Source organism: Mesobacillus boroniphilus JCM 21738, assembly GCF_000517385.1.
Lineage (GTDB): Bacteria > Bacillota > Bacilli > Bacillales > Cytobacillaceae > Mesobacillus > Mesobacillus boroniphilus.
In genome coordinates, this window is record NZ_BAUW01000021.1 from 1 (window position 1) to 45,568 (window position 45,568).

53 protein-coding genes, 6 pseudogenes and 1 other annotated feature are annotated in these 45,568 nt (G+C 41.5%); of the genes and pseudogenes, 45 read left to right on the plus strand and 14 right to left on the minus strand.

From position 1 onward, the window contains the following. Positions 1-21 precede the first annotated feature (21 nt). The 3 genes and pseudogenes from JCM21738_RS08315 (at position 22) to JCM21738_RS08325 (ending at position 2,113) form a co-directional block, all read left to right on the plus strand. Positions 22-840, plus strand: a pseudogene (locus JCM21738_RS08315) (VanW family protein). An 83-nt stretch (positions 841-923) separates the two neighbouring features. Further along, positions 924-1,799 (plus strand): proline iminopeptidase-family hydrolase, encoded by an 876-nt coding sequence (locus tag JCM21738_RS08320; protein WP_023614467.1) that lies wholly within the window; start codon positions 924-926, stop codon positions 1,797-1,799. Between the two features lie 74 nt (positions 1,800-1,873). Further along, entirely contained in the window at positions 1,874-2,113 is a 240-nt protein-coding gene (locus tag JCM21738_RS08325) for a hypothetical protein (protein WP_023614466.1), read from the plus strand. 116 nt (positions 2,114-2,229) lie between these two features. Here the strand turns inward: JCM21738_RS08325 and JCM21738_RS08330 are convergent, their stop codons facing one another. Continuing rightward, on the minus strand, positions 2,230-2,409 hold the full coding sequence (locus JCM21738_RS08330; protein ID WP_023614465.1) for a hypothetical protein: 180 nt from the start codon (positions 2,407-2,409) through the stop codon (positions 2,230-2,232). Positions 2,410-2,741: 332 nt separating this feature from the next. Here JCM21738_RS08330 and JCM21738_RS08335 point away from each other — a divergent pair, with 332 nt between their 5' ends. Then, complete coding sequence (locus JCM21738_RS08335; protein WP_023614464.1) at positions 2,742-4,277, plus strand: DUF4145 domain-containing protein; 1,536 nt, start codon at positions 2,742-2,744, stop codon at positions 4,275-4,277. A gap of 48 nt (positions 4,278-4,325) precedes the next feature. Here JCM21738_RS08335 and JCM21738_RS26680 read toward each other — a convergent pair whose 3' ends face one another. Beyond that, complete coding sequence (locus tag JCM21738_RS26680) at positions 4,326-4,451, minus strand: hypothetical protein (RefSeq protein WP_023614463.1); 126 nt, start codon at positions 4,449-4,451, stop codon at positions 4,326-4,328. A 218-nt stretch (positions 4,452-4,669) separates the two neighbouring features. Here JCM21738_RS26680 and JCM21738_RS24310 point away from each other — a divergent pair, with 218 nt between their 5' ends. From JCM21738_RS24310 to JCM21738_RS08375, 10 genes are all read left to right on the plus strand, one after another. Further along, the gene (locus JCM21738_RS24310) at positions 4,670-4,816 is read left to right on the plus strand and encodes a hypothetical protein (protein ID WP_023614462.1); all 147 of its coding nucleotides are present in this window, start codon (positions 4,670-4,672) and stop codon (positions 4,814-4,816) included. A gap of 166 nt (positions 4,817-4,982) precedes the next feature. After that, positions 4,983-5,144, plus strand: coding sequence for a DUF3934 domain-containing protein (locus JCM21738_RS23205; RefSeq protein WP_023614461.1), 162 nt, complete (start codon positions 4,983-4,985; stop codon positions 5,142-5,144). Between the two features lie 179 nt (positions 5,145-5,323). Then, the gene (locus JCM21738_RS08340) at positions 5,324-5,791 is read left to right on the plus strand and encodes a DUF2975 domain-containing protein (protein ID WP_035209208.1); all 468 of its coding nucleotides are present in this window, start codon (positions 5,324-5,326) and stop codon (positions 5,789-5,791) included. Between the two features lie 10 nt (positions 5,792-5,801). Further along, the gene (locus JCM21738_RS08345) at positions 5,802-6,017 is read left to right on the plus strand and encodes a helix-turn-helix domain-containing protein (protein ID WP_023614459.1); all 216 of its coding nucleotides are present in this window, start codon (positions 5,802-5,804) and stop codon (positions 6,015-6,017) included. A 188-nt stretch (positions 6,018-6,205) separates the two neighbouring features. Further along, positions 6,206-7,000, plus strand: a complete 795-nt coding sequence (locus JCM21738_RS08350; RefSeq protein ID WP_023614458.1) for a DUF2935 domain-containing protein — start codon at positions 6,206-6,208, stop codon at positions 6,998-7,000. An 844-nt stretch (positions 7,001-7,844) separates the two neighbouring features. Beyond that, positions 7,845-8,091: a binding site (T-box leader), on the plus strand. Between the two features lie 77 nt (positions 8,092-8,168). Continuing rightward, positions 8,169-8,735 (plus strand): GNAT family N-acetyltransferase, encoded by a 567-nt coding sequence (locus tag JCM21738_RS08355; protein WP_031307818.1) that lies wholly within the window; start codon positions 8,169-8,171, stop codon positions 8,733-8,735. Positions 8,736-8,810: 75 nt separating this feature from the next. After that, positions 8,811-9,257, plus strand: a complete 447-nt coding sequence (locus JCM21738_RS08360) for a GNAT family N-acetyltransferase (protein WP_031307817.1) — start codon at positions 8,811-8,813, stop codon at positions 9,255-9,257. A gap of 213 nt (positions 9,258-9,470) precedes the next feature. Continuing rightward, a complete protein-coding gene (locus tag JCM21738_RS08365) occupies positions 9,471-10,007 on the plus strand; it encodes a membrane lipoprotein lipid attachment site-containing protein (RefSeq protein WP_035209209.1) in 537 nt (178 codons plus the stop codon). A 619-nt stretch (positions 10,008-10,626) separates the two neighbouring features. Next, the gene (locus JCM21738_RS08370) at positions 10,627-11,142 is read left to right on the plus strand and encodes a hypothetical protein (RefSeq protein ID WP_023614452.1); all 516 of its coding nucleotides are present in this window, start codon (positions 10,627-10,629) and stop codon (positions 11,140-11,142) included. A 111-nt stretch (positions 11,143-11,253) separates the two neighbouring features. Next, positions 11,254-11,454, plus strand: coding sequence for a hypothetical protein (locus JCM21738_RS08375; RefSeq protein ID WP_023614451.1), 201 nt, complete (start codon positions 11,254-11,256; stop codon positions 11,452-11,454). A gap of 290 nt (positions 11,455-11,744) precedes the next feature. Here JCM21738_RS08375 and JCM21738_RS08380 read toward each other — a convergent pair. Further along, positions 11,745-12,158: pseudogene (locus JCM21738_RS08380) on the minus strand (GNAT family N-acetyltransferase). Between the two features lie 343 nt (positions 12,159-12,501). On the opposite strand from JCM21738_RS08380, the gene JCM21738_RS08385 reads away from it, so the two are divergent. The 4 genes and pseudogenes from JCM21738_RS08385 to JCM21738_RS08395 all read left to right on the plus strand — a co-directional run bounded on the left by JCM21738_RS08385 (position 12,502) and on the right by JCM21738_RS08395 (position 16,024). Further along, on the plus strand, positions 12,502-13,794 hold the full coding sequence (locus JCM21738_RS08385; RefSeq protein ID WP_369385688.1) for a S9 family peptidase: 1,293 nt from the start codon (positions 12,502-12,504) through the stop codon (positions 13,792-13,794). Between the two features lie 37 nt (positions 13,795-13,831). Then, positions 13,832-14,305 carry an alpha/beta hydrolase family protein gene (locus JCM21738_RS27240; RefSeq protein WP_369385690.1) on the plus strand — a complete coding sequence of 158 codons (474 nt, stop codon included), beginning with the start codon at positions 13,832-13,834 and terminating at the stop codon, positions 14,303-14,305. 209 nt (positions 14,306-14,514) lie between these two features. Next, positions 14,515-15,198 (plus strand): type 1 glutamine amidotransferase domain-containing protein, encoded by a 684-nt coding sequence (locus JCM21738_RS08390; protein ID WP_023614447.1) that lies wholly within the window; start codon positions 14,515-14,517, stop codon positions 15,196-15,198. A 63-nt stretch (positions 15,199-15,261) separates the two neighbouring features. After that, positions 15,262-16,024 (plus strand): annotated as a pseudogene (locus JCM21738_RS08395) (SDR family NAD(P)-dependent oxidoreductase). 67 nt (positions 16,025-16,091) lie between these two features. Here JCM21738_RS08395 and JCM21738_RS08400 read toward each other — a convergent pair. Together JCM21738_RS08400 and JCM21738_RS24875 are read right to left on the minus strand one after the other, a co-directional pair. After that, complete coding sequence (locus JCM21738_RS08400) at positions 16,092-16,532, minus strand: cell wall hydrolase (protein WP_023614446.1); 441 nt, start codon at positions 16,530-16,532, stop codon at positions 16,092-16,094. Positions 16,533-16,964: 432 nt separating this feature from the next. Beyond that, positions 16,965-17,690: a hypothetical protein gene (locus JCM21738_RS24875; RefSeq protein WP_023614445.1), complete on the minus strand. Its 726-nt coding sequence runs from the start codon at positions 17,688-17,690 to the stop codon at positions 16,965-16,967. Between the two features lie 385 nt (positions 17,691-18,075). Between JCM21738_RS24875 and JCM21738_RS08410 the strand changes: the two genes are divergently transcribed. Next, positions 18,076-18,453 (plus strand): VOC family protein, encoded by a 378-nt coding sequence (locus JCM21738_RS08410; RefSeq protein WP_023614444.1) that lies wholly within the window; start codon positions 18,076-18,078, stop codon positions 18,451-18,453. A 1,084-nt stretch (positions 18,454-19,537) separates the two neighbouring features. Next, on the plus strand, positions 19,538-19,768 hold the full coding sequence (locus JCM21738_RS23835) for a hypothetical protein (protein WP_148296080.1): 231 nt from the start codon (positions 19,538-19,540) through the stop codon (positions 19,766-19,768). A 403-nt stretch (positions 19,769-20,171) separates the two neighbouring features. On the opposite strand, the gene JCM21738_RS08425 is transcribed toward JCM21738_RS23835, so the two are convergent. After that, positions 20,172-21,020 (minus strand): DUF1206 domain-containing protein, encoded by an 849-nt coding sequence (locus tag JCM21738_RS08425; RefSeq protein WP_023614441.1) that lies wholly within the window; start codon positions 21,018-21,020, stop codon positions 20,172-20,174. A 166-nt stretch (positions 21,021-21,186) separates the two neighbouring features. Between JCM21738_RS08425 and JCM21738_RS08430 the strand changes: the two genes are divergently transcribed. Beyond that, entirely contained in the window at positions 21,187-21,393 is a 207-nt protein-coding gene (locus JCM21738_RS08430) for a ChaB family protein (protein WP_023614440.1), read from the plus strand. A 106-nt stretch (positions 21,394-21,499) separates the two neighbouring features. Continuing rightward, positions 21,500-21,832, plus strand: a complete 333-nt coding sequence (locus JCM21738_RS08435; RefSeq protein ID WP_023614439.1) for a hypothetical protein — start codon at positions 21,500-21,502, stop codon at positions 21,830-21,832. Positions 21,833-21,898: 66 nt separating this feature from the next. Here the strand turns inward: JCM21738_RS08435 and JCM21738_RS08440 are convergent, their stop codons facing one another. Next, positions 21,899-22,084, minus strand: a complete 186-nt coding sequence (locus JCM21738_RS08440) for a hypothetical protein (RefSeq protein WP_023614438.1) — start codon at positions 22,082-22,084, stop codon at positions 21,899-21,901. Positions 22,085-22,538: 454 nt separating this feature from the next. Between JCM21738_RS08440 and JCM21738_RS25600 the strand changes: the two genes are divergently transcribed. Together JCM21738_RS25600 and JCM21738_RS25605 are read left to right on the plus strand one after the other, a co-directional pair. Further along, complete coding sequence (locus JCM21738_RS25600; RefSeq protein ID WP_243462950.1) at positions 22,539-22,772, plus strand: Crp/Fnr family transcriptional regulator; 234 nt, start codon at positions 22,539-22,541, stop codon at positions 22,770-22,772. Further along, on the plus strand, positions 22,769-23,161 hold the full coding sequence (locus JCM21738_RS25605; RefSeq protein ID WP_243462951.1) for a Crp/Fnr family transcriptional regulator: 393 nt from the start codon (positions 22,769-22,771) through the stop codon (positions 23,159-23,161). Before JCM21738_RS25600 ends, JCM21738_RS25605 begins: the two co-directional genes overlap by 4 nt. Here JCM21738_RS25605 and JCM21738_RS08450 read toward each other — a convergent pair. Further along, a complete protein-coding gene (locus JCM21738_RS08450) occupies positions 23,158-23,781 on the minus strand; it encodes a Crp/Fnr family transcriptional regulator (RefSeq protein WP_023614436.1) in 624 nt (207 codons plus the stop codon). The two genes, JCM21738_RS25605 and JCM21738_RS08450, sit on opposite strands and share 4 nt — an antisense overlap. A 198-nt stretch (positions 23,782-23,979) precedes the next feature. On the opposite strand from JCM21738_RS08450, the pseudogene JCM21738_RS08455 reads away from it, so the two are divergent. From JCM21738_RS08455 to JCM21738_RS08530, 17 genes and pseudogenes are all read left to right on the plus strand, one after another. Further along, a pseudogene (locus JCM21738_RS08455) lies at positions 23,980-25,460 on the plus strand (4-hydroxyphenylacetate 3-hydroxylase family protein). Between the two features lie 21 nt (positions 25,461-25,481). Beyond that, the gene (locus tag JCM21738_RS08460) at positions 25,482-26,018 is read left to right on the plus strand and encodes a hypothetical protein (protein ID WP_023614434.1); all 537 of its coding nucleotides are present in this window, start codon (positions 25,482-25,484) and stop codon (positions 26,016-26,018) included. A gap of 33 nt (positions 26,019-26,051) precedes the next feature. Then, positions 26,052-26,609, plus strand: a complete 558-nt coding sequence (locus JCM21738_RS08465; protein WP_023614433.1) for an NADPH-dependent FMN reductase — start codon at positions 26,052-26,054, stop codon at positions 26,607-26,609. A 39-nt stretch (positions 26,610-26,648) separates the two neighbouring features. Further along, positions 26,649-27,188, plus strand: a complete 540-nt coding sequence (locus JCM21738_RS08470) for a 3-hydroxyanthranilate 3,4-dioxygenase (protein WP_023614432.1) — start codon at positions 26,649-26,651, stop codon at positions 27,186-27,188. Continuing rightward, positions 27,173-28,183 carry an amidohydrolase family protein gene (locus JCM21738_RS08475; RefSeq protein ID WP_023614431.1) on the plus strand — a complete coding sequence of 337 codons (1,011 nt, stop codon included), beginning with the start codon at positions 27,173-27,175 and terminating at the stop codon, positions 28,181-28,183. The genes JCM21738_RS08470 and JCM21738_RS08475 overlap by 16 nt, the downstream gene beginning before the upstream one ends. A 4-nt stretch (positions 28,184-28,187) precedes the next feature. Continuing rightward, positions 28,188-28,667 carry a RidA family protein gene (locus JCM21738_RS08480; RefSeq protein ID WP_023614430.1) on the plus strand — a complete coding sequence of 160 codons (480 nt, stop codon included), beginning with the start codon at positions 28,188-28,190 and terminating at the stop codon, positions 28,665-28,667. Next, positions 28,664-30,124: an aldehyde dehydrogenase gene (locus JCM21738_RS08485; protein ID WP_023614429.1), complete on the plus strand. Its 1,461-nt coding sequence runs from the start codon at positions 28,664-28,666 to the stop codon at positions 30,122-30,124. Before JCM21738_RS08480 ends, JCM21738_RS08485 begins: the two co-directional genes overlap by 4 nt. Before the next feature lie 596 nt (positions 30,125-30,720). Further along, positions 30,721-31,499, plus strand: a pseudogene (locus JCM21738_RS08490) (2-keto-4-pentenoate hydratase). Positions 31,500-31,511: 12 nt separating this feature from the next. Continuing rightward, positions 31,512-32,390: an acetaldehyde dehydrogenase (acetylating) gene (locus tag JCM21738_RS08495; protein ID WP_023614427.1), complete on the plus strand. Its 879-nt coding sequence runs from the start codon at positions 31,512-31,514 to the stop codon at positions 32,388-32,390. 21 nt (positions 32,391-32,411) lie between these two features. Next, on the plus strand, positions 32,412-33,440 hold the full coding sequence (gene dmpG, locus JCM21738_RS08500; RefSeq protein WP_023614426.1) for a 4-hydroxy-2-oxovalerate aldolase: 1,029 nt from the start codon (positions 32,412-32,414) through the stop codon (positions 33,438-33,440). A gap of 3 nt (positions 33,441-33,443) precedes the next feature. Then, positions 33,444-34,241, plus strand: a complete 798-nt coding sequence (locus JCM21738_RS08505) for a 2-keto-4-pentenoate hydratase (RefSeq protein ID WP_023614425.1) — start codon at positions 33,444-33,446, stop codon at positions 34,239-34,241. A 179-nt stretch (positions 34,242-34,420) separates the two neighbouring features. Continuing rightward, the gene (locus JCM21738_RS08510) at positions 34,421-35,305 is read left to right on the plus strand and encodes a TRAP transporter substrate-binding protein (RefSeq protein WP_243462952.1); all 885 of its coding nucleotides are present in this window, start codon (positions 34,421-34,423) and stop codon (positions 35,303-35,305) included. Between the two features lie 146 nt (positions 35,306-35,451). Further along, complete coding sequence (locus JCM21738_RS25610; RefSeq protein WP_243462953.1) at positions 35,452-35,607, plus strand: hypothetical protein; 156 nt, start codon at positions 35,452-35,454, stop codon at positions 35,605-35,607. 96 nt (positions 35,608-35,703) lie between these two features. Then, complete coding sequence (locus JCM21738_RS25615) at positions 35,704-35,979, plus strand: TRAP transporter small permease (protein WP_243462954.1); 276 nt, start codon at positions 35,704-35,706, stop codon at positions 35,977-35,979. After that, positions 35,976-37,256, plus strand: a complete 1,281-nt coding sequence (locus JCM21738_RS08520) for a TRAP transporter large permease (protein ID WP_023614422.1) — start codon at positions 35,976-35,978, stop codon at positions 37,254-37,256. Before JCM21738_RS25615 ends, JCM21738_RS08520 begins: the two co-directional genes overlap by 4 nt. Positions 37,257-37,307: 51 nt before the next feature. Further along, positions 37,308-37,505 (plus strand): 4-oxalocrotonate tautomerase, encoded by a 198-nt coding sequence (locus JCM21738_RS08525; RefSeq protein ID WP_023614421.1) that lies wholly within the window; start codon positions 37,308-37,310, stop codon positions 37,503-37,505. 85 nt (positions 37,506-37,590) lie between these two features. Then, the gene (locus JCM21738_RS08530; RefSeq protein ID WP_156916363.1) at positions 37,591-37,920 is read left to right on the plus strand and encodes a VOC family protein; all 330 of its coding nucleotides are present in this window, start codon (positions 37,591-37,593) and stop codon (positions 37,918-37,920) included. 290 nt (positions 37,921-38,210) lie between these two features. Here the strand turns inward: JCM21738_RS08530 and JCM21738_RS27245 are convergent. Beyond that, positions 38,211-38,402: pseudogene (locus JCM21738_RS27245) on the minus strand (peroxiredoxin family protein); the annotation flags it as partial. Between the two features lie 15 nt (positions 38,403-38,417). Next, entirely contained in the window at positions 38,418-38,594 is a 177-nt protein-coding gene (locus JCM21738_RS24315) for an EexN family lipoprotein (RefSeq protein WP_023614418.1), read from the minus strand. 219 nt (positions 38,595-38,813) lie between these two features. Here JCM21738_RS24315 and JCM21738_RS08535 point away from each other — a divergent pair, with 219 nt between their 5' ends. Both JCM21738_RS08535 and JCM21738_RS24735 read left to right on the plus strand, forming a co-directional pair. Then, positions 38,814-39,704: an acyl-ACP desaturase gene (locus JCM21738_RS08535; protein WP_023614417.1), complete on the plus strand. Its 891-nt coding sequence runs from the start codon at positions 38,814-38,816 to the stop codon at positions 39,702-39,704. Between the two features lie 106 nt (positions 39,705-39,810). Further along, positions 39,811-39,975: a hypothetical protein gene (locus JCM21738_RS24735; protein ID WP_023614416.1), complete on the plus strand. Its 165-nt coding sequence runs from the start codon at positions 39,811-39,813 to the stop codon at positions 39,973-39,975. Positions 39,976-39,984: 9 nt separating this feature from the next. Here the strand turns inward: JCM21738_RS24735 and JCM21738_RS08540 are convergent, their stop codons facing one another. After that, entirely contained in the window at positions 39,985-40,479 is a 495-nt protein-coding gene (locus JCM21738_RS08540; RefSeq protein WP_023614415.1) for a J domain-containing protein, read from the minus strand. Between the two features lie 149 nt (positions 40,480-40,628). Between JCM21738_RS08540 and JCM21738_RS08545 the strand changes: the two genes are divergently transcribed. Next, a complete protein-coding gene (locus tag JCM21738_RS08545) occupies positions 40,629-40,946 on the plus strand; it encodes a DinB family protein (protein ID WP_023614414.1) in 318 nt (105 codons plus the stop codon). Here JCM21738_RS08545 and JCM21738_RS08550 read toward each other — a convergent pair. Both JCM21738_RS08550 and JCM21738_RS08555 read right to left on the minus strand, forming a co-directional pair. Then, positions 40,909-41,739, minus strand: coding sequence for an acetamidase/formamidase family protein (locus JCM21738_RS08550; RefSeq protein ID WP_023614413.1), 831 nt, complete (start codon positions 41,737-41,739; stop codon positions 40,909-40,911). The two genes, JCM21738_RS08545 and JCM21738_RS08550, sit on opposite strands and share 38 nt — an antisense overlap. A gap of 12 nt (positions 41,740-41,751) precedes the next feature. Beyond that, positions 41,752-42,687 carry a DMT family transporter gene (locus JCM21738_RS08555; protein WP_023614412.1) on the minus strand — a complete coding sequence of 312 codons (936 nt, stop codon included), beginning with the start codon at positions 42,685-42,687 and terminating at the stop codon, positions 41,752-41,754. A 565-nt stretch (positions 42,688-43,252) separates the two neighbouring features. On the opposite strand from JCM21738_RS08555, the gene JCM21738_RS08560 reads away from it, so the two are divergent. Further along, positions 43,253-43,720 (plus strand): hypothetical protein, encoded by a 468-nt coding sequence (locus JCM21738_RS08560; protein ID WP_023614410.1) that lies wholly within the window; start codon positions 43,253-43,255, stop codon positions 43,718-43,720. A gap of 163 nt (positions 43,721-43,883) precedes the next feature. Here the strand turns inward: JCM21738_RS08560 and JCM21738_RS08565 are convergent. Then, positions 43,884-45,568 (minus strand): sensor domain-containing diguanylate cyclase (locus JCM21738_RS08565; protein WP_023614409.1); only part of this gene is annotated, 1,685 nt, incomplete at its 5' end.

The window sequence follows — 45,568 nt, forward strand, 5'->3', positions numbered from 1 at the left end:
TTTGAATTTAAAGGAGGCCATATGGAGTCTTTAAAGCCTATTAGAAGAAGCCCTATGAGAATTTATCTAGGGAAAAAGTATTACCGTTCAAAGAGATATATGGATTGGATTTTTGGGGACAAGAAATTCTCTGTGAAAAATGAAGAACGTCCGCTGGAACATCAGGTATTCACCCATCAAACTTTACTCCTTCGAGAATTGAAGGATGTTGATATGTGGTTACAGCATAATAAGGTAAAGAATCTCAAAATCGCTACTCAAAAGCTGAATAAGATAGTCATCCGTCCCGGGGAAACATTTTCTTATTGGCGGTTACTTGGAAATACAACGAAAAGTAAAGGCTATGTAGATGGTATGATCCTTCATTATGGGAAGGTTACAACAGGGGTTGGCGGGGGGCTATGCCAATTATCAAACCTGATCTATTGGATGACTTTGCACACACCATTAACCATTACTGAAAGATACCGTCATAGCTATGATGTATTTCCGGATTCCAAAAGAAGTCAGCCTTTTGGCAGTGGAGCCACTTGTGCATATAATTACCTTGATCTGCAAATTAAAAATGAAACAAATAACACTTATCAATTAATTGTTTATTTGAATGACACTCATTTAGTAGGAGAATGGAGGTCAGAATTCCAACCAATCCAAACGTATGAAGTGTATGAACGGGAGCATTTAATTACTCGGGAATACTGAGGCGGATATGTAAGACATAATACCATTCACCGTAAGGTATTTAACAAGGAGAAAAGACAAATTGATGATGAGTTTGTCACTGAAAATCACGCTATAATGATGTATGAGCTTTGCTGGAGCAGCAGGCGGAGAAAGTAAATTAGAATACATAATGTTTTTTTAAAAAAAAGAGCCAGAAATGTGTAGGGTATTAAATAGGATTTAAATTAGGAGGATTACATATGTACGAAGAAGGTTTTGTGGAGGTTACCGGCGGAAAAGTCTGGTATGAAATTTATAATAAGGATGCGGAAGGGACACCGGTTGTTATTTTACATGGTGGGCCAGGGTCGTCGACTTATTCGTTAAAAGGCTTGAAGGCGCTGGGCAAAGATCGCCCTGTTGTCATGTATGATCAGCTTGGCTGCGGGAAGTCTGATCGGCCGGATGATCTGTCGCTTTGGAATATTGACCGTTTTGTTGAGGAGCTCGGACAGGTTCGTGAGGCGCTGAAGCTAGATGAAGTACATATTCTTGGCCACTCATGGGGCACGACTTTGGCAGCAGCTTATGTGCTGACAAAGCCAAGCGGAGTGAAGAGCGTGATTTTCTCAAGTCCGTGTTTGAGTGCGCCGATGTGGGAAGAAGATCAGAAGCGTAATATCGCCAAGCTTCCGGTTGACGTTCAGGAGACGATCATTCGTTGCGAGGAAAGCGGTGAGACTGACTCTGAGGAATTCAAAGCAGCAATCAAGGAGTTCAACAAAGAGTTCGTATTCCGAGGTGAGCCGGATTTGGAATGGCTGAAAGCTGGAGCAGGTATGAAAAATCCTGTTGTTTATGAAACAATGTGGGGGCCATCTGAATTTACAGTGAAGGGCAATCTTAAGACTTTTGACTGCACATCGCAGCTGGGTGAGATTGAGTGTCCGACACTTTATACATGCGGCCGTTTTGATGAGGCGACACCTGAATCGACGGAGTATTACGCCCGGTTGACGCCAGGAGCTAAGTTCCATGTTTTTGAGGAAAGTGCTCATATGCCATATATGGAAGAGCCTGAAGAGTATCTGCAGGTGATTGGTGATTTTTTGATAACAGTCGATCGTCAGGTGTGACTTTTCTTATACTGCTTCGTAAACCCTTTATGCTATGTTAACAGTGTTAATTAAGTCATAAAGGAGTTTTTCTTATGAGCTGTGGATGTTCTAGATTAGAAGATGGCAAAGCAATTGTTGACCATGTGAAGAGTAAAGGTAAGGAAAAGATAAAGCCACGCGTCGCGCACCAGATCGCATGTGAATGTGGAGAAATGTTCACGATGGAAACGGTCATAACAAACTGCCCTAACTGCGGCATGACATACGGCGTCACACCTTGCAGTTCCGGGGATATCGATAAGGTTAAAGCTGCAGGAATACAATACGCATGATGAAAAAATCTCTCGAGAAGTCGAGAGATTTTTGGTTGGGTATTGTTGGGAATCTCGTTTCGATGGATGAAGAAATAGACTGTTGGTGGTTACTGCTCCTTCACACAAATAGGTTATTAAATCGCTGATTCTGATTCATCAACTGGTACAAAATGTGTCTTAAAAACGGTATGCTTTTTGCCAAGTTTGTTGGTCACTATATAAGTTGTGTCAAACTCTCTATCGACTTCATATTTATCACCTACGTTGAATTCCAACTCTAAACCTTCGTTATTGATGCAAATGACTTTTCGCATAAGTATCCTCCTGGGAAATGAATCCTTGTTATTTATAGTTTCGCTTGGAGTGTATTTTTTATGTCTTTATTTTAGGGAGGGGGTGTGTTTGTAACTTAAATGAAAAATTGGTAAAAATCGCTCCGAATTTCCAGTTTGCGAATAAAAGGGCTGTTTTTGCGATTAAAACCATTTTTTCGCGAATAAAAATTATTTTTTGCGAATAAGTTACGGTTATTTGCGAATAAAATCTCTCCACACACAGAAAGGCCGTCTTCCAATTTCCGGTTTAAGCTAAAATGAGTCTATTCTTTTGATAAAATCATAGAAGACTACAATCGGGGGACCAATTTATGAATACAAATACATATTTTTATCAATTTTTAGAGCCGATTTCAAAGGAATTGGCATTGCTGGCTAAGGAATTAGACAATAGTATCTTTTCCAGCCCGAGAACGATGCTGACTCATTCGCGGGTATTCATTGAAAATATCTTGCAGCAGGTGACAAAAGCAGAAGGGATGCCAGAGGACCCACGTACTGGTTTGAAAGAAAAGCTGGATTTGCTTAATGATCAGGGATATTTGATTCCTGAGATTCGCGATGCGCTGCATTTGGTGCGGAGAATGGGGAACCAGGCGGCACATGATGCGCGGATGTTCCGCTTTTCCGAGGCGCTTTTATCGTGGGAAGCTCTGTATAGCATTGTGAAATGGTATGTGGAGGTGTACGGTCCGGTTGATGTGACCGTGCCGGAATATCAGGATCCTTCTCCCCAGGCAGAAAAAACGTTTGATATGTCTGAGCTTGAGGTCAGGTTGAAGGGATTGGAGGATCTGTTGAAAAATCCTCCTTCGCAACAAGCTGAAACTCCAGCAAAGGAAGAAGTGGCTGCGGCTGTTGCTGCACCTGTTGTTGAGGTTCAGGAAACGCCTGGTTTTACGCCAATCCGGACGATCACTTATAAAGGAAGGTCACTTGAGATTCCTTACTTCCTGCGTGATGCATTTCTCCTGCCGCAGCGATTTGATAAATCGGAAACTTTCCTGATTCGTCTTGGTGCTGAACAGGAAGCGAGGATCATGAGCGAGCTGCCAGGTGATCTCGAGGGTCTGCACAAGAATGTGAAGCGTTATAATGATAAGAATGATGAGCAATTTTTCGAAGAGCTTGGAACCTTCATTGAAGAGGAGAAAGTTCGACGAAATCTCACATTGAAACGTCAAGGGGAACTGTTTTTCTTTTACAAAGCGAGTCATATTGTTGTGACGGAAGAATTGAAGAAAGTTCCGCTAACTGCTGAGGAATTCACGGGTATTCCAAGCTTGCTAAGGCAGTTGAATGAGGACCAGATTTATACAGTCGGCCAGCTTCCGATGGAGCTTGTGATTTTAGCGAAGTATGACAATGTTGGTGTAGGGACGGTTGAAAAATTGTTCGACCAGCTGAAGGCGAAGGTAACAGACAAGACCGTGCATGCTGATGACGAGACTTCGACAGAGCGGAAGAGCTTCAAGAAGTGGGAATCTTTATATGTAAAAGTTAAGCTGAATGGCGAGCAATCTATTATAGAGGGCTCTAGCGTTCCGGCTATTTGGAAGGAAGCGTTGAAGTGGATTGAACACAATCGTCTGCCTTTGTATGACCTGGTAAAAGCGGGGATCATCCTTGGATCGACCGATAATGGCAAGCGTTATGTTATTGCGCTCCAGCCGATCCATCCAGATCAAAGACCATTTACGCAGCTCCATACTTACCAATCTCAACTTACAGGTGAAGTATATTATCTAGAAACGAAAATCAATCCAAAGTCCGGGCTTGAGACATTGGGTAAGGTTTTAAATCGACTGGGTGTTGAAGTGGATATACCGTTATTGAAGGGTGAATAGGAACGACAGACTGCGTGGTGACGCCACGGCAGTTTTTTTAGCATTATGTTACTTCCTCTTTTGCGCTTTTAACTTGTTCATTTCCAGTTCAGCTGCATATTCCTCTTGCGATTTCCCTTGCTTGAAGCTTTCAGATTGGATCTTTCTGAACTTGTTGTCATTTTGATTTGGCATGGATAAACCTCCTTTTTATCATGAATATTTTGTTCAAAGTCTGGAGGTTTATTCTGTCAAAAATGAATCTATTTATTTAAAAGGTAGCTGGTTAAATTTCTCATAATTCTGTATTATTTTGCTATTCCGGATATAATGAAAGCGCTTTACATGTGAAACTATTCACAAGTATAATAAGAGTGTAAATAAAACATTATTCATTTCCGGGAGGAATTACAATGTTAGCTGACCTTATCTATGAATTCAAGAATTGGTGGATTGGAGAATTGCCAAAGGTCGGACATGAGGATTTTGAAAGAATTGAATCAAAGCATACAAGAGTTCATCACGACGAAGATATATATGAAGTCATTCGGGTGCATTAATAAGACATCATCGGCAGTCTGATTCCAACTGAATTGGACTGTTTTTATTTTATAGTAGATAATCCTTTCTGACTGTTATATGATTAGACTTCATTGATGTTTGTTTTTTCTATACGAAAATGGATAAAGCTAAACAATGAACGTACACGAATATGGAGTTGATTTTTTGAGTAAAGCAAAGGGCAAGAGCGGAACAGGAAGAGGTACTGGCAAGAAAGGCTGGAATCGCTGGCAAGCTAGTGCAAATAAAGCTAAGAGTTTCAAGCCGTACAAAAGTAAAGGTGTAAAACATGGGGATACTTCAAAGGATGGAGCCTCTGAAAAATAGTGATATTAAGGCGTTGATCCAGAAATGGATTGACGTTTTTTTGTGTTAATGTATTTAATATCAATAAAATAGTTATAAATATTAATAAAAATTTATTGTAAATCGATAAATAACATGATAAATTCAAATTGACAATAAAAGAATGAGGTGCTTGTGATGAAAAAAAAGTTCAACACTTTTTGAAGGTAGCTGTAATTTTTATCGGCCTTCCTGTTCTTGCTTTGTGTCTGTTTGCTTTGCCTCAGATTGCGTCTGAAGCGAATGAAGCAGCAGCAAGAGGTTTGGATTTGGCTTTTGTGGTGTACGCACTTTTAATGGTTATGTATGTTTCTGCCGTTCCATTTTACTTCGCACTGTATCAATCATTTAACCTTTTAACCTATATCGACAGGAACCAGGCTTTCTCTGACTTGTCTGTAATAGCTCTCAAAAAAATTAAAAATAGTGCCATCATCATCAGCGGAATGTATGTGGTGGCTCTCCCATTTGTCTATATCTTGGCGGACGCAGATGACGCACCGGGTCTCATACTCTTCGGAATGGGGATGGTTTTTGCTCCGCTAGTGGTTGCGGTCTTTGCTGCAGTTCTCCAGCGACTTTTAAAAGAAGCCATCGATTACAAAGAAGAGAACGACTTAATAGTCTGAGGTGATAACAATGGCAATTATAATAAATATTGATGTGATGTTGGCTAAAAGGAAAATGAGCGTAACGGAACTTTCAGATCGGGTTGGAATCACAATGGCTAACCTTTCGATTTTGAAAAATGGAAAAGCAAAAGCGATCAGGCTTTCAACTTTAGATGCAATCTGTAAAGCATTAGAATGCCAGCCAGGGGATATATTGGAGTATAGAAGTGATGAAGAGTACTGAGATGAGTGGTAGAATAGTTAATTGCTAATTGAGTTAATAAAACTTGCGGTGGTCCAGAGCAGGAGGATTACCGCATTTTTTAATGGTTCAGATTAATTTTTTATTAAAGATGGTTAGTTTGAATAGCAAGAATAAGGACATGTACACGCACATATGATGGGGGGAAGTCTGTATTAGGGGTGGGGATAATGGCGAATCCGATTGTTGTCAGGTCGTTGGATGAAATACAGTTTTGGTCCAGAATCATGAAGGAACATGCTTTGTTTTTAAGCCTTGGATTTACTTACGAACAGCAGCAATTGATAGCTGAGGCTCAACAATTTATTACTGTCTTTGAGCGTATCGAGGAAAAGCTCTCAAGGTTTTCCGCGGACACGGATATACGCCAAATTCAAGCTTTTAACAATGAGGTTTATCAAGCGGCTGTTGCCATTTGGAGTTACAAGAGAAAGGTGTTAGGGTTAACTCTACGCTGTGAAATCCGGACAAATAATTTTCCGTTATTGGTTGACCATGTTAGCAGAGAAGCTGCTTATTTTGCCAACAGGTTAAAAGAACTTAATGAAGGAAAACTAGCCCCTCAACCTGATAAGATCATTCAAGAAAATCTTTTCTTTTTAAAAATTATGGCTGACCATGCAAAATTCATCGGACATCTCTTAGACCCTTCAGAAAGAAAGCTAGTAAATCAAGCAAATGAGTTTAGTCATGATTTTGACCAACTGGTCTTTCAAGCGGTTGATTTAGACTCCATGCGCCCACAATCTGAAACAGTGCCAATCTTAGATCAATTCCTGGATCAAAATAGAGTTTCAGTGATCTCACTAAGGGACTTTAAGAAAACAGCCAGAGAATTAATAGAGGCTTGCCGAATTAAAAGCAATATTCATCCACTCTTAGCAGACCATACATTTAGAGAGGCAGAAAGGTTTTTAGAGATCATCGATTTATTTGACGCTCATCTTACACAATCGAAGCAGTAAAAAACCGCTGGGACGTACCTGTGCACAAGGTTCGTCCTGATGCTTTTTTGCACATGCATTTAATAGACATTCGGATGGTTGAAATGTCTAATAAAAGGTAATTAATAGACATTTCAGAAGCGGGTGGATCGTGAAATGTCTAATAAAAGGGGTTTAATAGACATTTCAGAAGCTGATGGGGCTTGAAATGTCTAATAAAAGAGGTTTAATGGACATTTCAGAAGCTGATGGGGATTAAAATGTCTAATAAAAGGGATTTAATGGACATTTCAGAAGCTGATGGGGATTAAAATGTCTAATAAAAGGGATTTAATGGACATTTCAGAAGCTAGTGGAGCTTGAAATGTCTATTATAAGTCGAGTTTGTCCCTAATCATTGCCCAATACGGTTTGTATTCTGCTATATGTTAAAGTAAATCTCTAAAAACAATAGTTTTATCATATACAGCTTTTATTGTATAGTAATGGGGAAGATGAGGGATTCCTTAGCATTTTAATCATTTTATCAACTGCGATTCTATTGCCGCTTTATTTAACCAAGTGGACAAAGCGGCTTCATCACGAGTTTTCCGAGTGCCACCCAGCCTGAGGTTTTAGCAGCTGGTGTCAAATAAGCATTCTATTTCATTACAGGCATTTCAGTGGGTGGATTAATTTCTTCATTATTTGTGACTAAAAAAAACCCTGTTAAGGAAGAGAAAAAGTACCCAGCAGCGGTAAAATCAAAACGACTAGTATGAACGTTAAAGGTAGTAGACGCGGGGACGAACCCACTGCTACTGCCTCTAAGGAATATATTGACAATGTGTGTTATCCCAGTTAAACTATTCTAAAATTCCAAATAATAAAAGCGCTGAAGAGAAGAGTAATTAAGTATTCGATATTTCCAGAGAGCCCCCGACCGCTGAAAGGGAGTAATATTCGGCTTAATGAATAAAGTCTCGGAGCATCTTACTAATCTGATGAAATCAGGGATCGTAAGACGGGTTCTTCCGATATCAAGATAGGGTATGAACGTACCTGAAGAGGTTGGTTTGGCGACAAATCAACAAACTGAGGTGGTACCGCGAAGTCAAACTCTCGTCCTTAAGAATTTCTTGGGTGGTGGGAGTTTTTTTATTGCATTTTTATCAGAGATTAATAGAGCGGAGAGGAGAAATAAGATGCTATATTACTAGATATTCCATCTCAGTTAGAAACAGAAAGATTAATACTTCGTGCCCCGAATCGAACAGGTGACGGAAGCATCGTCAACCAGGCAATAAGAAATTCATTCAGTGAATTAAAAGCTTGGCTGCCATTTGCACAAAAGCTGCCTGCAGTTGAGGATACAGAGATTAACCTTAGGAAAGCGCATATTAACTTTTTAAAAAGAGAGAGCTTTCGTTTTCTCATTTTTAATAGAGAGACGGATGATTTCATTGGAACTGCCAGCCTTCAAGGAATCGACTGGTCCATTCCTAAATGTGAAATTGGTTATTGGATTAATACCAGGTTTAGCGGCAATGGATATATGACTGAAGCGGTAAAGGCATTAAGTGATTTTGGACTTAATCAAATTGAGTTTAAGAGAATCGAAATTAGATGTGAATCAACAAATCTAAAAAGCCGTGCTATCCCCGAAAAACTTGGATTTGAATTAGAAGGTGTTTTACGGAATGATGATTTATCGGCAGACGGGAGCAGGCTGACCGACACTTGTTTCTATTCAGTCATTACAAAAAGAGGCCCATAGATAACATGGATTGCTCTGAACTGGGGTATGGATTGTTTACGTATAGGAGATTCAAATGGGAGTTTTTATCATATGATGAAGGAAGTGTACTTTAGAGATATTGATCATACGAATGAATGCACTGTGAAAAATATAAAATTAAAACCAGGCCAGGAAAGGTTTATCGAAACCGTTGATGAATGTTTAAAAGAAGCTGCTATTTATCACGAATGGCACCCTGTTGCTATCTACTATGATGAGAAAATTATTGGATTTGCAATGTATGGCTCTTTTGGTCCAAATAGAGATACCTGGATTGATAGAATCATCATAGATGAAAGATACCAGGGGAAGGGTTTTGGAAAAAAGGTAATGATTAAACTTATAGATAAAGTTTCAAAAGAATACGGGGTCAAGGTTATTTATTTAAGTATTATCGAGGAAAATACAATCGCTCATAGATTATACAAAGGCTTGGGATTTGAATACACCAAAGAAAAAGATCCTAATGGAGAACTGATATTTAAATATACTATCCTATAAATTTCTTTATACAAATTTAATTAACTGAAAAATGAAACCTTTTTTTCAACACACTCGTAAAGTTTATATATAAAACGGTAAGAGGTGGGGCTTGGCCAGGAATACAGATTTTAGTGGACACCATATTGAAATTGCTGCAATTTTTGCAGTGTTCATCGTATTCGGAATTTGGGTTTACTATGATTCGGACAAATATTTTGTCGGGGGTATTTCATGCGGAAAATCACAATATTTATTCTCGCTTTATTCACCCTATCTGCTTGTAATAAAGGTTTTGAATCATTGGAAGAAGCAGTACAAAGCCAATGGAAAACTCCGATCAATATTGTCAACCAGGATGAGGACAATCAGTTAGTTTACTATTTAGATCAGACTCAACATATTCTAGGAAATTATCAATATGAGAATGGAAAGTACCGGTATGATAATGAACAAAGTGTTGGAACAGAATTTGATTCCGAGAATGGATTGCCTTTTTTGTTATCAGCTAATCATTTTGATGGTGTAGGAGATATCATACACGGGGCAATAAAAACAGAGCGAGAAGTAGATAGATTTGTGATTGAGTATAAAAATGGAGAGGAACAGGAAATTAAAGCAACAAATAATACCTTTATAACTGAATTTCCATCTTATTTATCAATCGAAGCAGTCCAATTCTTTTCAGAAGTTAAAAATGCTTATGCTTATGATAAAACAATGAAGTTATTGGAAGTTGGAAATAGCTATCTCAATAAAATAATGTATTAAAACAAACTGGTGCGTTGGTCCATGAAGGATTAACGCTTTTTTTGTTGAATTCTAATTAATGGAAAAAATAATTCACGACACTCATTTTTTGAAGTAAACGAAGATGTATATAAGGGTGTTTTGGAAAGAGGTTTCCTATTGGAGAAAAAAACAGTATATTTTCCGCTGCCTTTAAGTTGGCTTTTTGTATCTTTTAATTAACGAAGTTGACTGATTAAAAAATAGAGAGAGTCCAATTAATAAAAAAGTGAGGAATTTTAATGTTAAATCGAGTCATTAAGCAATTTGGATTGGAGATAGATTCACTAACCGAGGTAGAAGATTCACTAGTTCTACCGTTAATAAATGTACATTGACGAAAGGTCAAAATGTATTTTGAAAATCCCTTATACAAAATTAAAGTTTCAGAGTGAGTTGGAAGCCTATGAAATATTAAAAGGTAGAGTTTCCATTCCTGAAATGTTGGATTAATGGGATAGTACTTTAAGATTCGCGAAATTTCTCATTAATCATAGTAATAATAACGCGGAGAACAAAATATCTTAACGAACTTTTTTAGAAGATTTTAAGAATCATACTGTAATGTATGAAATTATTGGTAGAATCGGAGGAGAAAAAATTGGAGAAACAAAATTCAGTTGCCAAAGTGCTCCGTGTCATTGGGATTATAATAATGATTGGCGGCTTTTTCCTAGCATTGACCACGGGATCCAGTCAAAATTTAGGAATGGCTTTGCCCGTCCTTTTTTCCAGTTTTGTCACAGGCATGCTTTTTATTGGGTTCTCTGAAGTTATTGCCTTGCTTCAAAAAATTCATTTTCAACTCTATCAGGACGGGAGCAAGGCGACGGCTTCATCAAGCAACGAGCCTGAGGTAGATCAACCTCAAGAACAGAAAGAGTGGCAACCGTCGCCACAAGATCTCGAAGACATCCAGGAACTCTACCAGGACCAAAAGGTCACAAAGATTGAAGCATCTCCATATGAAGATTATTGCGTAGTTCAGATCGAGGGGAAAGACCACATCGAAGTGGTTGAGCTGGGAGGGTTCAAGCCAAAGAAGGTTACTGCTGCTTCCAAACCTGACCTTGTGAACAATATACAAAAATGGTTTAAGAATCTAACTCCATCCTGATAAAAAGCTATTTGATATTTTATTAAAGGGTGCATTAGAAAATAAAAACCATCTTATAAAGTTAGCGTATATGCTATAATCTATAAATGTAGATTTATTCGAGGTGACTGAATGAATAGTGAACAAATGCTCAAAATCATCTTAGAACGATTTGATAAAGTTGACCAACAGCTTAAAGAGGTAGATCAGCGTTTTAATGAGGTAGACCATCGTTTTAATGAAGTAGAACAACGCTTTAATAAGGTAGATCAACGTTTTACTGGGGTAGATCAGCGTTTTAATGGTGTGACCACCAGTTTAAGGAAGTTTTAACTAGGCTGGACCGTATTAAAGAAAGCCAACAAGAAGACGTTAAAGGTACCCTTCAATTAATTTCTAAGAAGGTTGACGGTATTAGGTATGACGTTGATTTTTTAAGTGAGAAGACGGGGAAACATGATACAAAAATAAATAGTCTCGAAAAGAGAATTCAGTTCTAATAGTGGGACTGATTTTTTATGTAGTAATAATATTTGATAATGAAAAAACTTGCCAAGAGTTTTGTGCCCTAAGCAAGTTTTTTCTAATATCAGAAAGGAAAATACAAGCTGTTTTTGGTTGGTTTATTCCGCTTTTATCCCTGACTGCATTTCATAATTCCTTAATAGCATTCCATTTGCTTTTACCATCCCCAGCTTTTCGTAGTAGGGGACGAGGTCATCGTCACAACATAAGTCAATCATATAAATATCAGCAAGTTCTGCCAACATTCGATTGACAAATTCCTTGCCGATTCCTCTATTCTTGTACTCTGGCAGCACTTCAAGGAAGGGGATATAGGCGGATAGGACTCCATCACTGATTGCTGCAATGAATCCAACCACTTGATCAACATCTTCATTGAGTGCCAGGACGACTTTGCTGCTGTTTTTTAATAGTTTGAAGTGCGTCTATGGACTCGGTGGGGTAGGCCAGCCGACAAAGAAGCCTTCCAACATTTCAGGCGTAATACACTCAAGTGAATTTTTGAATAACATACTCTTTCAACTCCTCAATTTTAATACTTAGGCAGTTGATAAGAATCAAAAGTAAAATAACAAATCAGTGAACCTCCAGACATTCATCTCTTTTTTATTATTCAATTTTATGAGGGGAAATCCTCCTAAAAGCCGTAAATTATTTCTCGGGAAAGCGCAGGATTTGACTTTATTTTCAGACTTTATTTTCAGACTTTGTCGCTTTATAGGACATTGTGGCAGTTGCCCGAGCTGGATAAGAAACCTGTCGAAAGTGTGTTTTGGTTTTGGCTGGACATTTAGCCTAGTTCTGTTTAAGTTTTCAGTATAGATAGAAAATTTCAAAAGAATAGGGGTTGGGGAAATGATTAAATTTAAGAAGCCAGATATCGAGAATTTTTATCGCACCTTTAATATTCAAAGTTTTACGGTGAGTCCGGACGAGCAGCAATTGGTGTTCAGCACGAATTTAACTGGGAAGTACAATCTGTGGGCAATGGACCTGCCTAACCAGTATCCATATCCGCTGACATTCATTGATCAGACATGCCAGGCGTTGCGCTATTCGAATGATGGTAGCTTTATGGTTGTTGGCTTTGATAATGATGGTGATGAAAATGGCCAGTTATACGCACTCCCTCCTGCGGGTGGAGAGATGGTGCCGCTTCGTACGGCTGAAGGACACCGTCATATGCTGCCGTTCCTATCAAAGGACGATCAACGGCTTTATTACACTTCTACCAAGGGCAACGAGACCTACTTGAATATTTACCGTTATGATATCGAATCAGGTGAGGAGAGCGTTGTCATTGAGGGAGAAGGTGCGGCTTGCTTTTTAGTGGCTGTTGACGAAGACGAAAATAATTTTGCTTACCTAAAACAATATGCCAATACATACGCGCCTGGATTTATTTTTCAGGATGGGAAATCTTACTCGCTGACTCCTGAAACGGATGAGCAATTCACTGTCGGCGAGGGAGTGTTTGTAGGGGATGAGTATTACTTTGTCACTACATATAGTGAGGATTTTGATTATCTTGCAAAGTTCAATCTTAAAACCCATGAGTTTACCAAAGTTCTTTCGATTGAAAAAGAAGAGTTCGGCGCTATCCGATATGATAAGAGTACCAACAGCCTTTATTTTGTAACTTCAAAAGGCGTGAATGATTATTTATATCAATATGATTTGGCTGAAGGAACATATCAAAACAGTCATTTGCCAGCTTCGATCATCCAGGGTGGATCAGTCGCTAAGAGTGGTAATGTATATATTCTGGCCGGATCAGCGACAAAACCTAATAACATCTACATGAAAGAAGCGGGCAGTGATGAGTGGAAGCAGCTGACGAACCTGTCTGTTCCTGGAGTCAAGGAAGAGGAGCTTGTAGATCCTGATGTTCTGACATACTCATCATATGATGGCATGATGATGGAAGCTTTATTTTTCAAGGCGAAGGAAGATGTCAGCAATGGCCATGTCATTCTTTGGCCGCATGGTGGCCCGCAGGCTGCAGAACGTAAATTCTTCCGTGCGATGTTCCAATTCCTTGTGAACAGAGGCTATAGCATTTTCGCACCGAATTTCCGCGGATCAACGGGTTACGGCTTGGCTTTCACGAAGATGGTCGAGGGCAACTGGGTGAAGGACCACGCTTGATAACATTGCTGGCCTTGAGTACCTTTATGAAAATGGTCTGGCTGACAGGGATAAGACATTATTGATGGGCGGAAGCTTTGGCGGATACATGGCACTGCTATTGCACGGCCGTCATCCGGAATACTTTAAAGCAGTAGTAGACATTTTCGGACCATCAAATCTATTCTCATTCATTGATTCTGTCCCTGAGCATTGGAAACCAATCATGAATCAGTGGGTTGGCGACCCGGTAAAGGACTTCGATAAACTTACAGAGTATTCACCAATTACTTACCTGGATACGATGACTAAACCAATGCTGATCATCCAGGGAGCCAACGACCCGCGCGTTGTGAAGCAGGAATCAGACCAGATCGTCAAAGCCTTACAGGAAAAAGGCCGCGACGTGAAATACCTTGTACTTGAAGACGAAGGGCATGGGTTCTCGAAAAAAGAAAACGAGATTCTTGTGAACCGGACGATTCTTGAATTTTTTGATCAGTTTGTTGAAGCGAAGGTATTAGCAGAATAAATTCTTTATGCAAACTCCCCAGCTGCAGGAGGGATTACCTGTGTTGGGGAGTTTTTATTTTGCAAAGAACAGCTTTATTCAGATAACGTGCATTAACATATTTAAAAAAAACGTAATTTTTTCATGGCAAAAGGAGGAAGTGAATTTCATGAGTAAACCGGGATGAGTTAGGGAAAATACACTTTGTTAACACAAAGGAGGAATTTTCAATGGCAAAAGTTTTAGCGGTATTATCTAGCGGATATAAGGACGAGGAAAACAATTATGAAACTGGCTGGTGGGGAGAGGAATTATTTGCCCCGATGCAGCTTCTGGAAGAGGCGGGCCATCAGGTCGACCTGGCATCTCCGCTTGGAGGCAAGCCTGTTATCGATAAAGTGAGCATCAGTGAAGAATACGATCCGAAAGGTACTTATAAAGAGCTTTATGAGTCCGGAAAAGCGGATGATACGATGAAGCTTTCAAATGTAAAAGCTGACGACTACGATGTCGTGCTGGTTGTAGGCGGACATGGTGCAATGTATGACCTGGCGAAGAACGAGGATTTACATGAAATAATGAACAAAATTTACGATGGAGGCGGCATTGTTGCTGCTGAATGCCATGGACCTGCACCGCTTGTATTTGCGAAGCGGCCGAATGGTGCAAGCTTCATCGCTGGTAAAAAAGTGACCGGTTATCCTGATGAAATGGAGCCAGAAGGTCTATTGGATATCCTGCCGTTCAGCCTCGAACAGGAAATGAGAAAGACCAGTAATTATGATCAGGGAGATCTTGAAAAAACGGGACATGCTGTATGGGCGGACGAGCAGCTCGTTACAAGTCGTGACCCATTTTCTTCTGAGTTAATGGGAGAAGAGCTGGTTAAGGCTCTTGAGAAGAAGGGGAAATAAATTTCTCTCTTCAGGAGAAAATAAGCCAAGTTGGTAATTATGTTAAGGAGAGTTGATTTTGTAATGGCAAATGGCAATAAAGTAGCGATTATCACAGGTGGTGGCAGCGGATTAGGGCAATCGACTGCATTTAGATTAGCAGAAGAAAAAGTGAATATCGTTGTGGTTGATATCAGCGAGGAGGGTGGAAAAGAAACCGTAGAGATGGTGAAAAAGCTTGGAGTAGAAGCGATTTTCATCAAAGCTGACGTTTCAAAGCAAGAAGATGTAAAAAATATGTCGATCAAACGGTAGAACAATTCGGCAAGATTGATTACTTCTTTAATAATGCGGGGATATCAGGCAGCGGCTCGTATTTCCTCGATTCCTCCATTGAAGAAATTGAAAAGATTGTCGGTATTAATCTCTTGGGAGCACTATACGGTGTTCGTTATGTAGCTGAGGTTATGCTGAAGAATGGCGGAGGTTCCATCGTGAATACAGCCTCTAGTGCGGGCGTGATTGGCCAGGATTCTGTTGTCACCTATTCTGCTACAAAGCACGGAATAATTGGATTAACTTAACGAAGAGTATGGTCGCAGAGTATGGAAAAGACGGGCTTCGGGTGAACGCCATAGCACCGGGACCAACCGAGACGCCAATGGTCAAAAGCTTTTACGAAGCAAATCCGGCAATGAAGGAAAACGCAATGAAAGGGATCCCTCAGAGACGATTGGGAAAGCCGGAGGAAGTTGCCGAACTGGTAACATTCCTGCTGACATCTAAAGCACAGTATATTAATGGAGAAGTCATCCGCATCGATGGCGGGTTTACTAATACTAAATAATAGGGAAGCCGGGGTGAGGGAGATCTCGCCCTGGCTATTTATAGCAACTAATTCCGTGGACTTAGTCCTACCATCTATAAGCATTTTCACATGTATTAGCGATTGGTTCATAGTAACAATGTTGTTTATATTGTCCTGCGAATGGTTGATTGTACCATGTAGATGGACATGGAGCATACGGATTAAAATACCAAAGAGCATACTTGGAAGGCTGCTGTCTCCAATAATCCAATGTTTGCTTAGCCAATCTCTTTTCTACACTTCTTGCTCTGTTATAAAAAACGTTCCCCTTTTGAACGGCCTCAAATGAATAGTTTCCTCCTTGAATTTGAAAAATCACGTCCCGTACAGACCTTAAATCTTCAAAATCTAGACAATTTGCTTTCAGTCGATTTACAACAACATTTCCAACCATAAGCATCCCCAGCGGACCTTCACCCTCAGCTTCCGCCCTCATCATCCTGGCAATTAATGCAACATCACTGTCGACATACTTTACCCTTGGCATTTTTATCACCTCTACAAGAATTGTATTAAAAACAGCTTGTAATAATGTTAAGAGGTTCTGTATAACTGGAGATGAACATTCATGAAATCGTTGAAGTGAAAGGGAGACAAATTCCGTACTATCCAGTTAGAATTTAGCTCTTAGATTAAAAAAATAAAAAATACCGTCTATTGTCACACCGAACTTCGGGACTTCTAACAAGAAATACATGTGACCGTAGAGGACGAAAAGAACAAATTAAGGTCACAAGAAGGACCAACTTGTGCCCGTGAAAGAGGAAAATCACAAAGTTCGGTCACAAGAAGGACCAACATGTGCCCGTGAAAGAGGAAAATCACAAATGTCAGTCACAAGCAAGAACAATATGTTACGGTAAAAGAGAAGAATCACATAGTAGGATCAAATACTTATACAATCAGAGACGAAGTGGAATCAATCAATTACTTCATCCTTAAATAACGCCGGGTTTGCTGATGTATTCAAGCTCTGGGTCGACGCCCAAAGGTTCCCAAGGAATCTTGGCATCATCTGCTGTGAAGGTAAGACGCCATACCTCGAAAAATATACAAAGAGTTTTAAATAGTTACGCGCATTCCCTGGCAGATGAATTTCTTTTGCATAAAACTCGTTTTCGGTCACAGTCGCAAAGGATCGTGTTTCAAAACCTGAAATAAAACGGGTTTTCTCACCCTCGTACTCATTCTCGATGAAATGGATTTTCTTGATAATCGTTGGGTCGTCGCTGCCATCGTAATTGGCCAGTCTCGCCTGGTTGAAAGCTGATACAGAATCGAGCTTATAAACTACAGAAAGCACATGGCCGTATGCTTTGTCATGCCCTTCATAAAATGGCTTAATATCAAACTTATCCATTAAATCAACCAGAATGAGTTCCTCATCTTTTAAATATGGAGGCCGGAAAATCTGCCTTGAAAGCTTCAATTCATCGAGCGAATTACACTCAACTGATATGAAAAAGTACCATTGGCCATGATCATCTAGGCTAATATCATACGATTTCCCGTCCTTTTCCAATATGTAATCCTTAAAACGATTTTCATTGTCAAAAGTAAAATCCCGTTCCGACTCCTTGCCTGGCATAAAGCCGAAAGGGGATTCGATTGGGACAGCAATCTCTGAATATAATTTATTTATCATTACCAACACACCCTTTTAAAAATCTAAGATACATACAGATTACCCATTATTATTTAGAAGAACACTGGAAAGTGGTGATAATCCGATGAAGCGATGGTTAAGACTAATGATGTTCGTCTCCTTTATATTCAATTTATGATTCTACGAGAGACGGGTTCGGGTACGGAAGTATTGAAGAAGCAACCTGTGAAGGGATTGCGGAAGTGAATACCGACGGACGCACTGATTACATATTAGAGGATTGCAACCAGGAGGAAAAGGAACTGACAATACTGATGGTAGGAAAACAACTGTAAATTACTGTCGATAAGAGGCAGGAGGAGCTTCACCAATACTTATAGAAATTATCTATTGAATTTAATGCACTGATAAGGAGTGAATTTTCATGATAAGTAAAATCGGTCAAATTATGTTGTACGTAAATGATCAGGATGTTGCAATTAAGTTTTGGACTGAAAAGTTGGGTTTTGTTGTTAAAGCAGAAGAGGATAACGGTTCAGGGTTTAGATGGATTGAAATTGCCCCGAGTTTAGATTCTGCAACAAGTATCGTACTGCATGATAAAGAATTTGTTGCAAAAATGTCGCCAGGACTTAATCTTGGCACTCCTTCATTAATGTTTTACTCAGAAAATCTTGAAGAATTCCGCAACGATTTATCAAATAAAAATGTGTTTGTCGGTGAAATTGTAAACATGCCTTCAGGCAGGGTATTTAACTTTGCCGATGATGAAGAAAATTACTTTGCTGTAATGGAAAAATAATATCTTCGAAAACAAATGAGCCGTTTTTTAGAAAGCGGCTTTTTTATTTTGTCTATTTTTTACTAACGAAAGATAATTATATATTGGAAAAAGAAGGGATATGCCATCTTGTATCGAATCTTATCACCGAATGGTTTTGGATGATAATAAAATGAGTATGGAAGAAGATTGATCCCATACTCAAATGCAAATCTATTAAAGAAAGTACTCCTTGTACATAAAAAAATGTCGCTATTACTGATCCAATTAAATAGAGTATAGAAGCGTAAAATGCATATGAGGGTGAAAACTTTTCCGGTGATTGATTCATTTTAATTCCTGTTTCACCTTGGACTTGCATATCAATGCTTCGGCTTGTAAATCCGCCTGATGAACTAAAGAAGTAAATGAAGAATGTGCTAGCCAGGGCTACGAAAACTGAAACCTCTATAAAGCTAAAATCCATTATTAACGTTGCTCCGAAGTTGATTAATCCGATGATTATCAAAGTAGCTATAAAACTTATAGTTTTACCGATGGTAAAGACCCCCTTTTAAGTTGTTACGCGTGACAATAGAAAAAGGTTTCATTTTTTTGTAAATTAAGGGAGTTAGCCTCTTAAAAATGTGTCAGGGGAAGACAGAATCATTAGTATATAGGAACACCAACAGCCGAGGTATTAGAAAAACAGCAGATCGACTCCTTAAAAGAAGATGTAATGCATCCAGTGGATGGGGAAGCAGATCACTTATTTGTGATTAAGGACAACGCAGAATCTAAAGCTGTTAATCTGGAGATTTTACGCATAGCAAGACAATAAATCGCTGGATCTAAAATAAGTGGGGGATTTCATATTAAAAAACTAGTCATTCTCTTTGTTGTCTTAGTGCTTTCAGCCTGTGGACCTAGATTAGATGAAAATGCTCAATTAGCAAAAGAATATTTAAAAGATCAAGGATACTCGATTAAATCCTATGAGGGCAAATATTCTCATATTATAGAAAGGGAACAATTAATTCATGAGCCGGACATTTTTGTTTGGGCCGTGCAAACAGTGGAGCCGGATGCTTATATTGGAAAGGAAATCACACAGGAGATTTTTATTGTGAAAAATCACCCTCTAAGTAAAATTTACGGTCCGCAGAAAAGTTTTACCTATAAGGTATCAGTCAGTGTTTTTATGTTTGATGGGGAAATAATTGGCGGTACATCCTTCCCAATCGGAAATGGGATTGGTGGTTCGCCATATTCACTCGATGGCAAAACTGCTGAAGAGGTTATAAAAATGGACTATGCAGAATGGCAAAAACAATGGTATGAGAAGTATGGAGAATGATTATATTACCTGCTGCCCATTAACGGCAGCATTTTGCTATCAAATACTCTTTAATAAAGAGGAGGTCTGTTTTGGAAAAGAATTTCGTCTATTTATTATTAACAATAATATTTTTTGTGGGTTATGTATTAATATTTGATTATTTTTTTCAATATACTGAAATGATGTTTGTGCCTTATGGGCTCCTGATATTCATTTTGCAAATCGGCTTTTCCATTGTGATCCTCTTTCCTGTTTCGGTAATAACCACTAAAAAGATATTTGATATCCTTCGAGGATCTTAGGCTACTTACAAAATTAAGCGAATGAAGTTGATTTAGATTCGTAAGAGTAATAGTGAATTGAACATAAGAAAAGCTATCACGATAAAATGATTCGTAATAGCTTATCATTATTGATATGATTATTTTTCATCATATCCAAAATTCATAAGTTGATAGCGGCCTTTAATAATTTGGTAGATGCCGTATAATATTAGTCCGGCTGCTACAATAGCTAATAAAAATTGACCGAATGGCTGGCTTGCTAATTCTGTTAATGCACCGCCGAGACCTTTGGATTCGTTGGGGTTATTTGTGTATGCTGTTCGAATGAAGAAAAATCCAACCATACTGAGAACAATACCTCGGGAAATCAGCCCAATTTTACCAGAAAGGTGTGCGATTTTGCGTTCTTTATCATTCATTTCATAGGTTTTAAATTTGGACATGAATTTCTCTTTAACTCCACTATATAGTTCGTAAACTCCATATCCAATAATGATTGCTCCAACCAGTCCAACCAACCAGACGCCAAATGGCTGCTCCATTAACTTGGCCGAAATCGTTTTCTCTGAATTGCCACTGCCAGCAGATCCAGTCTTGCTGGCTAATTTTATTGCACCAAATGCTAAATTCGTATAGATCAGTCCGCTGATGAAATAACCCGTTCTTTTAATCAGCCCTTTGGCATCTGTTCCTTCATTTTCAGGATCCTTTATTGCTTTGATAAAATCCCATAAGATATATCCAATTAAACCAATCCCGATAATCCATAGGGCAACTTCACCAAAAGGCATTTCGGAGATTGATTGAAGTGCACCTGAGGTCCCAGTCGTGTCGCCTTTGGGTCCGAATGCAGCTAAGGCAGCGAGCACTCCAACCATTACAAACACCAGACCTTTTGCAATATAGCCAAAGCGTGCAAATCGGCGCATCCAAGGTTTAGCTTCTTTCAATTTATCTTTAACTTCTATATTTGATGGTGAATGCATGTTATGAACACTTCCTCTATTTTTCTCTCATTTATAAAAATCGTTCCCCCTTTTCCTAAAAAGAAACCAACTGGGCTTCTTGTTTTTGTCATCATTAAGTCTATTGTTTTATTTTTTAGCAGTACGGGAAAAGTAGAAGAAATTCTATCCTAAGGAGGTATGCAAAATGCCTTATAATTCTTTAAAAGACCTGCCGGATGCTGTAAAGGATAACCTGCCGCATCATGCCCAGGAAATATTCAAGGAGGCTTTCAATTCGGCTTCAGAACAATACGATGAAGAAGAAACAGCCTTTAAGGTAGCATGGAGCGCTGTTAAAAATGAGTACGAAAAGAATGATGATGATGAATGGGTAAGAAAAGAAGAAGATTAGGGTTTTATACTTTATTACAGCCGCTTTCCTTTAAGGGGAAGGCGGTTTATTTTTCTACCCTAATCGACAGATTTATTTTATAATATGAAAAAGGGAGGTGAGAAAAATGTCAGAAGAAAGACTTGATCGATTAGAAGGAATGATGTCGCAACTGATTACCATGGTTGGTAATCTGCATAACAGCATGAGTGATATGCAAAAGGACATGAAGGAAATGCAAAAGGACATGAAGGAAATGCAAACTGCTCAAAAGGAACATGGACAAAAGTTTGAATCTATTGAGTTGAGAATGGATAAAATGGAAACAAAGAATGAATTAAGGCACCAAGAGGTATTGAATCAAATTAAAAGATTGGAAAAAGACCAGGATTTCATCTGGGAAAAGGCAGTGCGAAATGAGAGAGAACTTGAGATTATGAAAAGAACTTTGGAATCGTAATCTAAGCATCTTTTCGCTGCCAAGCTTACCACCTATCAGCAAGCTTGGCAAGTTTGTTACTAACATTTAAATTTCCTTAGATGACTCTCCATGGAATTGCTCCAGCAACTCGATTATTCTTTTGTTCTGCTCCACTTGAATCTCCGAATTTTTATACATGCGATAAATCCAGATTAAGAGTATGACAAGTGAAATCGGCACTGCTAAAACTATGAAAAATGAAATCATCCCCATTATAGAAGGCGCAAACATATTATCCCATCCCTTATATTCATATTACCAAATACAACAATTTTTCCATATGTAGATTACTCCTATTTTATGAACTTATTCAGATATTTTAGTGTCATCGAAAAAGGCAAACATAGTGCAAAATATCTAAGGTAAAGTTTAATAGACATTTTGAGAGCAGCTATTGTGTGAAATGTCCAATAAGTCTTGTTTAATAGACATTTTGAGATCAATCATGGTGTGAAATGTCCAAGAGTTGCTTTTTAATGGCCATTTTTGAGAGTTATCACAATTTTAAATGGCTAAAAACTTACATATCTTCAATAAACAGAGTGTATTAAACTCTACGATAAAATAGCCATTCTTTTATCTGCCCAATCCTGCTCTATTTTTTCCCGCTATGCTTCTTCAAAGTGGTATAATTATCATAATTATTAGAAAAGTCACCAGTGTAAAAATAGAGGAAGGTGATGGTATGCATTTTCTTCGTTATCAATGGGAGCCGTATTTGTCGTATGGGCAGCTGTTTGAGTTTGAGAAGAACAAGGTTGTCTATCATCAGGGGGAAGCTGGCAGAGGAATTTTTTATTTGAAAAAGGGTGAAATCAAGGTTACGCTTCTTTCGGACAAGGGGGATGAGCGGATCATCAATATGGTTCCGCCTGGGATGCTGTTTGGTGAACATGGGTCCATGGGGAACCTTATTTGACGAGCGGGACGACGACTTGTCCATCGCTGGTTTACCATTTTTCCGATGATGTCATTGCAGCGATTTGCAAGAAACATCCGGAAGCCGCTGGAATTTATACAGATTCATTGATTTATAAATTCAGGACGCTGGCGGAAATCATTGCCCATCTGGACAGTCCGGTGGAGCAGCAAATGGCCTTCTACTTGCTTAAGCTTGTTCAGGAGAATGGGAATGCCTCGATGAATCAAACGGTTTTTTCTAAGTACATTGGCACGTCCCGAATCACTGTGAACAAGATTATTCAAAAGTGGAAGCAGAAAGGGTACATAGAGCTTCACAAGCGTGAAATTGTTATCATCGATTTTGATAAAATAAGGGCGATTGCCAGCAATCCGCATGTGGATTAACCAACCAGGTTTCTGAGGAAATCTGGTTTTTTTATGAAGTATTTTCTTTTGTCAATCTCAATTATGCCTGCTTCCTGCCATTGTTTGAGGACCTTGTAAACCGTGATTCTTGTGAGTCCTGTGCAGCAGGCAAGGTCTTGCTGTGAAATAGGAATCTCGTAATTTTTGAATTCATCGCAAATATTGTGGAGTAAAACGGCTAGTTTTTGTTCCGATGTAAGCGCATTCAAATTTATCCGATCTAAAAGGATTTTCATTTTGTGGATGACGCTTTTTGAAAAAAGTTTGAAGAGCTCTGGGTGGGTGAGCATCAGCTGTCGGAATTCGTTTGCTGAGAAGTGATAAACGACGGAGTCTTTTACTGCGATTGCGGTTGTGAAATGTGTTTTCTGATCGAGTGACTGGACACCTAAGAGTTGGTTCGGAATGACGATGTTCAGCATGTTTTCTTTTCCAGCGGCTGATTCTGTAACGATCCGCACAAGTCCTTTGTGCAGGTAATAAAAACCTTCTCCAAATTCTCCTTGCTTATAAATGCACTCCTTTTTCCTGAAAAACTGGCGAGTGCCGTATTTTAAATAATTCTCCCAATGAAAGACTTCTTCATAAACCGTAACCATACCAAAACCTCCCTAAGAGTGAAGTTGATATCTAACATTATCATAGGGGAAACGTTGAAATAATTCTATAACTTATTAGATAATTTAGACTTTTAAGAAACTATTTCTCAAAAAACGTTAAATAGGCTACAGTTACGTTCAAAAATTAGTATTACAATTCATTATGAATTTTCAATTAATTTTTTCAGGAGGGTGAATATGGGAATTAGGACTGGAGCTCAATATATCGAAGCGGTTAAAGCACGTAAGCATGAGGTATGGCTTTCTGGGAGGAAAGTCGAGAATTTATTTGAGGAGCCGGTGTTCAAGCAGCCGATCCTTGAAATTGCAAAGCTGTATGACATGCAGCATGATCCTGAATTCCAGGATAAAATCACTCATGTTTGTGAGGAAACCGGTGAAAGAGTGAACAATGCATTCCTCGTACCAAAAAGCTATGAAGATTTAGTCAAGCGCCGCAATGTTTTCGAAGCATTTGCGAAGGCAACATTCGGCCTAATGGGAAGGACTCCGGATTTCTTGAACGTCGTGGTGACGTCGATGTACTACAATTCTTGGTTCTTTGAAAAATACAATAAAAACTGGGCAGAAAATGTCCGCAACTATTATAAATACATCCGTGATAATGACATCTTCTTAACCCACGCAATCATCAACCGCAAAATGACCGCAGCAAGACTTCACATGAGCAGAAGGATACGTACACACACCTTGGTGCAGTGAAGGAGACACCAGATGGTTTGGTCGTCAGGGGTGCAAAAATGCTGGCAACGCTGGCTCCGGTAACAGATGAGGTTATCATCTACTCATTCCCTGGATTCGCGCCTGGTGATGAAAAGTACGCACTGGCATTTGCGATTCCTATTGAGACACCAGGACTGCGCATCATATGCCGTGAGCCGATGCAGGATGGAAAGCGCTCCTTCTTTGATCACCCGCTTGCATCAAGATTCGAAGAAATGGATGCCTTACTAGTGTTTGATGATGTAGTTGTTCCTTGGGACCGCGTATTCCTATATAACAATGTCGAGGCGGCCAACAAGCTTTATCCTATGACAGGCGCGGGACAGCAGCCAGCACATCAATCCGGTGTAAGGGGTCTAGTGAAATTGGAGTTCGCGACACAGGTGGCGATGAAGGTTGCCGATACAATCGGTGTCGATGCATACTTGAACGTCCAGGAGCAGCTTGCTGAAATCGCGCAGTCACTTGAATCAATCAGGGCATTATTGAAAGTTGCGGAATACGAGCACACAATGACTGAGCATGGTGAAGCGATGCCAGCTTATGTTCCCCTGGAGACCATTCGCGGGTTGCTGCCGAAAATGTATCCGCGGGCAATTGAGGTCATCCAGATTGTTGGTGCAGGAGGCTTGCTGATGTCTCCAACAGGAGCGGATTTTGAAAGTGATGAACTAAGAGGTTCAATTGATAATTACTATGTCGGCCGGGAAGGAATTTCTTCTTTGGAACGCGTCAGCATTTTTAAACTCGCTTGGGACCTGTGCGGCGAGGCGTTCGGACAGCGTCTATTGCAGTATGAGCGCTACTACACAGGAGATCCAATCCGTAAACGCGGAATTTTCTATAACAACTATAAGCGCCAAACACCACTTACGATGGTCGACGAGGCCTTGAAGGGTGCACAGCTGGATAATAAGGAAGCGCTTACAAACTAACCTGCAGGAGGAGAAGGACAGATGAAAACACATATTTATTCTTCATTGGAATTGCCTCAATCTATCGTCGCAATTGGAGCGTTTGATGGGGTCCATCGAGGACACCAAACGGTAATCCGGCAGGCAGTGCAACGAGGCAGGAAGCTGAAGGTTCCAAGTGTGGTGTTTACATTTGATCCTCCACCGCGGGTGTTTTTTCAAGGAGCAAGGATGCTGACCACAGTCGAGGAGAAGCTGGCGAAAATCGAGAAGCTCGGTGCCAGACATGCTGTAGTTGCCAGGTTTGATGAGGTGTATGCAGGAAGAAGTGCTTACGAATTCATCGAATGCCTGGCCAAGTTGAATCCGGCCGAAATCATGGTCGGCGGCGATTTCCGCTTTGGCAAGGACCGGCTTGGAGATGTTTCTCTCCTTGAAAAGTATTTTAAGGTTTCTGTCACGAATCCAGTCCGCTGCTCTCAGGGAAGCGTGATTTCTTCCAGCAGGATTCGTCAGCTCATTTCTGAGGGTGAGATTCACCTTTCGAATTCGCTGCTCGGCTGGCCAGCAGGAAAGTAGGGTTCTATTTTACAAGAATAGGAGGGACAGTGCATGAAGTTGCTTGGAATATCAGGTACGATCATCGGCGCGAAAACAGGCATTGTTGTCCGTAAAGTGCTTGATGATGTGAAAAAGAAGTACCCGGACATCGAGGTGGAAATGCTCGATATGATGGATTACGATGTCGAGTTCTGTGACGGCCGCCCGCCGGAGAAATATTCAGCAGATACGAGAGCTGTGATAGAAAAAGTAGCGTCTGCCGATTTTTATGTGATCGGAACACCTATTTTTCAGGGATCCATTCCAGGGGTGTTGAAAAATCTGTTTGACCTTATTCACCCAGATGCATTCCGGAATAAAGTGATGGGATTCGTCGCCAATGGAGGAACATACCAGCATTTCCTGGTTATTGAAAATCAGCTTAAGCCAATTGCCGGATACTTCAGGGCGTTTGTAGCACCTAGTTATGTTTACGCCAATTACGATCATTTTAACTCTGAAAATGAAATCGCAGATGAAGATTTGCTGAAGCGGATTTCAGGTTTAACCGACGAAGTCGTTCATATGCAAAAGTCATTGAAGGGTAGCACAGCGAAGGTTTCGGAGTGAGTTTACCATTTTACCAGAATTGAAGGGAGACGATTAGAGATGAAAAGCCAATTTGTTCCAATCAATCTTATGAAGTTTATTGAGGAAAATAGAGACCAGCTTAAGCCGCCTGTCAATAACAAGGTGATCTGGAAGGATGCTGAGTTGATGGTGATGCTATTGGGCGGACCGAACAAAAGACGTGATTTCCACGTTGATCCATCGGAGGAGATTTTTTATCAAATCCAGGGTAGCTGTTATGTTGAGGTCATCAATGCTGAAGGCAAGCGAGAAGTCGTCGAAGTAAAGGAAGGCGAAATGTTCCATCTTCCTGCGAATGTACCGCATTCCCCTCATCGTGTAGCTGACACAATTGGTCTAGTAATCGAGCGTAACCGTGCACAGGGTGAATTGGAGGATTTCGTCTGGTTCTGCGATGAGTGCGACCACGAAATGCACCGCGCGACAATCCAGCTGACAAACATTGAAAAGCAGGTAAAGGAAGCAATCGCCAGCTTTAATGGAAATGAGGAGCTGCGCAAGTGTGATAACTGTGGACATATGATGCCGCCAGAAGCGAGTGAATGGAAATGCGAGTAGACTTCCATACGCATATCATCCCAGAAAATTTCAGTGAGCTGACACAGCGATTCGGCGGTGAAAAGTGGCCGACACTTGAGCGCACCTGTGCTTGTGGCGCTAATATCATGATTGCCGGCAAGGTGTTCCGCGAAGTGACCGACCAGGTTTGGGATGCTGAAAAACGAATCAAGGATATGGAGCGGGAGGGAGTCGACATTCAGGTTCTTTCTCCGATTCCTGTCACGTTCTCTTACTGGGCTCCGGCCGAGCAAGCGGAAATTTTGGCCAGGGTGCAGAATGATTTTATTGCAGACCTGGTTAGCCAATATCCGAGTAAATTCATTGGGCTAGGTGCAGTGCCGCTGCAAAACGTTGAGGTTGCGATCCGCGAGATGGACCGATGCAAGCATGAGCTAGGATTGAGCGGCATTGAGATTGGAACAAATGTAAATGGCGTAAATCTTGATGATCCTCAATTTATTGAATTCTTCGAAATGGCGGAGAAGTGGGAAGTTCCTTTATTCATCCATCCATGGGAGACACTTGGAAAGGAACGGATGCCGCGCCATAACTTGATGTACACTGTTGGGATGCCAAGCGAAACGGCTCTGGCTGGAGCAAGCTTGATCCTAGGCGGAATCATGGATAAGTTCCCAAAGCTGAAAATCTGTTTGGCTCATGGCGGCGGTGCGCTGCCATACTTGCTGCCGCGTTTGGATCAGGGTTGGAAAGTGTGGCCGCATCTGCGATTGCTTGATAAGCCGCCAAGCCACTATGCAAAGCAATTTTACTATGATTCACTCGTGAATGAGCCGGTCAACCTGAATTATTTACTCCAGAACTTCGGCCATGAGCGCATCATCATGGGATCAGATTATCCATTTTTGCTGAGGGAAGTTCCTCCTGGAAAGGTCATCGACGATACTGTCGGTTTATCAAAGGAACAGACAGAAGCGATGCTCGGTAAAAATGCGCTCAGGTTCTTGAATATTCCTGTTAAGGTGGGGTGTTGATTTTATGGAAAAGGCCTTAGTTACGCCAGAAGAACGTTTGAAAGAGTTAGGCCTGACCTTGCCACCTCCCCGTCAATCGGCAGGGAATTATGTGAGCTGTGTAAGGACCGGCAACCTGATTTTCACATCCGGACAGGGAACGAATGAATACCGCGGCCGGCTTGGCGAAGATGTCTCTATTGAGGTTGGCTACGATGCGGCAAGGCAGTGCATGCTGAATTTGCTGACGGTGCTGAAGCAGGAATTAGGTGAACTTAGTAAGGTTAAGCAGGTGGTTAAAGTCCTTGGCTTCGTGAATAGTTCGCCTGATTTTACAGACCAGCCGAAGGTCATGAATGGTGCTTCTGACCTGCTCGTACAGGTGTTCGGTGAACGCGGAAAGCATGGGAGGTCTGCTGTCGGCATGGCGCAGTTGCCTTTAAATAACGCTGTCGAAGTCGAAATGGTCGTTGAAGTTGAGGATGAGGAGGGCGGATTAGGATGAATCTTGCTCAACCACAGGCAATAAAGGATGCAAAACTATTTATTAACGGTGAATACCGTGATGCGATGACTGGGGAGACATTTGATACGATTGACCCTTCGACGAACAAGAAGCTGGCATCCGTTGCGAAGGCTGGCGTCGAGGATGCGAAGCAAGCAATTGATGTCGCACAGAAAACTTTTGAAAGCGGTGTCTGGAGTGAGATGCTAGTTGCTGAAAGAACAAAGATTCTGGTCAGGATGTCTGAACTGGTCATGGAAAGAGTCGATGACTTAGCACTGGTCGAGACGCTTGATGTCGGGAAGCCCATCAAGGAAAGCCGCGGGTTTGATATTCCTCGTGCTGCGGCGAACCTTCGCTTTTTTGCCGAGATGGCTAACTACATTAATCATGAGCATTATGACCAGTCCCGATATATGTCTTATTCAAAATACGCTCCGGCTGGGGTGACCAGTTTGATCATTCCGTGGAACCTTCCGTTCATGCAGATGACCTGGAAGGCTTCGGCGGCTATGGCAGCTGGCAATACGGTTGTCGTAAAGCCGGCTTCATATACACCATTGAGTGCAGTAATGCTTGGCGAGATTGCCAATGAAGCGGGATTGCCACCAGGAGTGTTGAATATTATCACGGGTCCTGGCGGCACGGTGGGAACAGAGATGACACGAAATCCATCAGTACGAAGGATTTCCTTTGTCGGTGACAGTACGACAGGCCGCACGGTGATGCAAAACGCAGCTTCACAGCTGATTCCCGTTTCACTTGAGCTTGGCGGTAAATCGGCCAATATAGTGTTCGAGGATGCGGATCTCGACGAAGCAGTTGCGGGATCGATTGAAGCAATTTTCAGGAACCAGGGTGAGATTTGTCTTGCAGGTTCTCGGTTACTGGTTCAGGAGAGCATTTACGATCGTTTCATGGAAAAATTCGTAGCAGCTGCTCGCGCGTTGAAGGTCGGCAATCCGCTTGATCAGGAGACGGATATGGGAGCCCTTGTGTCAAAAGGCCATCTGGAAACCGTCGATGAGTACGTTCAGATCGGATTGGCTGAAGGTGCTAAGCTCGCAACAGGCGGAAAGCGAATTGCGAGTCTTGGAGAGGGCAACTTCTATGAACCTACTGTTTTATACGATGTGGATAACAAGATGCGCGTGGCCCAGGAAGAAATCTTCGGACCCGTGCTCGTTGTGATTCCATTTAAAACAGAAGAAGATGCAGTGCGGATTGCGAATGACTCGATATATGGATTGGCTGGTGTCGTCTGGACGAATGACCTGCGCCGCGCTCATCGTGTGGCTGCTAAAGTAAACTCCGGTTTATTGTGGATCAACTGCTGGTATTATCGCGACCTGCGCACACCGTTTGGCGGGTCGAAAGCAAGCGGCATCGGACGCGAAGGCGGCAGGCACAGCTTCGAGTTTTATACCGAAGCAAAGACGATTACGATGAAGCTATAAAAATATGTTTTTTTAAAGTATTTCAACTGGAGATATATTTGCTACAACTGGAGATAAAAGGTGTCCAACTGGAGATATAAGTTGTCCAACTGGAAATAGATCAGGCCTAACCCGGAAAAAATGCTCAACCGTCGATATCTTTACTCTAACCGTTGATAAAAGTTGTCCAACCGTCGATATATTGGCTCCAACCGTTGATAAAAGCCGTCCAACCGTCGAAAAATTTGCTCCGGCAGGATAATTAGGCTGATTATGCAAGAATTTTCAAGCCGAAACTCGGAAACAGCAGTTCAATGGGGAATAAACGGGCACCAACAGGGATTATATTGATCCCAACGGGGATTAAATCTCATTCAACGGGGATTATTTTACCTCCAAACGAGAAATGGTAGTCGAACTGGTATTAAAGTAATACAATTCGAATTAAAACGAGGTCAACTGGTATTAAAGTCAATTCAACTGGTATTAAAAGTGTTCCAACTGGTATTAAATCGAAGCCAACTCGAATTAATACCAGCTCAACTGGTATTATCCCGGAAAAGGTGCTCATTTCAACTGTTCAATAAACATTTTAAACAGATAAGGAGGGTGATTTCATGAACGCAACGATTGGAAAAATCGCTGGAACACTTCTAAAAGCTGAAAAAAGTAAAAATCCTATACCACCGCTAACTGCACAATATGAAGATCTTACTGTAACAGATGCCTATAATGTCCAGCTGGAAGTTTTAAAAAAAAAGCTAGCCTCAGGACGTACCGTTATCGGCAAAAAAGTCGGCCTTACGAGTATTGCGATGCAAAAGATGCTTGGAGTGAATGAGCCTGATTATGGCCATTTGCTTGATGATATGAAAGTGGCAAACGGGGGTACTGTGAAGATGTCCAACTTCCTCAGCCCGAAAATCGAAGCGGAAATTGGCTTTGTGCTTGGGGAGGACCTCAAGGGGCCTAATGTCACGTTCCTTGATGTGCTGATGGCAACGAAATATGTGGTACCAACTTTGGAGATCATCGACAGCCGGATCGCGGATTGGAAAATCGGTCTCGTTGACACCGTGGCTGATAATGGCTCATCTGCGATGGTAGTAGTAGGAGACCAAATGACAGACATAACTGGTATCGACTTGCGGAGTGTTGGGATGACTTTTTTTAAAAATAATGAAATGGTGGCGACTGGATCGGGTGCAGCGGCGCTTGGCCATCCGGCACATGCCATTGCCTGGCTGGCGAACAAGCTTGATGAATTCGGAATTACGTTAAAGGCAGGCGAGCTGATATTACCAGGGCGCTTTCGGCAGCCATTCCTGTGCAGACAGGCGATACGGTTTCCGCTCAGTTTGGTCCGGTCGGCACCGTGTCAGTGACTTTTGAGTAGGAGGTGTGCACGTTGGCGAAAATCAAGGCGGCAATCATCGGTTCCGGCAATATCGGGACCGACCTTATGTATAAGCTGGAAAGAAGCCAAGTCATTGAATTGACAGCAATGATCGGAATCGATCCTGAATCTGATGGCTTGAAGCGGGCAAATGAAAAGGGGTATCTCACATACCATAACGGAATTCAGGCATTGAAAGACAATCCTGACATGGCTGACATCGTGTTTGATGCTACCTCGGCAAAGACACATGTCAGGCATGCAAAGGTTCTCGCAGAATTGGGAAAGCTGGCCATCGACCTGACCCCGGCGGCAAGGGGACCATTTGTCTCTCCAGCTGTTAAAACAGATGCTTATTTAAACGAAAAAAACGTGAATATGATTACATGCGGTGGACAGGCAACAATTCCGATTGTTCACGCGATCAACTCAGTTGCTGACGTTAGTTACGCAGAAATCGTCGCCACGATCTCCTCAAAAAGTGCCGGTCCGGGAACGCGTGCGAACATTGATGAATTCACGATCACGACGCGCAGGGGAATTGAGGAAGTAGGCGGAGCGGACAAAGGGAAGGCGCTGATTATCCTGAATCCGGCGGAGCCTCCGATTTTAATGAGGGACACGATTTATTGTGAAGTGAAAAATATGGATGAAGCTGCAATCTCAAAATCGATCGAGCAAATGGTCGAAACTGTGAAGGAATATGTACCGGGATACAGGTTGAAGCAGGAGCCGTTGTTTGACGGAAACAGAGTGACAGTATTCGTTGAAGTCGAGGGTGCGGGGGACTACTTCCCGATTTACGCCGGGAACCTGGATATCATGACAGCGGCAGCGACTCGGGTTGCTGAAGACTTCGCAATCCATATGCTTGAAAAACAGAGTGTCTAAGCGAAAGGCTGGGTGAAATTTTTGAAACGCAAAAGTGATAAGCCTATCAAAATTACAGAAGTTTGCCTGCGTGACGGCAGCCATGTCATGCAGCATCAATATACAGAAGCACAGGTCCGGCGCGTGGCGCGTGAGCTTGATGATGCGGGTATGCATTATATCGAAGTAAGTCATGGAGACGGACTGGGCGGTTCAACGCTGCAATATGGTAAATCGCTCGTCGATGAAATGAAATTGATTGAAGCGGCGGTTGATGAGTGTCAAAACTCAAAGGTGGCGGTGCTGCTTTTACCAGGAATCGGGACGGTCCATGAACTGAAGCAGGCCAACCAAATCGGCGCTAGTCTTGTCCGGGTTGCCACTCATGTAACAGAAGCAGATGTTTCAGCCCAGCATATCAGCATGGCGCGCGAGCTAGGGATGGAGACGCTTGGCTTCCTGATGATGGCCCATATGGCGCCAACTGAAAAATTGGCAGAACAGGCGAAGCTGATGGAGAGTTACGGGGCACAGGCTGTCTATGTCACCGATTCTGCAGGAGCCCTTTTACCGCATGAGGTAAAAGAAAAGATAGCTGCTTTAAGAGATTCATTGTCTATCGAAGTAGGTTTCCACGCACATAACAATCTTTCATTAGCGGTGGCAAATACGCTGACGGCGATTGAAGAAGGAGCAACAAGGATTGATGGAAGCATCCGCTGTCTTGGTGCAGGTGCTGGTAATGCACAAACAGAGGTTCTTTTATCAGTATTGGACCGGATGGGTGTCAATCTGGGAATCGATATTTATAAAATGATGGATCTGGCTGAGAATACCGTTGGACCGATGCTTCCGAGAGCGCAGGAGATTAATAGAGGAAGTCTCGTGTTAGGTTATGCCGGTGTTTACTCGAGTTTCTTGCTGCATGCTGAGAGAGCTGGTCAGAGATTCGGAATCGATTCAAGAGATATTTTAATAGAGTTGGGCAAGAGGAAGGTAGTTGGCGGCCAGGAGGATATGATCCTTGATGTCGCTGCTGAACTGGCCAAAGCCAGGAAGCTGGAGGTGTAAAATATGACGATTACGAAGGGTGTCGACCTCGAAATCGTGGAATACTTATATTCTGCTGAAAAAGAACGCCGCGAAGTAGTGAAGGTGACCGATCGTTATCCAGAGCTGAGTTTTTCTGATGCTTATTCGATCCAGGAAAAATTGATTGAGAGACGTGAGAGGGATGGGTCTCGTAAAATTGGCCTGAAGCTTGGATTGACGAGTAAAGCGAAGCAGCAAATGATGGGTGTTCATGATGCGATTTATGGGTACCTGACGGATGATATGCTGGCGCTAGAGTGGGAACACCTAGATTTTACAGAGTTCATCCATCCAAAAGCAGAGCCAGAAATTGCGTTTTTCATCGATAAGGATTTGGAAGGAACCAACGTATCCGCGGAAGATGTGTTGGAAGTGACGAAATTTGTGGCACCGGCAATCGAGATTATCGACAGCCGCTATTTGAATTTCAAGTTCACTCTGGCTGATGTCATTGCGGATAACTGTTCATCTTCAAAGTTCCTGATCGGAAGCAAGTGGATGTCACCTCGGGATCTGGATTTAGGCCAGCTTGGTATGGTGATGTCGAAAAACGGACAGGTTGTCCAAACCGGATCGAGTGCCGCCGTCCTGGGGCACCCGGCAACATCAGTCGCGTGGGCAGTCAATAAGCTCGGTGAAGTTGGAAAAGGGATCAAAAAGGGAGACGTAATCCTCAGTGGAGCGGTGTCAGAGGCGACAGCTTTTGAACCTAACGATAATGTGCTAGTGCAATTCGCCGAATTGGGCAGCGTTTCTTTTACATGTAAATCAAGCACTTAGTTTCTATGACTAAGTGCCTTCTTTTTTAGTTTTGAATATTCAAATATAAAGATAAAATTTATGTTATATGTTAAGCACTTTACACTTTTACTTGTAAAAAGTGATTATAATCACAGTTAGAGACAGCTTGGGATAATATTTTGGTAGCGTTTACAAAAAGAAAAAAGGGGTGCGAGGAAATGATTGGTTTTAGAAAATTTAGTCTGACACTATTAATTTTTATGCTCGTGTTGACGGCTGCTGCATGTGGCAATGACACCGATGCAAAGCCTGCGGCCGGATCTGGTGAAAAGTACTCATTCAAGCTTGCGCACATAACCCCAACGGACCATATGTGGCATAAAGCCGCTGAAAAATTCAAGGAGGAACTGGAAAAGAACTCGGATGGCAGGATGACAGTGGAAATTTACCCTGCAAGCCAGCTTGGAAGTGAGGCTGATATGGTTCAGCAAATCTCTTCCGGTTCAGTAGACTTCGGATTGATTACGGCTGCATATATGAGTTCACGCGCTCCAGCGTTCACTGCCTGGTTTGCTCCATACGCTTTTGAAGATTTAAAAGAGACGAATGCAGCACGCGATACCGAAATTGCGAAAAAGATTTTGGCTACCCTTGACGACCAGGGACTTAAAGGACTCGATTACCTGTTCGCCGGAAACCGCGTCATGCTTTTCAAGGATAAGGAAGTAAAGAAGCCAGAAGATATGAAGGGATTGGCATACCGTGTTACACCAAGTCCTCCTCTGCAGGACTTTTATAAATCACTGGGAGCTTCTCCTGAGTCATTGCCATTGCCGGAAGTATACGCCGCGGTTCAAACTGGGGTAATCGATGGAATGGATATGGACCTTGATGCGACGATTACGAACAAGTATCACGAAGTTGCCAAGTACGGTGCGGTAACAAACCACATGGTATGGCCTTCGGTCGCTATCATGAATAAGGATAAATATGAAAAGTTATCTGATGCTGATAAAAAATCGTTGAAGATGCGATCAAGGCTGCAGCAGATTATTCTGCTAATACACGCGCATCTCAGGAAGAAGAATTCAAAAAGACACTAAGCGATACTGGGATGAAGATTTATGAAATCGACCAGAAGTTATTTGAACCGTATATCAAGCAATTCGATGAAAAATATGGACCAACAGATCCGCTGATCCAGGAGTTCATCGACACATTCCGCAAATAACTTATTGGAGGGAAATGCGTGAAATACGTCAGCAATATGGTAGCCAGTTTCGAAAAGAAACTGGCTATTATCCTCATGTTCGCCATGGCTGTGATTGTCGCGGCTGCCGTTATTTTTCGATATGTATTCAATAACCTTTATTCTGGGCGGGAGAAGTATCGATTTTCTTATTGATTTACATAACGTTCATCGGCGCAGTCTCGGCTTGAAATATAAGACACAGGCGTCTGTAACGCTGATTACAGATTATCTGGCAGAAAAGATTAATAAATGGGTGGCGGTACTCGCCATATCTTTATGCTCTTATTCATGGCGATTCTATTATTCTATTGTTTTACCTGGATTACTTCCTCATCTGTGACAATTCAAAGGTCGAGTGCGATCTTGCTTCCTATGTGGATTCCTTATGCGATCCTGCCTATTGGATTGCTGTTCGCGACGATTCATTTAATTAGTAATCTGTTTGATATTATTCAAAATCAGCATATTGATAGTGAACTAGTTACAAATCTCCATGCTGCCGCAAAGGAGAGTGAAGAAGAATGATGGCACTGGTTATTTTAGCATTCGTTATATTTTTGTTAATGGGGATTCCCATCTCGCTTGTGCTTGGAATGACAACGATTGTTTACTTTTTGGTGACTGGCAATACAATGCTGCTCGAATCGACTCCACAGCGGCTGTATTCGGGGATGGAGAACTTCGGGTTGTTAGCGATTCCGTTGTTCATGCTGACAGGTGAGTTGATGAATAGCGGAGGGATCACCAACAGGCTTGTGGTATTTGCAAGAATGCTAGTCGGTCATGTCCGCGGCGGACTTGCTTATGTAACGGTTATCGCCAATATGTTCCTTGCATCTATTCTGGGATCCGCGAATGCCCAGGCTGCGATGATGAGCAAGGTTATGGTACCTGAGATGGAAAAAGAGGGTTATAGCAGGGAATTTTCGTCGGCATTGACACTCGCGAGCTCTATCTTAGCTCCAATCATTCCGCCGAGCATGATTTTCATCATTTACGGAACTTTGTCTGGAACTTCGATTGGCGGTTTGTTCATGGCCGGGATTATTCCCGGAACGATTTTTGGTGTCGGTTTTGTCTCTTTAATTGCCTATTTAGGTTATAAGCATAATTTCCCACGCAGTGAGAGAGCCAGCTTAAAAGCTATTTTCGACTCTTTCCTGAAGGTACTGCCAGCCATTTTGGTTCCCTTTGTCATTACTGTCGGTATTTTAAGCGGGGCTTTCACGGCAACCGAATCCGCTGCAGTCGCTAGTGTGATTGCATTCATTGTCGGGATGTTTTTTTACAAAGAATTGAAGTGGAAGAGTTTGTCGAAAATTTTGGTTAACACCGTAATCGGTACAGCAACGGTTACCTTCTTAATTGCGATGGCCAATTTGTTTGGCTGGCTGATTGCTTTTGAACAAATTCCACAATTGATTGCGAACTCGATGTTGTCCATTTCAGATAACCCGTTTGTATTCCTATTGCTGGTTAACATCTTCTTGTTACTAATAGGGACATTGCTGGATGGAATCGCAGCTCTGATTATCCTTGTTCCAGTGTTGATGCCTTTGGTTACAGGGTTCAATATCGATCCAATCCATTTCGGCGTGATTATCTGTATCAACCTGACAATCGGGTTGTTGACACCGCCAGTCGGAACAGGACTGTTCATCGTGTCCTCCATCGCTGAAGTAAAATTCGAACGCTTGATTAAAGCCGTTACTCCGATGCTTTTAATCGGAATCGCTATGCTCTTCATCGTCACTTATTTGGAACAAACAACCCTGTTCATTCCACGATTGCTAGGATTCTAATTCGGGTGGTGACAGGCACCGCCCGAAATTTGCACATAAGGAGTGGGTGCTATGCCGATTGTCCAAGTACAAATGCTCGAAGGTCGAAGCGACGAGAATATAAAACAGTTGATTGCTGGAATAACTGAAACAGCAGTCCGAACTCTTGACGTAAAGCCTGAGCAGGTGCGAGTGATTGTCCAAACGGTTCCTCATCAATATTGGGGCGTTGGCGGTGTTACGAAGGATGAGATAAAATCCCAGCTCTAAATAAGAAGTTGGGATTTTTTAGTGGATAAATTAAAGGATTTCGATTGGTTAAAACGATTTGTTAAGAAGGTTAGCTTGCCGATTTGTGTTAGGTAAAAGGAGTGATTGTAATGTTAACAAAGTTTGTGTATTAACGATTAAGGTTGGAGACATGGCAAAAGCACTTGAATTTTATACAAAGATGCTCGATTTTGAAGTGTCCAAGCATTACGGGGAAAATATCGTTTCATTAGTATATAACGAGATTCCGATTGTATTGGAAAAATCTGAAGAAGAAAGTCATTCCGGTAGCCAGAAGGTTTTATTGGGAATCCTCTCTGAGAATATCGATGAAGATGTTGAAGTTCTACGCGGTAAGGGAGTAAAGATTCTGTTCGATGAATCCAGACCGTGCCCGAAGGAAGGTACAATGTGATTGAAGATCCATTCGGCAACCAACTAGAGCTTGTGGAGTTTTCGAATTTTAAGTAATGGATGGAGGCTTTGTATGTTGAACTGTTCTTGATAGAGGTAATCAGAATAAATAAAAGCGAAAGAACCACCTTCACAAAAGGTGGTTCTTTCGCTTTTATTCAGTTGGTTTCTCACCGTTCGCGATATCAGCTGCGTAAGGAATGATTCCTTCCGCTTCGATGCCGAATGTATCGATTTCCTGGGAATGAAGAACTGTGCCATCCTTATCAAGAACAGCAAAGCCTCTAACTGCTATTGGAGACTCAGGTCCAACATGTTTGTTTTCTTGATCAATTTCAGTTTCTCATCCGAGATGACTGGATAATCAAGTCCCAACTCTTCTTTCATCGCTTTATGTTCTTTAACAGACGATGCGCTTACGGCGTAAATGTTCCCAGGGAACTGGCTGAATAAATCTTTTCGGTTCTGCAGCTCGACCAGCTGCGATTTACAGAAGTCTCAACCAACTCCTGTGAAAAAGAATACGAGTGCAGGCTCGTCCATATTTTCAAAGGATACTTCCTCACCATTTTCATCAGGCAGGAAAAGGTCCTTTGATTCAGATTCCTCCCCAGAACAGCCGCTTATGAAAGCACCGACCATTAATAACAGCATTAAAAAAATGTATTTCTTCATGGTGCACTCCTTATGTATGATCTTCTTCAGTATATATGGTTTTGCTGAAATCTCATTATATCATTTATGGACATTTTATATAGAATGCAGTGCTCCTTCCTCCTAAATTCCTATTTTTAATAAAAAAGAGCCTTCCATTTAGTTAAAATTCAGAAAATATGGTAGAGTTAGACTTAGTAACAGGTCATAATATCTAGTATTAAATTTGGAGGGACTGCTTTGCTGACGAACCACCTGGATTTCCGACTCGAGCCAAGGATTAGAGAACTTTACGAGGAGCATAAGAAACGTGCTGAAAAAATTGACTGGGGCTACCATGAATTTTTGCCATGGGATAAGGCAATGGATTTTAAACGCGTTCCCTGGGATGAAAGCCAGGTCACGTTGCCGACACCGGTTATTACTGCAATTGAAACAGCGCTCCTGACTGAGGTGAACCTGCCGTGGTTCACTTCTTATCTTGATCAGACATTTAAGGGGTCATTATCTGTCATCAAAGATTTTGTCCATACATGGACGGCAGAAGAGGACCAGCACTCAAATTTGCTGGAAACGTATCTGTTAATTACAAGAAATGTCGAACCAATGCGACTGCATCAATTACATAAAATGACGCTGGAGAATGGCTGGAACCCGGATTTTCACACGCCATTTGAGACGATGGTCTACACATCAATGCAAGAGCTGGCGACGATGGTTTTTTACAATAATGTCGCTAAGGTTGCAGGACCGCATGATCGGGAATTGGCCACACTTCTCCGTCGGCTTGCAAAGGATGAAACGCTTCACTACGCATTTTATCGAGATGTCATCAAATACCACCTGGAATTAGAGCCTAATTATTGCTACTACCTGGTCAACGTCATCATGAATTTCAAGATGCCAGGTGCTGTCATGCCGGATTTTGAAGACAGGATGGCCATCATCGCTAAAGAGGCGAATTATGGCCCACTGGAGTATTTTGATCAAGTCCTCGATGTCATCGTTGATTATTGGGATATCGAGAATCTAAGGCCGATCGCACCAGAAGCTGAAAAGGCCAGGCTGGACATCTTAAATTACCATGCGCGCTTGAAAAGGGTTAGGGAGAGGTTTTATAAAAATAAGTAGAAAAATGGAACCAGCAGTGTTGATTTCTGGTTCCATTTTTATTCCCTAAAGGTATTTTCCGATTTTTGCAGAATAGTTTATGGAAGACATATAAAAAGGAGCTTTTATGTATAAGGGAATGCTACTATTTACCGGAGGCTTGATCATGTATATGGCAGGCATCTATTTATCTACTAATTGGACCGCTGTTGGTGCGGCCATTGGTGTTTTAGGCGGGATGCTGATGGGTGCCGGTACCTTTTTTAAAATCACGAAAAGAAGGAATCAATGAAAGATTCCATTACTTTAAGTTCTCGTAATGTTCGTTAAATACCTTGAACAGCCTTTCATCGCCACCGCGGTCGGGATGGAGGGCTTTGAGAATTTTCTTGAATTCTTTCCTAAGCACCTGGCTATCTGTATTTTGTTTTAGACCTAACATTTCTTCCATTTGCGAAGGGGCAGTGCCGGATGCTTCGATTTGTGCATTTAGCATTTTTTTCAGCGTTCTAACCTTGGATTGCTCAATATGTAACCGCGTGTTCAGCAATTCCAGCTGTTCGTTAAGCAGATTATTCTCCCGTTTGGAACTTTCCAGTTGTTCGGAGAAATGGTCGTTGTACTTTTGAATTATGAACTCTGTCAAATCCTTAAGATGGATTTTATATGAAGCATTTCTTCTATGAGCTTGTTCGGCTTTTAATAGTCCTTCTTCAATCCACATCATTACATCTTGATCATCAGCATCTATTCCGTATGAAGTTAACTGTTCTGCAGCCTCTTTGATTGTCAGCATTTAATAGCCTCTCTTGTAAAAAATAATCAGACAAATCTATCATACCATTGAATTTTTGCAGAAAAAGAACAGAAGTGTGACATTGTGTTACATACAAATCCTCATGTGAAAATATGATGGAATTATATCGAAAAGGCAGGTGTATTAAAATGGTGTTTAAAATGAATGAAGCAATAGAAATCCTGGAACGGACGCCTGGAACTTTGAAAACCTTATTATCAGGTTTATCGGAAGGCTGGGTGTCCAGCAATGAAGGGGAGGGAACGTGGAATCCTTCCGAAGTAATCGGACATCTCATCGACGGTGGAAAATACAATTGGATTCCAAGGCTTAATATCATGTTGGCGGAAACAGATGATAAAAGTTTTCCGGCTTTTGACCGTTTTTCACATTTAAAGGACTATGCGCATTTGACAATTGAGGAAAAGCTCAGTGAATTTTCTTCATTGAGGAAGGAGAAAGTGTAACCATCTCATCCAGTGCCTGTCCAGCAGCAAGGTTCAAGTCTTCATTAAAGCCAAAGGTCACCCAACCAGCTGGCGTGTTAGCCCGCGGCATTTTCAACTGAAGATCCTCTCTGACTGTCAGGGTGATGTCAACCAAATCCATCGGGCACTCAATCGCCGTGCCGGAAACTTCGCCGTCGCCTTGTGCAGCGTGTCCATCACCAATTGAAAACAATGCCCCATCAACTGAAATTGGCAGATACAATGTGCTGCCTCTTTTTAGTTCTTTGCAGTCGATATTCCCGCCGCAATAGCGGGGAGGGGATGTACGGTGCACTCCTGTTTCTGCAGGTGCAACACCCATCAGGCCGATGAATGGATTAAGCGCAACATTCAAAGGGCGAGTACCAATTTCAGTCCTGGCTGTCATTGTGTCACGGTCCAATTCCCAATCAAGGCGAATTCTCTCAGACCCTGTTAAACCGACTGCATCATTTTGCCAGCTCTTTTTGCCGCCTGCCCAATTCGTGCCATACCAGCCTGGTACGACATCGTTTAATTTTACCTCAAGAACCATTCCGGCTTTTGCTCCGTTCACTTCAATCGGCCCAATCATCGGGTGGAGAGGGGTCTCTTCTTTTACTGCTGACGCGAAAAATTGTCTCTCTACGCCTTTTGCTTCAGAATAACCCCATTCAATATCGGGTGTTTTCATTCGAATGCTGTCACCAGAATTCACCTTAAGGATAGGTTTATATTCATTGCTAAAAGAACCGTGCAGGTTTTCGGATTTTATTTGAATTTTATGGATCATGACTGCAACTCCTTATGCGATTTCATTTTTTACTAACTTGCCAGCTTGTTTCTTTTTAAAAAGCCGCGGGTTTGTTCCAATATAAACACCGGATAGCACGAGGGCTGCACCGACGGCATGAGCAGAGGTGAAATTTTCACCTAAAAACAGAGTAGCCATTATGACTGCAGATACTGGCATGACATTGATGAAAATCGATGCCTTCGCGGCGCCAACTTCTTTGATTCCATTGTAGTACATGACGAACGAAACGACTGTAACCAAAACGCTCATATGAATGATCGCAAACCAGGTGGTACCTGTTGCCTGCTGGACGTCCTGCCATGATGTTTCTGATAGGGCAAACGGCAGCAGGAAAAGGGTGCCGAAAGCGACGGCATAGGTGGTGGACTCGACCGAGCTGAACTTTTTCAAAACAACTTTCCCAACGACACTGTATAATGCCCAGCTGATGACTGCGCCCATAAGAACGAAGTCAATCGGTTCAAACCCAAGCTTGAACAAGCTCAGCAGATGTCCCTCGGTGATGATGAAAAAGGCTCCAGAAAGGGCGATTGCCAAACCGATCACGTTATTCCGTGTGATGGTTTCTTTTAAAAACAGAGCCGATAAAAGGACTATCAAGACCGGATTGGAGGCGATGAATAGCGAGCTTTTGATCACCGGTGCATGCTTGCTAGCCAGGAAAAAGAAGATATTGTACAAGGCGATACCGGTAAGGCCCAGCACTGCAAACAGGCCATAATCCTTCAGGTTTGGTTTTTGGCGATTTTTCTCCATCACGAACATAAGTGGTATAAGCAGAATCACCGCACCAAAAAACCTAAAAAAAGCGACAGTAGCGGGTTCAAAGCTTTGGACAGCATATTTGCCGGCGATGAATGCACTGCCCCAGGTTGACGTGGCGAATGTCAACATTCCATATGTAAGCCATAATTTTTTGTTCATTGCATTCCCTTCATTCTTTTGAATTATTTAAATAGTATTGTAGCATCTTTTTCGAAATACGAAATAGTTTTTTGAAAATACATGCAAAAAAGAATATTCACCCTCAGGAGGTACCAATAATTGGATCAAACTGATAAAATATTCATAAAGGAGTGAGTGTATGACAGGCTTGATATTCCTGATATTTTTTACCGCAATCATATTAATAGTTGCCACAACCAAATTCGCTCTAAGGAAAATCTTTGATATAAAAAAGTGAATTTAATGTCATGATAAAAGATAAGGGGAAAGTTAGGAAGTTGTGAGTATACAAAAATTATAAAATCAAGGAGCGTCAATTAAGCTTCATTTTCTTTTGTGAGAATCTATCTAATGAGAGTTTTCTCTTATACCTTCGAGGTTTTATGGCTAAATACTTATCAATAATTGACCCAATCCGAGATTAACCAATTGCTAAGCGACCTTGAGAGAGTTAAGTCTCTATACCACTGAAAAGCAGGTCTAAATGACTTGCTTTTTCTATTTCCTACAGGAATTGCTGCTATTTCTCTCGAATAGGTAACGAATGAATCTAGTTAGAGGAGGAAGAAGTCCTATCAATGTAAAAATAAAACCATTAGTCGCAGGGCTGATATCAGGGATAGCCCTAGGATTGTTTTTAAAACTTATCCAATCTATAACAAGCATAAAAGTTTATACCTTATTGCTGAATGTTGATTACATACCTATTCTTAAGGATTTAAAATTATCTGAAGTTGTTGAGTTTGGTTTACATATAGTGATATCAATAGGACTGGCGTTCGTTATGAACTTTTACATAATCAGAAAGGACTTCCATAGAGAAGCAATCCGTCGCTTTGTCATTAGAATTAGCTTAATAGTTGGTTTGCTGCTATATCCAACAACGCTTCTTTCAGAACGGACACCACCAATCACAAGCGCATATGCCTTTTTATTTTGGATGGCGGGTCACTGGATTTATGGCTTCGTTTTAGGGAGAAATTTACAATATAAGGAAGGAGAGAGGGTTTGAAAAAGAAAAACTTCTATATGTAGTACTGGACAATAAGGGGATCTCACTGAAAACTTATGATTTTCATGAATTGGTAAAATTCCTTAAATCGAATATTCCGCAAAAATAGAAGCCTTATTAAGGGAGATAACAAATTGTTATATGCAAACAAAATGCCAGGAGATTACGCTCCTGGCATTTGTTTTTGTTGCTTATTCGTATGGAAGGTGAATTTATTTTTACCGGCTCGTTTTGAAGCATAAAGTGCCTCGTCAGCGTAACTAATGACGGTAAAAGGGTCGATATCATGATCGGGCCATACTGCACCACCGACACTGCATCCAACATGGAGCTTTGATTCAGCTATTTCATAAGGGTTGTTTATGTTCACAATAAGCTTGTGCGCTATTGCGGAAAGTACGTGTTTTTTTGACTCAGTCGGACTGCTCACGACCACAAGAAATTCGTCACCGCCAAGTCTGAAGATAGGGTCTTCTTTCCGTGAATTTTCTTTCAGCCTGCGAGCCACTTCCTTTAGCAGCAGATCTCCTGTTTGATGTCCATACGTATCGTTGATTATTTTAAATCCATCCAAATCCATATATAAAAAGGACAATGAATTCCCTGTAGTTTTGGCTTGTTTTAAAAATTGATCCAGCGCGACACGGTTTCCAAGACCCGTCAGGAGATCATGATGGGCCAGATTTTCCATTTTGTCCAAATTGGATTCTGTCCGAACCAATGTATCAACTAAGTCCCTTAAAGAACTGGATAGGATTTCAAGGTCTTGGATTCCTTTTATTAAAGGTATAGTGTTTTCTTTGCCGATTCTTAGATTATGGGCAGCTCTTGAAATCCTCCTTAAAGGACTTGTTATGAAACCGGCAAGAAGCCAGCCAATAATCGCAAAGACAACAGCAGTTATGGTGCCAAGTTTGATTATAAAAGATTTCAATTGTTCAACAGGAGCAAATGCGTTCTCTTCAGGGATTCGGACAATGACCGTCCATCCAAGGCCTGAATAATCATGTTGGCCGTCTCCGACTGCAAATCCCGTCAGATAATTTTTTCCGTCCGGCCACTCTTCTACGAGCCAGCTGTTGGCACCCTTCCTTGCCATATGAACACTTTGAACATCTATGAATTTCCCAGTCATACCATCTGGTCCAAGGAGGACGGTGCTGTCCAAACCACTCACCACAAATACTTCAGCTCCACTTAATTCATCCTTTAAAGGTTGTACTATTTCATCTTGTACTTGCCGCGACCATTCCCAACTTAGATGTGTAGCCAGAACACCAGTGAATTTTCCGTTTTCATCTGTTAAAGCTTTGCTGATGTCAACGAATTGCATCGGTTCTCCAGATGGATTCGGCAGCAGGTTCGCAAGAAGAACTGCATTATGAACATCGCCAATGAATGTTCCTTTTTTTCCTTCCTGGTAAACAGGGCGTTGTGAAATATCAGAGCCTACCAGAATTTTGTCTGATGCAGCGACCACAGTCCCGGCTGAATCAGTCAGACCAATCCAAGAAAATACGGGAATACTGGTTTTTAACTGGTCCAGCAAAACCTGTGCTGACTGTAGATCCTCTTGGGATTTAATATCTTCTATTTGACTTAGGACCTCAACTTCCCCGATTCGTGACCACATAAATGAATCTAGCTTATCCGCCATATGATAGGCAGTAGAAGACAGGCCGTTACCAATCTCTCTTTTGATTGTTTCACTTGAATGCTTGCTAATCGTTATGCTCAGCAGCATCGTAAGCGCAATGATAATGACACCAAAAAATAGAGCCATATAGGCTCGAAGGTTTATTTTCATGTAAAGTATTCCTTTCGCAGCAAAACTAAAAATCTCTACCC

Bases quoted from the DNA above. Each gene is read 5' to 3' on its own strand.
- JCM21738_RS08460 (WP_023614434.1), top strand. From the start codon at position 25,482: ATGAAAACACATATTTATTCTTCATTGGAATTGCCTCAATCTATCGTC.
- JCM21738_RS08410 (WP_023614444.1), top strand. From the start codon at position 18,076: ATGATAAGTAAAATCGGTCAAATTATGTTGTACGTAAATGATCAGGAT.
- JCM21738_RS08555 (WP_023614412.1), bottom strand. From the start codon at position 42,687: ATGAACAAAAAATTATGGCTTACATATGGAATGTTGACATTCGCCACG.
- JCM21738_RS08330 (WP_023614465.1), bottom strand. From the start codon at position 2,409: ATGCGAAAAGTCATTTGCATCAATAACGAAGGTTTAGAGTTGGAATTC.
- JCM21738_RS08385 (WP_369385688.1), top strand. From the start codon at position 12,502: ATGATTAAATTTAAGAAGCCAGATATCGAGAATTTTTATCGCACCTTT.
- JCM21738_RS24310 (WP_023614462.1), top strand. From the start codon at position 4,670: ATGTTAGCTGACCTTATCTATGAATTCAAGAATTGGTGGATTGGAGAA.
- JCM21738_RS08435 (WP_023614439.1), top strand. From the start codon at position 21,500: ATGTCAGAAGAAAGACTTGATCGATTAGAAGGAATGATGTCGCAACTG.
- JCM21738_RS25600 (WP_243462950.1), top strand. From the start codon at position 22,539: ATGCATTTTCTTCGTTATCAATGGGAGCCGTATTTGTCGTATGGGCAG.
- JCM21738_RS26680 (WP_023614463.1), bottom strand. From the start codon at position 4,451: ATGCCAAATCAAAATGACAACAAGTTCAGAAAGATCCAATCTGAAAGC.
- JCM21738_RS08550 (WP_023614413.1), bottom strand. From the start codon at position 41,739: ATGATCCATAAAATTCAAATAAAATCCGAAAACCTGCACGGTTCTTTT.
- JCM21738_RS08520 (WP_023614422.1), top strand. From the start codon at position 35,976: ATGATGGCACTGGTTATTTTAGCATTCGTTATATTTTTGTTAATGGGG.
- JCM21738_RS08440 (WP_023614438.1), bottom strand. From the start codon at position 22,084: ATGTTTGCGCCTTCTATAATGGGGATGATTTCATTTTTCATAGTTTTA.
- JCM21738_RS08525 (WP_023614421.1), top strand. From the start codon at position 37,308: ATGCCGATTGTCCAAGTACAAATGCTCGAAGGTCGAAGCGACGAGAAT.
- JCM21738_RS08450 (WP_023614436.1), bottom strand. From the start codon at position 23,781: ATGGTTACGGTTTATGAAGAAGTCTTTCATTGGGAGAATTATTTAAAA.
- JCM21738_RS08475 (WP_023614431.1), top strand. From the start codon at position 27,173: ATGGAAATGCGAGTAGACTTCCATACGCATATCATCCCAGAAAATTTC.
- JCM21738_RS08465 (WP_023614433.1), top strand. From the start codon at position 26,052: ATGAAGTTGCTTGGAATATCAGGTACGATCATCGGCGCGAAAACAGGC.
- JCM21738_RS24735 (WP_023614416.1), top strand. From the start codon at position 39,811: ATGTATAAGGGAATGCTACTATTTACCGGAGGCTTGATCATGTATATG.
- JCM21738_RS08480 (WP_023614430.1), top strand. From the start codon at position 28,188: ATGGAAAAGGCCTTAGTTACGCCAGAAGAACGTTTGAAAGAGTTAGGC.
- JCM21738_RS24875 (WP_023614445.1), bottom strand. From the start codon at position 17,690: ATGATAAATAAATTATATTCAGAGATTGCTGTCCCAATCGAATCCCCT.
- JCM21738_RS24315 (WP_023614418.1), bottom strand. From the start codon at position 38,594: ATGAAGAAATACATTTTTTTAATGCTGTTATTAATGGTCGGTGCTTTC.
- JCM21738_RS08350 (WP_023614458.1), top strand. From the start codon at position 6,206: ATGGCGAATCCGATTGTTGTCAGGTCGTTGGATGAAATACAGTTTTGG.
- JCM21738_RS08335 (WP_023614464.1), top strand. From the start codon at position 2,742: ATGAATACAAATACATATTTTTATCAATTTTTAGAGCCGATTTCAAAG.
- JCM21738_RS08365 (WP_035209209.1), top strand. From the start codon at position 9,471: ATGCGGAAAATCACAATATTTATTCTCGCTTTATTCACCCTATCTGCT.
- JCM21738_RS08325 (WP_023614466.1), top strand. From the start codon at position 1,874: ATGAGCTGTGGATGTTCTAGATTAGAAGATGGCAAAGCAATTGTTGAC.
- JCM21738_RS08375 (WP_023614451.1), top strand. From the start codon at position 11,254: ATGAATAGTGAACAAATGCTCAAAATCATCTTAGAACGATTTGATAAA.
- JCM21738_RS08505 (WP_023614425.1), top strand. From the start codon at position 33,444: ATGACGATTACGAAGGGTGTCGACCTCGAAATCGTGGAATACTTATAT.
- JCM21738_RS08540 (WP_023614415.1), bottom strand. From the start codon at position 40,479: ATGCTGACAATCAAAGAGGCTGCAGAACAGTTAACTTCATACGGAATA.
- JCM21738_RS08320 (WP_023614467.1), top strand. From the start codon at position 924: ATGTACGAAGAAGGTTTTGTGGAGGTTACCGGCGGAAAAGTCTGGTAT.
- JCM21738_RS08390 (WP_023614447.1), top strand. From the start codon at position 14,515: ATGGCAAAAGTTTTAGCGGTATTATCTAGCGGATATAAGGACGAGGAA.
- JCM21738_RS08510 (WP_243462952.1), top strand. From the start codon at position 34,421: ATGATTGGTTTTAGAAAATTTAGTCTGACACTATTAATTTTTATGCTC.
- JCM21738_RS08560 (WP_023614410.1), top strand. From the start codon at position 43,253: ATGAATCTAGTTAGAGGAGGAAGAAGTCCTATCAATGTAAAAATAAAA.
- JCM21738_RS08430 (WP_023614440.1), top strand. From the start codon at position 21,187: ATGCCTTATAATTCTTTAAAAGACCTGCCGGATGCTGTAAAGGATAAC.
- JCM21738_RS08345 (WP_023614459.1), top strand. From the start codon at position 5,802: ATGGCAATTATAATAAATATTGATGTGATGTTGGCTAAAAGGAAAATG.
- JCM21738_RS08485 (WP_023614429.1), top strand. From the start codon at position 28,664: ATGAATCTTGCTCAACCACAGGCAATAAAGGATGCAAAACTATTTATT.
- JCM21738_RS08360 (WP_031307817.1), top strand. From the start codon at position 8,811: ATGAAGGAAGTGTACTTTAGAGATATTGATCATACGAATGAATGCACT.
- JCM21738_RS08425 (WP_023614441.1), bottom strand. From the start codon at position 21,020: ATGCATTCACCATCAAATATAGAAGTTAAAGATAAATTGAAAGAAGCT.
- JCM21738_RS25615 (WP_243462954.1), top strand. From the start codon at position 35,704: ATGGGTGGCGGTACTCGCCATATCTTTATGCTCTTATTCATGGCGATT.
- JCM21738_RS08400 (WP_023614446.1), bottom strand. From the start codon at position 16,532: ATGCCAAGGGTAAAGTATGTCGACAGTGATGTTGCATTAATTGCCAGG.
- JCM21738_RS08545 (WP_023614414.1), top strand. From the start codon at position 40,629: ATGGTGTTTAAAATGAATGAAGCAATAGAAATCCTGGAACGGACGCCT.
- JCM21738_RS08470 (WP_023614432.1), top strand. From the start codon at position 26,649: ATGAAAAGCCAATTTGTTCCAATCAATCTTATGAAGTTTATTGAGGAA.